The 55,117-nt window shown below is 64.7% G+C and carries 54 protein-coding genes (1 of these 54 only partly in view); 27 read left to right on the top strand and 27 right to left on the bottom strand.

The genetic code is table 11. From position 1 onward, the window contains the following. Positions 1-925: the 5' portion of an alkene reductase gene (locus ABB27_RS01745; RefSeq protein ID WP_057626500.1), read on the bottom strand. The gene continues 194 nt to the left of window position 1, outside the view; 925 of the gene's 1,119 nt are visible here — the first part of the coding sequence; its start codon is at positions 923-925; its stop codon lies off the left edge, out of view. A gap of 36 nt (positions 926-961) precedes the next feature. Between ABB27_RS01745 and ABB27_RS19540 the strand changes: the two genes are divergently transcribed. From ABB27_RS19540 to ABB27_RS01730, 3 genes are all read left to right on the top strand, one after another. After that, a complete protein-coding gene (locus tag ABB27_RS19540; protein ID WP_152984380.1) occupies positions 962-2,032 on the top strand; it encodes a hypothetical protein in 1,071 nt (356 codons plus the stop codon). 197 nt (positions 2,033-2,229) lie between these two features. Continuing rightward, positions 2,230-3,369 (top strand): alpha/beta fold hydrolase, encoded by a 1,140-nt coding sequence (locus ABB27_RS01735; protein WP_057626498.1) that lies wholly within the window; start codon positions 2,230-2,232, stop codon positions 3,367-3,369. 85 nt (positions 3,370-3,454) lie between these two features. After that, positions 3,455-4,114 carry a glutathione S-transferase family protein gene (locus tag ABB27_RS01730; protein WP_057626497.1) on the top strand — a complete coding sequence of 220 codons (660 nt, stop codon included), beginning with the start codon at positions 3,455-3,457 and terminating at the stop codon, positions 4,112-4,114. 175 nt (positions 4,115-4,289) lie between these two features. On the opposite strand, the gene ABB27_RS01725 is transcribed toward ABB27_RS01730, so the two are convergent. Further along, on the bottom strand, positions 4,290-5,480 hold the full coding sequence (locus ABB27_RS01725) for a multidrug effflux MFS transporter (RefSeq protein ID WP_211263656.1): 1,191 nt from the start codon (positions 5,478-5,480) through the stop codon (positions 4,290-4,292). A 183-nt stretch (positions 5,481-5,663) separates the two neighbouring features. Next, a complete protein-coding gene (locus ABB27_RS01720; protein WP_057626496.1) occupies positions 5,664-6,647 on the bottom strand; it encodes an HPP family protein in 984 nt (327 codons plus the stop codon). Positions 6,648-6,824: 177 nt separating this feature from the next. Between ABB27_RS01720 and ABB27_RS01715 the strand changes: the two genes are divergently transcribed. Further along, on the top strand, positions 6,825-7,616 hold the full coding sequence (locus ABB27_RS01715; RefSeq protein ID WP_057626495.1) for a hypothetical protein: 792 nt from the start codon (positions 6,825-6,827) through the stop codon (positions 7,614-7,616). A gap of 132 nt (positions 7,617-7,748) precedes the next feature. Further along, on the top strand, positions 7,749-8,444 hold the full coding sequence (locus ABB27_RS01710) for a TorF family putative porin (RefSeq protein ID WP_057626494.1): 696 nt from the start codon (positions 7,749-7,751) through the stop codon (positions 8,442-8,444). A gap of 304 nt (positions 8,445-8,748) precedes the next feature. Here the strand turns inward: ABB27_RS01710 and ABB27_RS01705 are convergent, their stop codons facing one another. Further along, positions 8,749-9,021: a hypothetical protein gene (locus ABB27_RS01705; protein ID WP_152984379.1), complete on the bottom strand. Its 273-nt coding sequence runs from the start codon at positions 9,019-9,021 to the stop codon at positions 8,749-8,751. A gap of 124 nt (positions 9,022-9,145) precedes the next feature. On the opposite strand from ABB27_RS01705, the gene ABB27_RS01700 reads away from it, so the two are divergent. Genes ABB27_RS01700 through bioD form a run of 3 tightly spaced genes read left to right on the top strand, consistent with a single transcriptional unit; the run spans position 9,146 to position 11,762 of the window. Continuing rightward, on the top strand, positions 9,146-9,775 hold the full coding sequence (locus ABB27_RS01700; protein ID WP_211263655.1) for a M23 family metallopeptidase: 630 nt from the start codon (positions 9,146-9,148) through the stop codon (positions 9,773-9,775). Positions 9,776-9,822: 47 nt separating this feature from the next. Further along, positions 9,823-11,115 (top strand): adenosylmethionine--8-amino-7-oxononanoate transaminase, encoded by a 1,293-nt coding sequence (gene bioA, locus ABB27_RS01695; protein WP_083491086.1) that lies wholly within the window; start codon positions 9,823-9,825, stop codon positions 11,113-11,115. Then, the gene (bioD, locus tag ABB27_RS01690; RefSeq protein WP_057626492.1) at positions 11,112-11,762 is read left to right on the top strand and encodes a dethiobiotin synthase; all 651 of its coding nucleotides are present in this window, start codon (positions 11,112-11,114) and stop codon (positions 11,760-11,762) included. The genes bioA and bioD overlap by 4 nt, the downstream gene beginning before the upstream one ends. 169 nt (positions 11,763-11,931) lie before the next feature. Here bioD and ABB27_RS01685 read toward each other — a convergent pair whose 3' ends face one another. After that, positions 11,932-14,340 carry a membrane-bound PQQ-dependent dehydrogenase, glucose/quinate/shikimate family gene (locus ABB27_RS01685; protein ID WP_057626491.1) on the bottom strand — a complete coding sequence of 803 codons (2,409 nt, stop codon included), beginning with the start codon at positions 14,338-14,340 and terminating at the stop codon, positions 11,932-11,934. A 120-nt stretch (positions 14,341-14,460) separates the two neighbouring features. Here ABB27_RS01685 and ABB27_RS01680 point away from each other — a divergent pair, with 120 nt between their 5' ends. The 3 genes from ABB27_RS01680 (at position 14,461) to ABB27_RS19875 (ending at position 17,009) form a co-directional block, all read left to right on the top strand. Further along, complete coding sequence (locus ABB27_RS01680) at positions 14,461-15,540, top strand: SPFH and helix-turn-helix domain-containing protein (protein WP_057626490.1); 1,080 nt, start codon at positions 14,461-14,463, stop codon at positions 15,538-15,540. Then, positions 15,540-16,739, top strand: coding sequence for a TFIIB-type zinc ribbon-containing protein (locus ABB27_RS01675; protein WP_057626489.1), 1,200 nt, complete (start codon positions 15,540-15,542; stop codon positions 16,737-16,739). The genes ABB27_RS01680 and ABB27_RS01675 overlap by 1 nt, the downstream gene beginning before the upstream one ends. 129 nt (positions 16,740-16,868) lie before the next feature. Beyond that, positions 16,869-17,009, top strand: coding sequence for a hypothetical protein (locus ABB27_RS19875; protein WP_161809592.1), 141 nt, complete (start codon positions 16,869-16,871; stop codon positions 17,007-17,009). 73 nt (positions 17,010-17,082) lie between these two features. Here the strand turns inward: ABB27_RS19875 and ABB27_RS01670 are convergent, their stop codons facing one another. Beyond that, a complete protein-coding gene (locus ABB27_RS01670) occupies positions 17,083-17,442 on the bottom strand; it encodes a DUF1428 domain-containing protein (RefSeq protein WP_057626488.1) in 360 nt (119 codons plus the stop codon). Between the two features lie 727 nt (positions 17,443-18,169). On the opposite strand from ABB27_RS01670, the gene ABB27_RS01665 reads away from it, so the two are divergent. Beyond that, positions 18,170-19,186, top strand: coding sequence for a hypothetical protein (locus tag ABB27_RS01665; RefSeq protein WP_244479101.1), 1,017 nt, complete (start codon positions 18,170-18,172; stop codon positions 19,184-19,186). A gap of 326 nt (positions 19,187-19,512) precedes the next feature. On the opposite strand, the gene ABB27_RS01660 is transcribed toward ABB27_RS01665, so the two are convergent. After that, positions 19,513-19,902 (bottom strand): DUF6165 family protein, encoded by a 390-nt coding sequence (locus ABB27_RS01660; protein WP_057626487.1) that lies wholly within the window; start codon positions 19,900-19,902, stop codon positions 19,513-19,515. 137 nt (positions 19,903-20,039) lie between these two features. Between ABB27_RS01660 and ABB27_RS01655 the strand changes: the two genes are divergently transcribed. Beyond that, positions 20,040-20,444 (top strand): hypothetical protein, encoded by a 405-nt coding sequence (locus ABB27_RS01655; protein ID WP_057626486.1) that lies wholly within the window; start codon positions 20,040-20,042, stop codon positions 20,442-20,444. Positions 20,445-20,573: 129 nt separating this feature from the next. Here ABB27_RS01655 and ABB27_RS01650 read toward each other — a convergent pair whose 3' ends face one another. After that, positions 20,574-20,762 carry a heavy-metal-associated domain-containing protein gene (locus tag ABB27_RS01650; protein WP_057626485.1) on the bottom strand — a complete coding sequence of 63 codons (189 nt, stop codon included), beginning with the start codon at positions 20,760-20,762 and terminating at the stop codon, positions 20,574-20,576. Between the two features lie 132 nt (positions 20,763-20,894). Between ABB27_RS01650 and ABB27_RS01645 the strand changes: the two genes are divergently transcribed. From ABB27_RS01645 to ABB27_RS01630, 4 genes are all read left to right on the top strand, one after another. Beyond that, complete coding sequence (locus ABB27_RS01645) at positions 20,895-23,393, top strand: heavy metal translocating P-type ATPase (protein WP_057626484.1); 2,499 nt, start codon at positions 20,895-20,897, stop codon at positions 23,391-23,393. A 24-nt stretch (positions 23,394-23,417) separates the two neighbouring features. Next, positions 23,418-23,873, top strand: coding sequence for a Cu(I)-responsive transcriptional regulator (gene cueR, locus ABB27_RS01640; protein ID WP_057626518.1), 456 nt, complete (start codon positions 23,418-23,420; stop codon positions 23,871-23,873). Positions 23,874-24,082: 209 nt separating this feature from the next. After that, positions 24,083-24,658, top strand: coding sequence for an OmpO family porin (locus tag ABB27_RS01635; protein ID WP_057626483.1), 576 nt, complete (start codon positions 24,083-24,085; stop codon positions 24,656-24,658). Positions 24,659-25,007: 349 nt separating this feature from the next. Beyond that, entirely contained in the window at positions 25,008-25,463 is a 456-nt protein-coding gene (locus ABB27_RS01630) for a hypothetical protein (protein WP_057626482.1), read from the top strand. Between the two features lie 189 nt (positions 25,464-25,652). On the opposite strand, the gene ABB27_RS01625 is transcribed toward ABB27_RS01630, so the two are convergent. Continuing rightward, the gene (locus tag ABB27_RS01625; protein WP_057626481.1) at positions 25,653-26,123 is read right to left on the bottom strand and encodes a YehS family protein; all 471 of its coding nucleotides are present in this window, start codon (positions 26,121-26,123) and stop codon (positions 25,653-25,655) included. Between the two features lie 182 nt (positions 26,124-26,305). On the opposite strand from ABB27_RS01625, the gene ABB27_RS01620 reads away from it, so the two are divergent. Continuing rightward, positions 26,306-26,629, top strand: a complete 324-nt coding sequence (locus tag ABB27_RS01620; protein WP_057626480.1) for a DUF6122 family protein — start codon at positions 26,306-26,308, stop codon at positions 26,627-26,629. A 22-nt stretch (positions 26,630-26,651) separates the two neighbouring features. Here ABB27_RS01620 and ABB27_RS01615 read toward each other — a convergent pair whose 3' ends face one another. The 3 genes from ABB27_RS01615 to ABB27_RS01605 all read right to left on the bottom strand — a co-directional run bounded on the left by ABB27_RS01615 (position 26,652) and on the right by ABB27_RS01605 (position 28,943). After that, positions 26,652-27,104: a hypothetical protein gene (locus ABB27_RS01615; RefSeq protein ID WP_057626479.1), complete on the bottom strand. Its 453-nt coding sequence runs from the start codon at positions 27,102-27,104 to the stop codon at positions 26,652-26,654. A gap of 103 nt (positions 27,105-27,207) precedes the next feature. Then, positions 27,208-28,419, bottom strand: a complete 1,212-nt coding sequence (locus tag ABB27_RS01610; RefSeq protein WP_057626478.1) for an NAD(P)/FAD-dependent oxidoreductase — start codon at positions 28,417-28,419, stop codon at positions 27,208-27,210. A 29-nt stretch (positions 28,420-28,448) separates the two neighbouring features. Beyond that, a complete protein-coding gene (locus ABB27_RS01605; RefSeq protein WP_057626477.1) occupies positions 28,449-28,943 on the bottom strand; it encodes a lipocalin family protein in 495 nt (164 codons plus the stop codon). Between the two features lie 189 nt (positions 28,944-29,132). On the opposite strand from ABB27_RS01605, the gene ABB27_RS01600 reads away from it, so the two are divergent. Both ABB27_RS01600 and ABB27_RS01595 read left to right on the top strand, forming a co-directional pair. Further along, positions 29,133-29,381 carry a hypothetical protein gene (locus tag ABB27_RS01600; protein ID WP_057626476.1) on the top strand — a complete coding sequence of 83 codons (249 nt, stop codon included), beginning with the start codon at positions 29,133-29,135 and terminating at the stop codon, positions 29,379-29,381. A gap of 89 nt (positions 29,382-29,470) precedes the next feature. After that, positions 29,471-31,888: a DUF3772 domain-containing protein gene (locus ABB27_RS01595; RefSeq protein ID WP_244479100.1), complete on the top strand. Its 2,418-nt coding sequence runs from the start codon at positions 29,471-29,473 to the stop codon at positions 31,886-31,888. 291 nt (positions 31,889-32,179) lie between these two features. Here the strand turns inward: ABB27_RS01595 and ABB27_RS01590 are convergent, their stop codons facing one another. Both ABB27_RS01590 and ABB27_RS01585 read right to left on the bottom strand, forming a co-directional pair. After that, positions 32,180-34,279 carry a phosphoglycerol transferase I gene (locus ABB27_RS01590; RefSeq protein WP_057626475.1) on the bottom strand — a complete coding sequence of 700 codons (2,100 nt, stop codon included), beginning with the start codon at positions 34,277-34,279 and terminating at the stop codon, positions 32,180-32,182. Between the two features lie 445 nt (positions 34,280-34,724). Continuing rightward, positions 34,725-36,419 carry an ABC1 kinase family protein gene (locus ABB27_RS01585; protein WP_057626474.1) on the bottom strand — a complete coding sequence of 565 codons (1,695 nt, stop codon included), beginning with the start codon at positions 36,417-36,419 and terminating at the stop codon, positions 34,725-34,727. A 143-nt stretch (positions 36,420-36,562) separates the two neighbouring features. Between ABB27_RS01585 and ABB27_RS01580 the strand changes: the two genes are divergently transcribed. Further along, a complete protein-coding gene (locus tag ABB27_RS01580; protein WP_057626473.1) occupies positions 36,563-37,471 on the top strand; it encodes a DUF808 domain-containing protein in 909 nt (302 codons plus the stop codon). 139 nt (positions 37,472-37,610) lie between these two features. On the opposite strand, the gene ABB27_RS01575 is transcribed toward ABB27_RS01580, so the two are convergent. From ABB27_RS01575 to ABB27_RS01565, 3 genes are all read right to left on the bottom strand, one after another. Next, the gene (locus tag ABB27_RS01575) at positions 37,611-38,282 is read right to left on the bottom strand and encodes a hypothetical protein (RefSeq protein ID WP_057626472.1); all 672 of its coding nucleotides are present in this window, start codon (positions 38,280-38,282) and stop codon (positions 37,611-37,613) included. Positions 38,283-38,286: 4 nt separating this feature from the next. Next, positions 38,287-38,832 carry an RNA polymerase sigma factor gene (locus tag ABB27_RS01570; protein WP_057626471.1) on the bottom strand — a complete coding sequence of 182 codons (546 nt, stop codon included), beginning with the start codon at positions 38,830-38,832 and terminating at the stop codon, positions 38,287-38,289. 67 nt (positions 38,833-38,899) lie between these two features. Further along, entirely contained in the window at positions 38,900-40,441 is a 1,542-nt protein-coding gene (locus ABB27_RS01565; protein ID WP_057626470.1) for a GGDEF domain-containing protein, read from the bottom strand. Positions 40,442-40,559: 118 nt separating this feature from the next. On the opposite strand from ABB27_RS01565, the gene ABB27_RS01560 reads away from it, so the two are divergent. Beyond that, a complete protein-coding gene (locus ABB27_RS01560; protein WP_057626469.1) occupies positions 40,560-41,192 on the top strand; it encodes an NAD-dependent epimerase/dehydratase family protein in 633 nt (210 codons plus the stop codon). Between the two features lie 100 nt (positions 41,193-41,292). On the opposite strand, the gene ABB27_RS01555 is transcribed toward ABB27_RS01560, so the two are convergent. From ABB27_RS01555 to pdhA, 9 genes are all read right to left on the bottom strand, one after another. Next, positions 41,293-42,057 carry an SDR family NAD(P)-dependent oxidoreductase gene (locus tag ABB27_RS01555; RefSeq protein WP_057626468.1) on the bottom strand — a complete coding sequence of 255 codons (765 nt, stop codon included), beginning with the start codon at positions 42,055-42,057 and terminating at the stop codon, positions 41,293-41,295. 78 nt (positions 42,058-42,135) lie between these two features. Further along, a complete protein-coding gene (locus ABB27_RS01550; protein WP_057626467.1) occupies positions 42,136-42,558 on the bottom strand; it encodes a hypothetical protein in 423 nt (140 codons plus the stop codon). A 70-nt stretch (positions 42,559-42,628) separates the two neighbouring features. Next, positions 42,629-43,015, bottom strand: a complete 387-nt coding sequence (locus ABB27_RS01545) for a VOC family protein (protein ID WP_057626466.1) — start codon at positions 43,013-43,015, stop codon at positions 42,629-42,631. A gap of 39 nt (positions 43,016-43,054) precedes the next feature. Further along, the gene (locus ABB27_RS01540) at positions 43,055-43,684 is read right to left on the bottom strand and encodes a DUF998 domain-containing protein (protein ID WP_057626465.1); all 630 of its coding nucleotides are present in this window, start codon (positions 43,682-43,684) and stop codon (positions 43,055-43,057) included. 24 nt (positions 43,685-43,708) lie between these two features. Next, complete coding sequence (locus ABB27_RS01535; protein ID WP_057626464.1) at positions 43,709-44,050, bottom strand: hypothetical protein; 342 nt, start codon at positions 44,048-44,050, stop codon at positions 43,709-43,711. A 246-nt stretch (positions 44,051-44,296) separates the two neighbouring features. After that, complete coding sequence (locus ABB27_RS01530) at positions 44,297-45,673, bottom strand: dihydrolipoamide acetyltransferase family protein (protein WP_057626463.1); 1,377 nt, start codon at positions 45,671-45,673, stop codon at positions 44,297-44,299. Next, entirely contained in the window at positions 45,670-46,023 is a 354-nt protein-coding gene (locus ABB27_RS01525) for an SH3 domain-containing protein (protein WP_057626462.1), read from the bottom strand. The genes ABB27_RS01530 and ABB27_RS01525 overlap by 4 nt, the downstream gene beginning before the upstream one ends. A gap of 1 nt (position 46,024) precedes the next feature. Continuing rightward, positions 46,025-47,104: an alpha-ketoacid dehydrogenase subunit beta gene (locus tag ABB27_RS01520; protein WP_057626516.1), complete on the bottom strand. Its 1,080-nt coding sequence runs from the start codon at positions 47,102-47,104 to the stop codon at positions 46,025-46,027. Next, on the bottom strand, positions 47,097-48,185 hold the full coding sequence (pdhA, locus tag ABB27_RS01515; RefSeq protein WP_057626461.1) for a pyruvate dehydrogenase (acetyl-transferring) E1 component subunit alpha: 1,089 nt from the start codon (positions 48,183-48,185) through the stop codon (positions 47,097-47,099). Before pdhA ends, ABB27_RS01520 begins: the two co-directional genes overlap by 8 nt. A 515-nt stretch (positions 48,186-48,700) precedes the next feature. Here pdhA and ABB27_RS01510 point away from each other — a divergent pair. The 4 genes from ABB27_RS01510 (at position 48,701) to ABB27_RS01495 (ending at position 53,296) form a co-directional block, all read left to right on the top strand. Further along, positions 48,701-49,561 (top strand): tryptophan 2,3-dioxygenase, encoded by an 861-nt coding sequence (locus tag ABB27_RS01510; protein WP_057626460.1) that lies wholly within the window; start codon positions 48,701-48,703, stop codon positions 49,559-49,561. A gap of 205 nt (positions 49,562-49,766) precedes the next feature. After that, positions 49,767-51,275, top strand: a complete 1,509-nt coding sequence (locus ABB27_RS01505; RefSeq protein WP_057626459.1) for a peptide MFS transporter — start codon at positions 49,767-49,769, stop codon at positions 51,273-51,275. A 10-nt stretch (positions 51,276-51,285) separates the two neighbouring features. Further along, positions 51,286-51,879 carry a thioredoxin family protein gene (locus tag ABB27_RS01500; RefSeq protein WP_057626458.1) on the top strand — a complete coding sequence of 198 codons (594 nt, stop codon included), beginning with the start codon at positions 51,286-51,288 and terminating at the stop codon, positions 51,877-51,879. Positions 51,880-52,180: 301 nt separating this feature from the next. After that, positions 52,181-53,296, top strand: coding sequence for a hypothetical protein (locus ABB27_RS01495; RefSeq protein ID WP_057626457.1), 1,116 nt, complete (start codon positions 52,181-52,183; stop codon positions 53,294-53,296). Between the two features lie 13 nt (positions 53,297-53,309). Here the strand turns inward: ABB27_RS01495 and ABB27_RS01490 are convergent, their stop codons facing one another. After that, positions 53,310-53,804 carry a MarR family winged helix-turn-helix transcriptional regulator gene (locus ABB27_RS01490; RefSeq protein WP_057626456.1) on the bottom strand — a complete coding sequence of 165 codons (495 nt, stop codon included), beginning with the start codon at positions 53,802-53,804 and terminating at the stop codon, positions 53,310-53,312. A 128-nt stretch (positions 53,805-53,932) separates the two neighbouring features. Between ABB27_RS01490 and hppD the strand changes: the two genes are divergently transcribed. Next, positions 53,933-55,042 carry a 4-hydroxyphenylpyruvate dioxygenase gene (gene hppD / locus ABB27_RS01485; RefSeq protein WP_057626515.1) on the top strand — a complete coding sequence of 370 codons (1,110 nt, stop codon included), beginning with the start codon at positions 53,933-53,935 and terminating at the stop codon, positions 55,040-55,042. The last annotated feature ends 75 nt before the right edge of the window (positions 55,043-55,117 follow it).

Here is a 55,117-nt window from a genome sequence, read left to right as displayed (position 1 = left end):
GGTCCAGCCCGCCTGCCAGAATCAGGCTGGTTTCCGGCAGCTTGCTCTTGATGGTCTTGAGCAGTGCATTGAAGCCGGCCTGGCTGGGCTCGGTGCGCGAGAAGCCTGCCTGGTTCATCAGGTGCACGAAGGCCAGCTTGCGCCTGCCGATGGCGTCGGCCAGGGCGGTGTAGGTCTCATCGGTCTGCGGATAGGACGGCATATCGAACACATTGCCGTAGGGCGACAGCCGAATGCCGGTGCGCTCGGCACCGATGCGCGCGACGATGGCATCGATCACTTCCAGGGTGAAGCGGATGCGGTTCTCCAGCGTTGCCGCCGAATACTGGTCATCGCGGTCATTGATCAGCGGATTGAGGAACTGCTCGTGCAGGTAGCCATTGGCGCCGTGGATTTCCACGCCATCAAAGCCGGCATCGATGGCGTTCTGCGCAGCCTGGGCGAAGTCTTCGACCACGCGTGCGACTTCTTCGGTGCTCAGCTGGCGTGGCGCCGGCGGATCAACCATGCCGGGCTCGCCACTTTCGGTATAGCCGAAGGCCTTGGAATTGGCGGGCTGCTTGCTGCTGGCGCTGACCGGCGCGCGTCCATCGGCCTGGATGGAGGGGTGCGACATGCGGCCCACGTGCCACAGCTGGGCGACGATCTTGCCGCCCAGCGCATGCACCGAGTTGGTGGTCAGGCGCCAGCCTTCAATCTGCTGCGGCGTGTAGATGCCGGGGTTGAACAGATAGCCCTGGCCTTCGCGCGAAATGGGCGTGCCTTCGCTGACGATCAAGCCAGCGGTGGCGCGTTGTGCGTAGTACAGGGCAACGCGTTCGTCGGCGATGTCGTTGGGGGCACGCGAACGGGTCATCGGTGCCATCACAATGCGATTGGCCAGCGGGATGCCAGCTAGGTTGTAGGGCTCGAAAAGCTTGCTCATTTCAATGTTCCAGGAAGGTCTGATAGGGGGAGGGCAATGGCCAGTAACACGCCATTGCAGCTGCGGTGCGACAGGCGCCGCAGCACGGACTGCTGGAACATGGGCACGGCTGCGGGCCACCTCAACCGGACAGTTTGGAAAAGAGAATTGCTGCTGCCGCAACATTCAAGCGCGAGCTGGCGATTGCGGCCGGTGGCGCCAGCGAAGAGGCAGGGGCGGCGCGATGCCTGCAATCACTGGGCTGTCGGGCCAAAATCGTTGTCGGATTCCCGGCTCATGCCGCTCCCACAGGTTGGTCCCTGCCGCAGCATTCTGATGTCGCCGATTCGCGGGCTTGTCATGCTCTTTTGCTATCGAAAGACGCTCCGGCTGGTTCCGTGCAAACAATGGCAGTCGGCGATCTTGCCTATTCAGGACGCAGCCCATACGCTCGGTGCTGCATACACAGGGGGATGTTGCATGGCTGTTCGTGGCTTTCTGCTTTCCACTTCCATCGCCTTGGCATTGGTAGCTTGTGCCGCAGCGGAACCGCCCGCGCCAGGGCTGCCCAGCGCCAGCAGCGGGCAATGCCAGAAGGACACCGACTGCAAGGCAGACCGTATCTGCGAGCAGGGCAGCTGCACCGCGCCGCAAGCGAAGCCTGTTGAACACCAGCCTATGCCGAGCAATGTCGACACCGGCGTCCCGCCTGTTTCAGCCGACGACGAGAAGGCGGCATTGGCCGCAGCCATTGCTGGCTACATCCAGCAGAGCAAGTTGGAAGCGATCGAGACCTCGTTGATTGAGTCCGAGCAGTTCCGCAAGCTGGTGCGTGGCGATATCAACGGTGATGGGCTTGCCGATCTGGCGGCGAGCACGTTGTTTGCGATCGAAGGCAGCAACACCGATTTCCAGCATCTGTTCGTTTTCCAGCAGCAGCAAGGAAAGCTGGTGCTGATCGATAGCAGTGCGGCGGATGCGGGCAAGCTGGCCGACTTTGATATTGCCGGCGGCCATATTCAGGTGAGTTACCTGGACTATGCCGACGAGGATTCGCGTTGCTGCCCGAGCATCGAGTACAAGAAGAAGTTCGTCGCCGCCGGCGACAAGCTCGTGCTGCGGAACTGATCTGAAGCCAATAACTCTCTGTGTGGGAGTGGCGTAAGCCGCGAAGCAGGCAATCTGCCCGCGTGCACACGACGGCAATCCAGCGCTTCCTGCGCCGTCGCATTCCGCGGCTACGAGGCATATGTGGCTCCCACACACCGTGATCATCACCGCTTTGAGCTAGCATCAGCGCACCGGGGACCCAGGGACTGGAACGCATGAAGATCGCAGTGATGCGCTGGCTGTTATTGCTTATGTGGCCGCTTGTGGCCAGCTCGCCCGTGTTTGCGGCGCCAGGCAAACTGCTGGAAGCCAAGCCTGTCAGCGGCGCCCCGGCCGGGGCCAAGGCCTGGCGCATCCGTTACGAAACCACCGATGTCGATGGTGATCCCATCCAATCCACTGGCGTGTTGATCGCTCCGGGCCGCGCCGCGCCGGCGCGTGGGCGCAACATCGTGGCCTGGGCGCATGGCACGGTGGGCATTGATTCGGCCTGCACACCCATCCGCACGCTGGACCAGATCCCCGGCCTTGCCGAGATGCTGGCACGTGGTTGGGTGGTAGTGGCCAGTGACTATCCGGGGTTGGGTACGCGTGGTCCGCATGCCTATCTGGCCGGTGACGCCACCGCGGCGGCGATATTGGATTCGGTGCGTGCCGCAAGCGGCGTTGCCGCGGCCGCTGCCGGTCGCCAGTTCGCGGTATGGGGGCATTCGCAGGGTGGCCACGCGGCGCTGTTCACTGCACAACGGGCGCAGTCGTATGCGCCGGAACTGCAGTTGCTGGGTGTGGTCGCGGTATCGCCCCCCACCGATCTGGCCGCGAACATGCAACACGCCGACACCACCGTCCGCGGGTTGTTGACCGCCTTCACCGCGCGCAGTTGGTCCAAGGTCTATGGCGCTGATCTATCCACCATTGCCAACAAGGCCACGCAAGGTGTGATCGAGCGCGCCACCCGTGGCTGCGAAGGCGATCCGTTCTCCGCCGCCGCCCTGCTGCGGCTGCTGCGCCTGCGCGCGCGCCTGGGCAACCTGGACCTGGCAGGACGTGCGCCCTGGGACAGCTTGATGGCGCGCAATTCGATCACTGCGCTGGCAGCGGGTTCACCGCCGCTGCTGTTGGTGCAATCCGACGCCGATGGACTGGTGGCCACGCCGGTGACGCAGGCGTTCTATCAACACAGTTGTCAGCGCGGCGTTGTTGCACGTTACCTGCGGCTGCCGGATACCGGCCACGCAACGACCGCTATCGCCTCCGCCGATCAGGCCATTGCCTGGATTGCCGAGCGATTCAGCGGCCGGTCGGCGGCCAATGATTGCCCGGCTGTGACGGCGGACCCAGCGGGAAGTGGTTGAACTGTTCAAGCTCGCCGGTGTGTGATGCTTGTCCGTAGCCAATGCATCAACGTTGCCACGCTGCTGTAGTCACGGAGGTCTCGCCATGTCGCTGCTGCTTTATGGTCACCCGTTCTCCTCGTATACGCAGAAGGTGCTCATCGCGCTGTATGAGAACGCCATCGCCTTCGAGTTCCGCTTGTTGGGCCCGGACACCCCCGAGTACATCGGTCAGTGGCTGCAACGCTGGCCGCTGGGCAAGTTTCCGCTGCTGATCGATGGCGATCACAGCGTGGTGGAAACCAGCATCATCATTGAATACCTGCAGCTCAAGCATCCCGGGCCGGTGCAGCTGCTGCCCGGGCAGCCGATGGCCGCGCTTGACGTGCGCTTCCATGACCGTTTCTTCGACCTGCACGTGATGAGCCCGGTGCAGCATGCGGTGGCCGGTGCCCTGACCGGCGACGATGGCAAGCGCGACGAGGCGCGCGGGTTTGCCGTGCAGAAGCTTGAGTTGGCCTATGCCTGGCTGGAAAGCCAGCTGCCGGGTCGCACCTGGGCCAGTGGCGAGGCGTTCTCGCTGGCGGACTGCGCGGCCGCGCCGGCGCTGTTCTATGCCGACTGGGTCCACCGTATCAGCGACGATTACCCGCTGCTGCTGGATTACCGCCAGCGCCTGCTGCAGCGCCCTTCATTTGCGCGCGCAGTGAACGAAGCACGCAGCTACCGGCATCTGTTCCCCTTGGGGGCGCCCGACCGCGATTGACCGTCCGTTGCTGCAGGCAGGGGCCAGTTGTCCGTGGTTGATGCTGATCTGGCCTGGCGTGTTCATCACGCCGCTGCTGGTCTTGCTGGAATCGCTAGGGCCGTGAGCAGGCGTAGCCGGAACGCCTTTTGCCGCGCTCTTGCTGGGATTGCCAAGGGCGCGGCAGGGGACCGGCTCAGGCCTCGATGCGGCGTGGAAACAGCAGCAGGCAGATGGCTGCCGACAGCGCCGCACATGCGGCCATCACGGTGACCAGGCCTATTCCGCCCAGATAGGCCAGGGAGCCGGACACGGCGGTAATCACCGCGCCGGCACCGAACTGCAAGGCACCCAGCAGTGCCGCGGCCGTCCCTGCATGCTGGCCCTGTTGCATCAATGCAAGCTGGCTGCCGGTCGGCATCAGCAAGCCGAGCAATGCGACGGTAATGAACAGGCCGGTGCACAGCAGCGGCAGGGCGCTGATGCCGGCCAGCATCGCCAGCAACAGCGCGCTCAGCACGCCGAAGTAGGCCAGAGTAACGACGCGATACGTCTTCAACACGCCCATGCGTGCATGCAGGCGTGGATTGATGATGGCGGCGACCACCAGCCCGGCTGCATTGAGCGCGAACAGCAGGCTGAACTGCAATGGCGACAACTGGTAGTGGCGGATGAACACCGTGGAAGAACCGGCGATATAGGCAAAGAAGCCGGCCTGGGCGATGCACAGCGCCATTGCAAACGGCAGAAAGCGCTTGTCGCGCAGGATCTGCAGGTAGGTGTGTGCGGTGCGCCCAAGTGCGAAGCCGGCACGCGCCTGAACGCTGCGGGTTTCCGGAAGCAGCACGGCAACCACGATGGCGACCAGCACACCCCAGGCGGCCAGTGCCCAGAAAATCACCCGCCACGAATCCAGGGACTGCAAGGCGTTGCCGGCCAGCGGCGCCAGCACCGGGCACAGCCCCAGTACCGCCAGCACCATCGACATCAGTTTTCCCATCGCCGCGCCGCTGAAGGCGTCCTTGATGATGGCAAATGCGATGACCATGCCGATCGAGCCACCAAGACCCTGCACGAAGCGCAGCCAGTTGAGTTGCTCGATGCTGCCGGCAAGCGCGCATCCCACCGAGCCGAGGCTGAAGATCGCCAGGCCTACATGGATCAGCGGCTTGCGCCCGAATTTGTCGGAGAGCGGGCCATAGGCCAGTTGGCCGAGCATCAGGCCAAGGAAGAATGCCATCAGGCTGAACTGGATGGCGCCAGCGCTGGTACCGAAGTCGGTGGCCATTGCGGGAATGCTGGGCAGGTACATATCGATGCCGAGCGGGCCGGTCGCGCAAAGCGCGGCCAGCACCAACGGCATGCTGCGCGGTCGCAGAATGCTCATGGGAGGTTAGAGGCGAGGGGGGGGGGCGCTTGATTATCCGCAGTTATGCGCGCGCTGTAAGACTTGAAAAAAAGCCTGGAATCAGAGCAATCGGCAGACTTTCAGCGTGATCGCACGGGCTTGCGGATTGGCGACGATTGTGAGCAATCGCCGCGCTTGGCAGGCGGCCGCCGCCATTTCGTATCAATCGTTGCCCAGCTTGGCCCAGCGTCCGCCTGGGCGCAGTGTCACCTCGAAACGCGCCCATTGGCGCAGCTCGGCGGCCGTGGCGTGGCCGATATCGCCGATGCCATCGCCAGCTACAACGGCATACACCAGGCGGTCGGCGGCGGGCCCCGACAATGCCGGGGTTACCGATACCCGGCGCACGCTCCAGGCGCGGCCGAGGCGGCCATTGCTATAGCAGTGGCCGGCTTCGATCTGGTCCGGATGCAGGGCATCGCGTTCGGCATGTTGCTTGGCCAGCTCCAGCAGTTCGGTCAGGTTTTCATCGGTGATGTCGACGAACGAATTGAGCTGGCCGATGGCGGCGTGGAAATCTTCCTGGGTCAGGTCCACGCTGCGCTGCGAAGAGGGCACGGTGGCGGTCTGCTGCTGCCGCCGCCGGTGCAGATGCACCGGGTAGCGGCGCCAGGCGAAGCAGGCATTGAAGGCGATACCGGCCAACAGGATGGCGGCGACATTGATCGCCACCGGCGTGAGCAGGTAGTGGTAGCCGAGTGCATGCACGTCGCTGCCACCGATCACCGCGGCAAGCGCGGTGGCGCCGCCGGGCGGGTGGATGCAACGCAGATAGTGCATCGCGCCGACTGCAAGGCCCACGGCCAGGGCGCCCGTCCAGGCCTGTTCGGGGAACATCAACTGGCAGCTGACGCCAATGAACGCCGACACCAGATGGCCGGCAATCACCGCCCATGGTTGCGACAACGCGCCGTGTGGCACTGCGAACACCAGGACCGCGCTGGCGCCCATCGATGCCAGCAAGATGGCGCCGCCGGGATGGTTGCCAAACCCGCCCGGGAAACACCAATGGGTGAGCTGGTAGACCACCGTGATGCCGATCAGCGCGCCCAGTGCCGAGATCCATTTCTCTCCATGGCTGGTCTGGTTGCGTTCGATGCTCAACCAGCTACGGAGGGGGTGCAGGGGCTTGCTGCTGGACGTCATGGCAGGTGATGGGCGTGAGGTAGCCCATTTTGAGGCCTTTTTCGCTCCACGCATGAGTCCGGATCGGGTCAAAGACCTGTCGCTGATGCGGATTTGTTTGCTGCTCATGCCCTGATTGCATGCCTTGGCACGCGGGCACGTTAGGATGCAGTGGGCTCCGTCTTGTTTGTTCACATAATGCTTTTTGGACCGTTGATCTCGTGGCCGTTCCTGCTGCTGGTGTTTGTGCTGCCGCTTGTCGGCGCCGCTGTTGCCATTGGCCTGCTGGTGCAGGCCTGGTATTTCCACCGCCATGGCGAGGGTGGCTGGGGAAATTTTTTCAACTGGAAGACGCAGATAAGCACCGTATTCGTGCTGCTGGTAATGGTGTGGGTGGGCTTTATGGTCTACAAAGTGGCGCAGTTCAAGCGCGAATTCACCATCGAGAACTGGCAGCGGTCCAGCCGCGCACAGTTCGTGCTGGATCGTGACTTTCAGTACGGCGAATTCAAGGTGCCGAAGGGGACCTTGGTCAATCGTCGCGATGTATTCGATAACGGCGAGCCGCAACGTGCGTTGGGATTGCGTGGTTTGGATGCGCTGCAGTTCCCCGCGCCGGTACAGCTGGCCGGCCTGTGGGTAAGCGCGCTGGAAATGACGCCCGGGCGCATGCGGCTGGCCGCTGATCAGCGCATCAGCCCGGTCTATCACCCCGACCCGGAGAGCGGGGATTGGGTGCTGGATAAGTCGCGTGCGTTCATCGATTGCAAGGCCGGGGAAAATGTCTGGTTCAATGCGCCGCTGATCGACTACGACATCCAGGCGGAATTCCTCATCGGTGAGCCCGATGGCGCGGCCGCGCGCTTCAAACCAAGTCAATGGCAGTTCACCCGCTGTGAAAGCGATTGGGTGCCGATGGAGATAAAGCCGGCGTTCGCCGAGCCGATGCCGGCGGGAGGCAGCCGCCAGGTATTCACCGTACAGGACTGATCCTGGGCAGCGCTACAGCGGTTTTACGCAGATTTGATGCAGATACGGGTCTGCCGCCATCGCCGGTTTATGTGTGCGGCGGGAACAATTCCGCATCGCCGCGCAGCTCGCGTGGCCGCCTTCGGAAAACCCATGAAAACCCGCCGTGCTTCGCTGTATCTCGCCACCCTTGTTGCCTTCACCGCCAGTGCCGATGCATTGGCCATCGACACCAGCGGCAGCGCCGCGCTGACCAGCGATTACGTCTGGCGCGGTTCCACCCAGAGCCAGGGGGATGCCGCGATACAGGCAGGCTTCCGCCTGGCCGGCGCCAATGGGGCGTATGCCGCTGTCTCCGGTTCCAGCGTTGAGTTCGCGCCGGAGACCCATGCCAGCAGCGAGCTTGATTTCATCGTCGGCTGGAACGGCAAACTGGCTGATGCCTGGACGCTGGACGCCAACCTGCTGCATTACCGCTATCCCGCCACCACGGTCGACCTCAACTGGACCGAGCTCAATACCACGCTGACCTGGAAGCACAACTACTGGCTGTCGCTGGGCTGGTCGCCGCAGGCGCTGGGGACCACGCAGGACGGCCTCTACAGTCAGCTTGGCGTGCGCCTGCCGGTGTCACCGCAACTGCGGCTGGAAGCCGCTGCCGGCTGGTACCAGCTGCAGGACGCTGCTGGTGGTGGCTACGCGCACGGCCAACTCAGTGCGATATGGGCAGTAGCTGCCCCCGTCGAGCTGCGCCTGAGCGGGCATTTTACAGATCAGCATGCGCGAGAACTGTTTGGCGACAACGCCGCAGGCACCCGTTGGGAAGCCGCCGTGCAGGCATCGTTCTGATAGCCGCCAGTGCTGTGGCTGTAGGAGCGGCGTAAGTCGCGAAGCTGACATCAACGAGTGATGACTTCATCCACGATCTGAAGATGTATGAGCTTCGCGACCGACGTCGCTCCCACAGAAGCGCATTGACGCCGCCTTTGTAGGAGCGGCGTAAGCCGCGAAGCTGGCATCAATGAGCAATCACCTGGTCTGCGACCTGAAGATGTACGAGCTTCGCGACTGACGTCGCTCCTACAGGAGCGCGTTGGCGCCGCCTTTGTGGGAGCGGCGTAAGCCGCGAAGCTAGAGGCATTGAAGAGCCCCGTCAGCCACGATCCGGCAGTGCACGGGAATCGCCACTCACACGCTGCACGCGGCTGCCGGCAAAGCTCAGCGTCAGTTGGATAACAGCGATAAGCGCAATGATCATTGATGCCTCACCGCTGCTGCCCAGGAAGGCCATCAGCAATCCGATCAGCCCCAGGGTTGAAAGGGCATCGAACAACAACCGACTAAAGCACCATGTACACGCCAGTAACAGCAGATACGTCGCTGCGGGAATCGCGGGTGTCCGTGTGATGAAGTAGATAATGTCCACGTGTGAGGTGCATGGGCGATGGCTTCGTAGGTGCACAATCTAGCTGCGTTGCGTGTGCTCCGTATGCGCCCAATGTGAAGCGAATTTGAAGTGCTAGCCGCCGGATTCTGGTAACGAAAATGTTGTGGAAATTCACCACAACCACCTGTTAGCTTTTGGCATCCAGCAGACCTCCATCAGGCGCACTTTGACTTCTTCCCCACGCATCACGCCACTACGCACGACAGGCTTGCTTCTGCTGCTGGTCGTACTGGTATTGGCCGGCAGCTGGTTTTGGCGTCAACCCTTCAGCGTGGTCGCCCGCGAGAGCTGGAAGCTCTCCCGCTTGCCGCCGCCAACGGCCATTGCGGTGCCGGTGCAGGGCATCAAGCCGCGCCAGATCGCCAACACGTTCGGCGCGCCACGCGGCCGCGATCGCAAACACCATGGCGTCGATATCTTCGCCAAGCGCGGTACGCCAGTGCTGGCGGCCACCGATGGCGTGGTGGCGGCAGTGCGTGACAGCGGCCTGGGCGGGCGTCAGGTGTGGGTCATCGGGCCGGCCGGGCAACGGCATTACTACGCGCATCTGCAGGACTGGGTGCCGGGGCTGGCCTACGGGCGCGTTGTCCAGGCGGGCGATGTGCTGGGCTTTGTCGGTGACAGCGGCAATGCGCGCGGCACGCCGCCGCACCTGCATTACGGCATCTACGCGGGCGATGGCCCGTTCGACCCGCTGCCGCTGATGCATGCAGGCCAGCCGCGCAAGCGGTAAGGTACGCCCCCTGCAAGCCGCGCTGCCGCGGCGTGAAGCGCCCAACAATGCTGATTGACCAATTCGACCGTGAACACCTGTGGCACCCCTATAGCGCCCTGGGCAGCCCGCTGCCGGTGCTGAAGGTTGCGCGCGCCGATGGCGTGCTGCTGCAGCTGGAAGACGGCACCCAGCTGATCGATGGCATGGCCTCATGGTGGTGCGCCATTCATGGTTACAACCATCCACAGCTGAACCAGGCTGTGGTTGATCAGCTGGGGCGCATGTCGCACGTGATGTTTGGTGGGCTCACCCATGAGGCGGCCATCGCCCTGGGCAAGCAGCTGCTGCAGATCGTGCCCAAGGGGTTGGATGCGATCTTCTACGCCGACTCCGGTTCGGTATCGGTGGAAGTAGCGTTGAAGATGGCGGTGCAGTACCAGGCGGCGCGTGGCAAGCCCGGCAAGACCAATATCGCCACGACGCGCTCCGGCTACCACGGCGATACCTGGAACGCGATGTCGGTCTGCGATCCGGTCACTGGCATGCATGGTCTGTTTGGTACGTCGTTGCCGTCGCGTTGTTTTGTTCCCGCTCCGCAGACGCGCTTCGGCGATGACTGGGATCCTGAAGATATCGCGCCGGTCGCGCAGCTGTTTGCCGAGCGCGCCGATCAGCTGGCCGCCTTCATCATCGAGCCGGTGGTGCAGGGCGCCGGCGGCATGCGTTTCTATCACCCGCAGTATCTGCGTGAGCTGGCGGCGCTGTGCCGTGCGCATGACGTGCTGCTGATCTGCGACGAGATCGCCACCGGCTTCGGTCGCAGCGGGCGCCTGTTCGCCTGCGAGCATGCCGGCATCAGCCCGGACATCCTGTGCATCGGCAAGGCACTGACCGGTGGCTACATGACCCTGGCCGCCACGCTGTGCACGCGCGAGGTGGCCGATGTGATCGCCAGCGCCGAGCCGGGCGTGTTCATGCACGGGCCGACCTTCATGGCCAACCCGCTGGCCTGTGCAGTGGCCTTGGCATCGGTACAGCTGCTGTTGGCGCAGGATTGGCAAGGCAGAGTGGCGGCGATTGAAGGCCAACTTGAGCAAGGGCTGGCGCCTGCACGTGCGTTGGCGCAGGTTGCCGATGTACGCGTGCTCGGCGCCATCGGGGTGATCGAGTTGAAGGCCGGCCTGCGCCTGGAACGCATCCAGCAGCGGATGCTGGAACAAGGCATCTGGATCCGCCCGTTTGGGCGGCTGGTTTATGTGATGCCGCCATTTGTGATTGACGATGCACAGCTGCAGCAGCTGTGCGCGGGCATGGTTGCGCTGGTGGCCAGCCTGCAGGAAGAGGATATGCGCGCATGAGTGGCAGGATCGTATTTGTCAGTGGCATCGATACCGAGATCGGCAAGACCGTGGTCACCGGTTGGCTGGCGCAGCAATGGGCGGCGCAGGGCGAGGACGTGATCACCCAGAAGCTGGTACAGACCGGTTGCGTGGGTGCCTCCGATGACATCCTGCTGCATCGGCGGATCATGGGGACCGGACTGTTTGAAGAGGACCGCGATGGCACCACGATGCCGGCATTGTTCGCCTACCCGGCATCGCCGCATCTGTCGGCGCGGCTGGAGCAGCGGCCGCTGGATCTTGCGGCGATCGAAGCGGCGACCGCACGCTTGTGCGAACGCTACGAGACCGTGCTGATCGAAGGCGCCGGTGGTTTGATGGTGCCGTTGACCGAGCAGTTGCTGACGATTGACTACGTCGCTGGAAAGGGCTGGCCGGTGCTGCTGGTCACCTCGGGCCGGCTGGGTTCGATCAATCACACCCTGCTGTCGCTGGAGGCGCTGGCCGCCCGTGGCATCGCCCTGCATGGCGTTGCCTGGAACAGCCGCGATGACAGCAGTGACGAGGTGATCGCGGCTGACAGCCGCGGCTTCATTCGAGATTGGGTACTGCAGCGCTTCCCCGACGCGACCTGGTACGACGTGCCGCGGATTGATCTGGGCTGATTGAGTTCCTCGCGAAAAGCACCCCTCCCCAACCCTCCCCTGCGCGTTGCGCAAGGGAGGGGGCGGATCGGCGGTACTGACGCTGTTGCTTGTGCTCCCTCCCTTTGCCAAAGGCAAGGGGAGGGTTGGGGAGGGGTTGCTTCTGCCCCTGCTTCAGCCATTAAGGACGTTACTTCTTCAACTTGTACGCCAACACATAGTCGCCGGCCTTGGTGCCGGTAGAGCCGTGTCCGCCAGCCACCAGCAGCACCATCTGCTCGCCCTGGCTGTTGAGGTAGGTCATCGGCGTTGCCTGTCCGCCGGCTGGAATACGCACGTCCCACAACACCTTGCCGGTGGCCAGGTCGTAGGCACGGAAGTTGTCGTCGGTGGCTGCGCTCATGAAGGCCACGCCGGTGGAGGTCAGCATCGGTCCGCCGATACCGGGCACGCCGATGCGTATCGGCAACGGCAGCGGTGACAGGTCGCGGATGGTGCCGTTGCGGTGCTGGTAGGCGATCTTGCCGGTGCGCAGGTCGGCGGCGGCAATCGTGCCCCACGGTGGTACATGGCAGGGCACACCGATCGGTGACATGAAGGGCGTCATCTCCACTGCGTAGTCCGCACCCTTGTTCTCGTTGAGGCCGTGCTCGCCCTTGTTCATCGCGCGCCCGCCGGTCTCGTTCTTGGGTACCAGCCTGGAGACGAAGGCCAGGTAGGTCGGCATGCCGAACATCACCTGCCGCTGCGGGTCCACTGCCACGCTGCCCCAGTTGAAGGTACCGAAGTTGCCCGGGTAGATCAGGCTGCCCTGCAGCGTCGGCGGGGTGTAGCGGCCGTCGTAGCGCAGTTGCCGGAACTGGATGCGGCACAGCATCTGGTCGATCAGGCTCGCGCCCCACATGTCGGCCTCGCGCAGTGGCTTGGGTGCAAAGCTCAGCGCGGAAGAGGGCTGGGTGGGTGCGGCGTGCTGGCCGGGGATGTCCACGTACTGCGGCGCGGTGTGCTCGCTGATCGGCAGCAGCGGCTTGCCGTCGCGGCGGTCCAGCACGTAGATGTCGCCCTGCTTGGTCGGCTGCACCAACGCCGGTACCCGGCCCTGCGGCAGGTCCAGGTCTAGCAGCACCGGTTGCGCCGGGGTGTCCATGTCCCACAGGTCGTGATGCACGAACTGCTGCACCCAGCGCACCTGGCCGCTGCTGAGATCCAGCGCCACCACCGACGAGGCATAGGTTTCCTCGGCCGGGCTGCGGTACATGCCGAGCTGGTCGGGGGTGCGGTTGCCCATCGGGAAGTAGGCCAGGCCCAGTGCTTCGTCAGCACTGGCCACCGACCAACTGTTCGGCGAGCTGGGGGTGTAGACCTGGTTGGGATTGTTCGGGTCCAGCGGCGCGGTCTGGGTAGGGTTGCCCGAGTCCCAGTTCCACAGCAGCTGGCCGCTGTGCACGTCGTAGGCGCGGATCACGCCCGAGGGCGAGTTGATCGCATAGTCATCATTGACCGCGCCAGCGACGATGACCTTGCCGCCGGCCACCAGCGGCGGCGAGGTGGAGTAGTAATAGCCGGCCTGCTTGAACGGCATGTTGTGCAGCAGGTCGAGCACGCCGTTGTTGCCGAAATCGCTGCAGGGCTGGCCGGTCTGTGCATCCAGCGCATGCAGCTTGGCGTCGGCGCTGGGCAGGAACACGCGGCTGCTGCAGGCCTGGCCCGCTGCGGGCAGCGCCGCCTGTGCAGGCGCGGCGCCTGTGGAAGCGCTGGCCGCCGTGGTGGCCGATGTTGTCGTGGCAGCTGCGGCGGCAGGCTCGGTGTAGTACGACAGCCCGCGGCAGGTCTGGTGCTGGCGCTGCGGTTCCATGCCGGCGCCGGGGTCGAACTTCCACAGCACCTTGCCGGTATCGGCATCCAATGCGAAGGCCAGGCTGTGCGGCGTGCACAGGTAGAGGGTGTTGCCGATCTTCAGCGGGGTGACCTCATAGGTGGTCTCACCCACGTCCTGCGGCAGGCGCACGTCGCCGGTCTGCATCTGCCAGGCCAGCTGCAGCTGGCCGACATTGGCCGGGGTGATCTGTGCCAAAGGCGAGTAGCGCTGGCCATAGCCGCTGCGCCCGTAGGCCTGCCACTCGCCGTCCGGCTGCGAGCTGTCGCCCAGCGCCGGGTTGGCGTTGACGATGTCCATCGGCAGCTGGCCATTGATCTCATGCAGATGCCGCGGGATGCCGGCAAACGCCACCGCCGCCACGCCCAACGATGCCAGCAGCACCGGCCAGCCGGCCGGGCCGGTATAGCCGCGCGGGCTGGAGCGGCGCGAGGCCGGCAAGGCCATCAGCAGGCCGAGCAGGGCCGGCAGGCCCAGGCGGGTGGCCAGCGGCCACCAGTACAGGCCGGCTTCCCACAGCGACCAGCCCAGCAGTACCAGCAACCAGCCGGCGTACAGCCAGGTGGGCCAGCGCCGGTGCCGCCACAGGCCCCAGGCAACCATCAGCAGCAGCAGGCCGCTGAGCAGGTAGAACGGGCTGCCGTGCAGCGCCAGCAGCCAGCCGCCACCTACGGCCAGGGCCAGCCCGAACAGGCTCGTCAACAACAGGGTCAGAACACGCATGGCGTTCCCACAGGTCCAGAAAGATGTCCCTATGCTGCGCGCAGTCATGTCTGCATGGCGTCACGCGCGTTGTTAACAATCCCGCCGTAGAATCACGGTCTTGTCGACTGGGGACTGAGCATGAGCATTCTGGACTTCATCAAGAAGGAACTGATCGAGATCATCGAGTGGACCGATGACTCGCGTGACACGCTGTCTTACCGCTGGCCCGACGAGGACCGCCAGATCAAGAACGGCGCGCAGCTGATCGTGCGCGAGTCGCAGATGGTGCAGTTCGTCGCTGCCGGCCAGTACGCCGATCTGTTCGGCCCGGGCAAGCACACGCTGAGCACCCAGAACATTCCGGTGCTGTCCACCATCCTGGGCTGGAAGTACGGCTTTGAATCGCCGTTCAAGTGCGATGTCTATTACCTCAATACGCGCCTGTTCACCGGCAACAAATGGGGTACCGCCAATCCGGTGATGATGCGCGACGCCGATTTTGGCGTGGTCCGCCTGCGCGCGTTTGGTACCTACGATTTCCGCATCGTCGATCCGCCCAGGTTCCTCAAGGAAGTGGCCGGCACCGACCAGAATTTCCGCCTGGACGAGTTCGCCGACACCATGCGTTCGCGCATCGTCAGCGTGTTCACCGAGGCATTGGCCAAGGCCGGTGTGCCGGCGCTGGACGTGGCCTCGCGCTACTCCGAGCTGGGCGAGGCGCTGATGCCGCTGATCAACCCGGCCATGTCCGGAAAGTACGGCATCGAGATCACCAGCTTCATCCTGGAAAACGTGTCGGTGCCGCCGGAAGTGGAGCAGGCCATCGACAAGCGCTCCAGCATGGGCGTGATCGGCAACCTCAACGACTACGTCAAATACCAGATGGGCCATGGCATGGGCGAGGGCGGCGAAGGTGCCGCCGCCGCTGCGGTGCCGGCACAGATGGCGATGGGCTTCGGCATGGCCCAGGAAATGATGCGCAACATGCAGAGCGGCGCGCCGGTGGTGCCGGGTGCGGCAGTACCGCCGCCGTTGCCGCCGGCCGGCGGCGATGCGCCGCTGCTGGATGTGCTGACCCCGGAACAGGCCGCGCAGGCGCTGTCGGTGTCGGTGGAAGACGTGATGGCGTCGATTGCCGCCGGTGACCTGAAGGCACGCAAGATCGGCAATGCCACCCGTATTGCCCGTTCCGCACTTGAAGAGTTCCTGCGCGGCTGATGAACAACGCAACAGTTGGCAAACATCCCTGCCCGGAATGCGGTGGGGATCTGCAGTGGAATGCCGCCAAACAGGCTTTGGCCTGCCCCTACTGCGGCACCATCGTGCCGCTGTCGGAGGCGGCCGAGGGTGTGGGCGATGGCAGTGCCGGCGTGGTCGAGCTGGACCTGCTGGAGGCCTTGTCGCGGATGGATGCACAGGCAGCCATGCCGCCGCCGTTGCCGCCACTGCAGCAGGGCGGTGTGGTTGGCATGCTGCAGAGCATGGCTGCCACCCCGGCCGAGCAGCGTGGCTATGGCGGGCAACCGCGCGAGGTGCAATGCCAGAGCTGCCATGCGATCTCGGTGTTCGTCGATGGCAGGGTGGCCGACCGCTGTGAATTCTGCGGTTCGCCCTCGATCATCGCGCATGAATCGCTGGGCGATGCGATCACCCCGCAGAGCGTGCTGCCGTTCAAGATCAGCGACGGCCAGGTGCGCGACATCATCCGCCAGTGGTACGGCACGCGCTGGTTCGCGCCAAGCAAGCTCAAGCGCGCGGCGCTGACCGACACGCTCAAGGGCATGTACCTGCCTTACTGGACGTTCGATGCGCAGGTGTCCGCGCGCTGGACCGCCGAGGCCGGGCATTACTACTACGTCACCGTCAGCTACCGCGATTCCAAGGGCAATACCCAGACCCGGCAGGAGCGGCGCACGCGTTGGGTGCCGGCGTCTGGTTCGCTGCAGCACTTCTTCGACGACGAGCTGGTGCCGGGCACGGTAGGTGTGCATCCGGAGTTGCTGGCCAAGATCGGCCGGTTCCCGACCAGCACTGACCTGAAACCGTATACGCCGGAGTTCGTACGTGGCTGGACGGTGGAGCGCTACCAGGTGGATCTGCGCCAGGCAGCGGAGCAGGGCCAGGAGCGCATGCAGGAGCAGACCCGCTACCTGTGTTCCGAACAGGTGCCCGGCGATACCCAGCGCAACCTGCAGGTGCAGGCCACTTACAGCAAGCGCACCTTCAAGCACATCCTGGTGCCGGTGTGGCTGGTCAGTTACACCTATGGCGCGCGCAGCTACCAGGTGCTGGCCAATGGCTATACCGGTGCACTGGCCGGTGAGCGCCCTTACAGCGCGTGGAAGATTTTCTTCACGGTGCTGGGCGCTGTGCTGGGACTGCTGCTTGTGCTGTTGGTGCTCGGCGGCGGCCGCTGACAAGGTGAAGTTGCCTGCCCGATGCGGCACCGCGCCGCATCGGGTTCAGCCTCAGCCCTTGAAATGCAGGGTTTCAGCGCCATATAGGCAGCTTGGAATGCAACAAGAGGGAGGCTCATGGAAGCCAATATGACTGGACGCGTCCAGTGCACCAAGTGCAAGGCGGTCTACGCACCGGTGATCAAAGTGCTGGAACGGGTATGCCCGGAATGCCTTTCGATGAAAACGGTAATGCTGCAGGCGCCGCAGATGGCGCGCAGCGACAGCTGAGCGCTGCCACACAACGTCCAACAAGGCCAGGCAACGTCCTGGCCTTTTCATTGCCCGCGCCATGCGCAGGCGCTTACTCGCCCAGGTGCAGTACTGGCAGGAAACCACCGTAGACCAGGCGCTTGCCATCGAAGGGCATGGGGTTGGTGGCCGGGTCCATGCGCGGGTCCTCCATCATCCTGCGCATGCCGGCGTCGCGCGTGGCCTTGTCCGGCCACTCTATCCACGAGAACACCACCGCCTCATCGTCCTTGGCCTGCACGGCGCGGTAGAAGTCGGTCAGCGTTCCATGCGGCACGTCATCGGACCAGCACTCGGTAACGCGCAGCGCACCGAACTCGATGAACAGCGCATCGGCGGTGTGTGCGTGCTTGATGAACTTGGCCTTGTTGGCCAGTGGCACGGCGGCCAGAAAACCATCGACGTAGGACATGGCGAACCTCGCGGGAGCGGCGGCCATGGCGGCCGCGTTGTGGGGGCAACGGCGGAGTGGGCGAAGCCAATTGTGCGCCCGGCAATGTTGCGGTCGTGCAAAATCCGCCGTCTGCAGTTGCGGCGATGCCAGCCGCAGCCGGTTTTTATGCGGCATGGCGCACAGATGGAAGCGAATCTGGCCCGGCATTGCCGCGCAGTAGCGGACGATCCGGACTGGATTGATTTTCATCAGGGATGCGCTACCGGCGCTTGCCGACAATGGCATCGTTCGGTAACGGCAAGGAATATGAACAAGCGTGCAGTGTGGGCAGGGCCGCTGATGGCGGCCGGGAGGCGGGCTAGCGTGGCGGGGAAACCGCGGCAATGGCCGGCGCAGGCAAAGGCCGGTATGTCAGCGGACTGGACAGGAATCGGCAGAATGCAGTCTGCGGGTTCAATGAATGCCGATCGCCGCCGCTATCGGGGGATGCCCCGTTCAACAGCGGCTGCGGCACCACCGCGCTGCTCCAGAACGGCATTCTTGTTCAAACACCTCCCGTCCCGCAGCCGCAGCCGCCTTGATCACTCGGCGGGACGGCAGGCGGCGCTGGATGTGGTGCTTGCTTCCCCCCGCAACCGCAGCCGGACGTCGCCGGCAGGGCCGATGCCTGGCTCTGCGACAGTGTTCGTGCAGGTACGCGATTGACCGCATAACGCCAGCTGCGGCTGGCATCAGGAGAGTTGTGATGCAGTTTGTTTCCCGTAATGCACTGGCCAGCGCGCTGGCCGCGCTCTGCCTGCCGGGCTTGGCCTGGGCGCAGGACGCCACGCCGGCGACCAAGGTATCGGCGCAGATCTTCGTCAATGCCAGCCAGCTCGACCGCGATGGTGTTGTCAGCGCTGATGAAGGCCTGGCGATGGACCTGAAGCGTACCTTCATCACCGTCGATCATCGCTTCAACCAGAACTGGACGGCGCAGGTGACCACCGATGTGCAGTGGCTGCGCAACAGCGACCCCACCGATGTGTGGTTGCGCCACGCCTACCTGCAGCGCAGCTTCGGCAAGGGTACGTGGCTGCGTTTCGGTAACGCGCCGCTGCCGTGGATCCAGCAGGAGTCGGCACGTGATGGTTACCGCTATGTCGATGGTGCGTTGATCACCCGCAGCAAGATGGGCAATGCGGCCGATTACGGCGTGCACGGCCAGTACACGCGTGGTGATTTCACGTACGCCGCCTCGGTGGTCACCGGTGGTGGCTACCAGAAGCCGCGTCTGGGCGATCACCCCGATGTCGAGGTGCGGGTTGGCTGGGCAGCGGCCAAGGGCGTGGAGTTGGCGCTGGGCGGCTACCGCGGCACCCGCGCGCTGGACTCCGGTGACATGCCGCGCGAACACACCGCACAGCGCTGGAATGCGATGGCCAGCTGGGTGGGCGAGCGTGGCCGGATTGGTGCGCAGTACTTCTATGCCGAAGATTGGACCCGCGTGGTCAAGCCGGGCAGTGACGACCAGCGTGGTTGGTCGGTGTGGGGCAGCTATCAGCTGAGCCCGCAGTACGCCGTGTTCACCCGTCACGAAGAAACCCGGATGAGCCTGGATATCAATCCGCTCAACCGCGAGCGTTATCACCTGGTCGGCGTGGAGTGGAAGCCGAACAAATACCTGCGCCTGGCCGCAGTCGGCAAGCAGATCACCCAGGAAACGGCCACCGCGCGCAAGGAAAGCCACGAAGCCGGTCTGTGGGCGCAGCTGGCGTTTTGATTGCTGCGGCAATAGCAGCAAAGGGGGTGGCTGCTCTGCTCCTCCCCTTTGGCGCAGCCAAGGGGGAGGTTGGGAGGGGGTTGGCTTTTGCTTGAAGCTTTGCGTTGGCGGCCAAAAGCACCCCTCCCCAACCCGTCCGGCCCGAAGGCATAGCCTTCGGTCGTTCATCAGGCCGCGCGCCAGTGGCGCGCAAGCAGGCCTTCTTCCCCCCCTTCGCTGCGCGAAAGGGAGGGGTGTAGTGCCGAGCCATGCTCGGCAGGGGCGTCACCGGTAAAGCCTCAGCCGAGCATGGCTCGGCTCTACAGGTGGGGCGGGCACCGAGCGGCTTACTCGCCCTGATACTGCTTTTCTTCAACCAGCGCCGAACCGGCGAGGCGGTTGATCTCGTTCTTCACCACGATGCGTTCACCATTGGTGCCGTAAACGCCTCGCGCCAGGGTGATGAATTCCGCACCGAAATCCTGCGCGGCTTCCTTCTCGCGCAGCCGGTCCTGGATCTCCCACATGCGCTCGTTGATGGCCTTGAGTTGGTCCTTGAGCGCGCCCAGCGTCGGACGTGCCTCCTGTTGCGCCAACCACAGCGGCCACAGGCCCTGCAGCTCGGTACGGACGTTGGCCAGCTTGGCAGTGTCGCGGATGCGCTCGGCCTTGATTTCGAGGATGGTGATCTTGTCGATCAACTCGCCAATCGATACCGGGGTGAGTAGGGTCTGCATGGGGCCGCCGTTGGTTCCTGTAATGGCGGCAATGATAGCGCCGCGCTGGCGCAGGCAAAGGTTGCCGATGCACCGGTATTGGCACTGTTGGCTTGCCAATGCGCACAATGCGGACCCGACCTGATCTGGAGTTGCCGATGCTGCTGCGTTCTTTCGCCACCGCGGTACTGTTGCTGGGCGCGGCCAGCGCGCATGGCGCCGATGGCCTGCAAGGTGCCTGGCAGCTGCAGTCCGGGGAATTCATCAACCCGGAAGGTGCAGTGGTGGATTACGCCAGCCAGAAGCTGGCCGGCACCAAGATATTGGGCGATGGCCGGTTCGCCTTCACCACCACCAGCGACGGCAAGTTCTGGGCCGGTGGCTCAGGCACTTATCGCAGCGACGCAGGCCAGTACGTGGAAACGCCGTTGATGGCGTCCTACCCGCTGGAAAATGGCGGCAGTTACAGCTTCCGCTACACGCTGGAAGGTGATGTGTGGACGCTGGAGCGCTGGGACGGCGAGCGCCGGGTGGAACGGGAAGTCTGGAAACGCGCGCGCTGACGCGGTTGCGGATTGGTTGGTTTGCAGGAGCGGCATAAGCCGCGAAGCTGACAATCCATGACGGTCCTGGAAAGCCGCGAACGGAAGCGGCATCAGCTTCGCGGCTGACGCCGCTCCCACAGACAAGGATCAGCGCGGCGGGAAGCCGGCTTCTTCCAGGGCCTTGGTGAAGCTTTCCACCGGCTGGCTGGATTCGATCTTCACATTCTTGCCGGGCAGGTCGATCTCCACCGTCGCGGTGGGGTCCACGGCCTTGAGCGCGGCGGTCACGCTGCGGGCGCAGCCACCACAGGTCATGCTTTCGATATGCAGTTTCATGGGGTTTCTCCGTTGGGGTGGGAGCAGCTTGGACCTTCCCATGATGGCAAGGTCAAGCGCTCGATCCGTGCTTGACCCTCCCATCGTTGGAAGCTTTAAGGTGGCTCCAGACCATGAAATGGAGATGTGCCGATGAGCAGCAGCCCCCGCCCGGACAATCCGGATTCCGGCCCCCGCAGCCAGGATCTGACGATCGAAGGCATGACCTGCGCCTCCTGCGTGGGCCGCGTCGAGCGTGCGCTCAAGGCCATCCCCGGGGTCAGCCAGGCCAGCGTCAATCTGGCCACCGAGCGGGCCACCGTCCAAACCGACGGCAGCGTGCCGCGTGAGGTGCTGGTGCAGGCCATCCACAAGGCCGGCTACGAGGTCAGCGCACCCGCCACGCAGGCATTGGAGCTGCTGATCGAAGGCATGACCTGTGCGTCCTGCGTGGGCCGTGTCGAGCGCGCGCTGAAGGCGGTGCCCGGTGTGCAGTCGGCCAGCGTCAACCTGGCCACCGAGCGCGCCAGCGTGCAGGGCAGTGCGGAGCCCGAGGCGCTGCTGGCGGCGATCAGCAAGGCCGGCTACACGGCCAGCGTGGTTGGCAGCGCCGGTAGCAACGAGGACCAGCAGGCGCAGCGGCATGCCGAGGAACTGCGCGTGCTCAAGCGTGACCTGTGGCTGGCGGCGGCATTGACCCTGCCGGTGTTCCTGCTGGAAATGGGCGCGCACCTGGTACCGGCGTTCCATCACTACATCGCCGCCACCCTGGGCACCCAGAACAGCTGGCTGCTGCAGTTCGTGCTGACCACGCTGGTCCTGGTTTTCCCGGGCCGCCGTTTCTACCAGAAGGGCATCCCGGCACTGCTGCGCGCCGCACCGGACATGAACTCGCTGGTGGCGGTAGGCACCTTGGCCGCGTATGGCTTCTCGCTGGTGGCCACCTTCCTGCCGCGGCTGCTGCCGGCCGGCACGGTGAACGTGTACTACGAAGCGGCGGCGGTGATCGTTACCTTGATCCTGCTCGGCCGCGTGCTGGAGGCCAAGGCCAAGGGCCGCACTTCCGAGGCGATCAAGCGCCTGCTCAAGCTGCAGGCCAAGACCGCACGCGTGCGCCGCGATGGCAGCGTGGTTGAACTGCCGCTGGCGCAGATCGTCAGTGGCGACGTGATCGATGTGCGCCCCGGCGAACGCATCGCGGTGGATGGCGAGGTGGTGGACGGCGAAAGCTACGTCGACGAATCGATGATCAGCGGTGAGCCGGTGCCGGTGCAGAAAGCGCCGGGCAGCACGGTCATTGGTGGCACGGTCAACCAGACCGGTGCGCTCGGCGTGCGTGCCACCGCGGTAGGCGGGGCAACGGTGCTGGCGCAGATCATCCGCCTGGTGGAACAGGCGCAGAGCGCCAAGCTGCCGATCCAGACCCTGGTCGACCGCATCACTCTTTGGTTCGTGCCGATCGTGATGGTGCTGGCGGTGCTGACCTTCGCGGTGTGGCTGATCTTCGGCCCGGATCCGGCGCTGACCTTCGGCCTGGTCAATGCGGTGGCGGTGCTGATCATTGCCTGCCCGTGTGCGATGGGCCTGGCCACGCCGACCTCGATCATGGTCGGTACCGGCCGTGGTGCCGAGCTGGGCGTGCTGTTCCGCAAGGGCGAGGCGCTGCAGCTGCTGAAGGAAGCGCAGGTGGTAGCGGTGGACAAGACCGGCACCCTGACCGAGGGCCGCCCGCTGCTGACCGATCTGCAGTTGGCCGCAGGCTTCCAGCGCGGCGATGTATTGGCGCGCGTGGCGGCGGTGGAAGACCGCTCCGAGCATCCGATTGCCCGCGCCATCGTCACTGCCGCGCAGCAGGAAGGCCTGCAGCTGCCGGCCGTGGATGCGTTCGAATCGGTGACCGGTTATGGCGTGCGTGCGAACGTGGACGGCGTGCGCGTGGAAGTGGGCGCGGATCGCTTCATGCAGCAACTCGGCCTGGACGTGACGGTGTTTGCCGCCGATGCGCAGCGCTTGGGCGAGGAGGGCAAGAGCCCGCTGTATGCCGCGCTGGACGGCCGTCTGGCGGCGATCATCGCCGTCTCCGACCCGATCAAGCACGACACCCGTGCCGCCATCGCCAGCCTGCATGCGCTGGGCCTGAAGGTGGCGATGATCACCGGCGACAACCGCCGTACCGCCGAAGCCATCGCCCGTCAGCTGGGCATCGACGAGGTGGTGGCCGAAGTACTGCCGGAAGGCAAGGTCGATGCGGTGCGCCGGCTCAAGGCCGCACACGGCCGCCTGGCCTATGTCGGCGACGGTATCAACGATGCACCGGCACTGGCCGAGGCCGATGTCGGCATGGCGATCGGCACCGGTACCGATGTGGCGATCGAGGCCGCCGACGTGGTGCTGATGTCGGGCAGCCTGCAGGGCGTTCCCAACGCCATCGCGCTGAGCAAGGCGACGATGGGTAATATCCGCCAGAACCTGTTCTGGGCCTTCGCCTACAACACCGCGCTGATTCCGGTTGCTGCCGGTGCGTTGTATCCGGTTTGGGGCATCCTGCTGTCGCCGGTGTTCGCGGCTGGTGCGATGGCCTTGTCGTCGGTATTCGTGCTTGGCAATGCGCTGCGGTTGAAGCGCTTCCGTGCACCACAGAGCGAGGCGTGAGGAGCGATGATGATGGATGAAGGCATGAACATCGGCCAGGCCGCCAAGGCCACCGGCATCTCGGCCAAGATGATCCGCTATTACGAGGACACCGGCCTGGTCGGGCCGGTGGCACGCACCGATGCCGGTTATCGGGTGTATACGCCACGCGACATCCACACCCTGGGCTTCATCAAGCGCTCGCGCGACATGGGCTTCAGCGTGGAGCGCATCGGTGAACTGCTGGAGCTGTGGCGCGACCGCTCGCGGCACAGTGCCGATGTGAAGCGCATGGCGCTGGAGCACGTGCAGGTGCTCCAGCAGCGCATCGCCGAGCTGCAGGACATGGTGCAGACGGTGCAGGCATTGGCCAACTGCTGCGCCGGCGACGAGCGCCCGGATTGCCCGATCCTGCGTGACATCGAGACCGGCGTGCCCCTGCACGACGCGGCCTTGCCGACCACCTTTGGCGGCGTTGCGGCGGGTAAACGCGCACGCTGAATATTGCGTGTATTTGCTTAAATGAATGCGATTCAACGTGCACGCGCCCCGCGCGTGCCAGAAATCGCCTGAATAGAAGCCAAAAATCGACGTTTTATTGCATGGGCTGTTTCAGGGTTTGTTGGGGCGACTAACGGAAAACTTACATCCGGACGCAGACAGCTCTTTGCTGTCGTGCCATCAAGCTCAGTAATGCAGAGGTAGTACCCATGAAGACTTCGTTGATTGCCCTGGCGCTGGTTGCCGCCCTTCCGTTCGCCGCTTCTGCTGCTGACGGCCTGTCCTACAACTATGCCGAAGCCGACTACGCCAAGACCTCGGCTGACGGCAAGGCCGAAGGCTGGGGTGTGAAGGGTTCCTACGCCTTCCTGCCGAATTTCCACGCTTTTGGCGAATACACCCGTCAGGAAATCTCGCACACCAACCTTGACGTCGACCAGTGGCGCGTCGGTGCCGGTTTCAACAAGGAAATCGCCCCGACCACCGACTTCGTTGCTCGCGTGGCTTACGAAAAGTACGACGAAAAGTTTGCCCAGGGCCTGGATTTCAACGGCTACAGCGCTGAAGCCGGTATCCGCACCGCTTTCGGCAAGCATGCCGAAGTGTATGCAATGGCTGGCTACGAAGATTTCAGCAAGAAGCACGGCATCAGCCCGGAAGGTGACTTCTACGGCCGCCTTGGTGGCCAGGTGAAGTTGAACCAGAACTGGGGCATCAATGGCGACATCAAGATGTTCAACAACGGTGACAAGCAGTGGACCGTGGGTCCGCGCTTCAGCTGGTAATACGCACAAGGCGCTTTGGCGTCAGGTAGCGAAAAAAGGCCCGGCGTATGCCGGGCCTTTTTTTGGTTTTTGGTCTTTGGTTTTCTAGCTAGAAGCTTCCCCTCACCCCAACCCCTCTCCCGCAGGCGGGAGAGGGGCTAATGCACTCCGAGCGCAAGCAATGCGCGCCCTCTCCCGTGCGCGGGAGAGGGGCTGGTGCACTACGAGCCGACGCAATGCTAGCCCCTCTCCCGTTTACGGGAGAGGGGTTGGGGTGAGGGCAAGCTCCTGCTCTGGCGCATGTAACCAAGCCGTAACCAAACTGCAGCAAAGTGCGCCTCAACCGGCATCGGCCGGAAGGACCTTGAGCATGAAAACCCGCCTGCTGCTTGCCGCAACCCTGCTGTCGATCACCCCGTTGGCCTGGAGCAAGCAGCGCGACTACCTGCCCTTGGAGCAGCGCCTGAGCGCCGAGCAGCTTCAGCAGGTCGGGCTGAGCGCGCAGCAGCTGCAGCTGCTCAATCGCATGCTCAGCGAAACCGCACCGGTTGCCGCCGTTGCCGCCACACCCACGCCTGCCCCCATGCAGATCGGCCTGGAGGAAGGCCCGGTGCACAGCCAGGTGCAGGGCGCGGTGGAAGGTTGGGAGCCGGGCACGGTGTTCGTGCTGGCCAATGGCCAGCAGTGGAAGGTGCTCAAGGGCCAGATGCGCCTGCGCACTACCTTGCAGTCGCCTGAAATCGAAGTGATCCCCGGCATCGCCGGGCGCTGGTTCCTGCAGGTGGATGAAGACCTGCCCAAGGCCCGCGTTTACCGGATTCTGTAAGCGCCGGATCGGGCGCGTCCAAGACGGCTTTTGTGGGAGCGGCGTAAGCCGCGAAGCCACAATTGTTTTCGAAGCAGCGGTTTGCGCTATCCCCGCCGAAGCCAAGCCTTTGCGGGCTGCAGCATTCGTTGTTTCGCGGCTTACGCCACTCCCACAAGCAAGAAAGCAGGGGAGCGGCCGCAGCGAACCTTACGCCGGGCGCACGCGCTGGGTCAGGCCCTTGAGGAAGTTGCGCAGGGCCTGGTCGCCGCATTCGCGGTAATTCTTGTGGTCCGGCTGGCGGAACAATGCCGACAGCTCCGGCTTGGACATCGGGAAGCCCGCCGCCTCGAAGATCGCATGCATGTCCATGTCCTTCAGTTCAAAGGCCACGCGCAGCTTCTTCAGCACGATGTTGTTGGTGATGCGCTTTTCCGGCGGGCGCTGCGGCTGCGATTCGTCGCGGCCACGGTAGTGGTAGATCAGGCCGTCCAGAAAACGCGACAACACCGCGTCCGGGCAGGCTTCAAACAACGGCTCGTCGTCCTTGCGCAGGAAATCGTGCACCTGTGCCGCATCCACCTCGAAGCTGGGATCGGCCAAGTGAATGGTGTCCACCACCATGCTGTCGCTGAGGTCGAGCATGTAGCGGATGCTGCGCAGTACGTCGTTGTTGATCATTGCCACTCCGGAACCACCGCGGCGGAACTGCCGGCGGGGGCATAGTGTAACGCCGCGCCCCGGCCGCCCCGGCCTACAATCGACGCTGGTTCAGCCAGAACAGCCCGCATGCGTCATCGAGCACCTGATCAGCACCTGCCCGTCCCGGCTGCCGTTGGCCTCTCGCAGCAGGGGGCAAGGCCATGAGCCTGCGCGCCATCCTGCACCTGTGCCTGCATGTGGCGGTGCCGGCCTTGCTGGCCTGGTTGTTCTGGCGGCCGCAGTTCGGCAAGGCCTGGATGCTGCTGTTGTTGGGCTGGGTGATCGATCTGGACCACCTGCTGGCCGACCCGATCTACGCCCCGGGCCGTTGCAGCATCGGCTTCCACCCGCTGCATACCGCGCCGGCCATCGTGCTGTATGCCGGTTTGACCCTGCCCAAGCGGACCCGCCTGTTCGGCATCGGTCTGCTCGTGCATATCGCGCTGGATGCGCTGGATTGCCTGTGGATGCGCGCCAGCAGCTGAGCGGCGCGGGGCAGCGGTGGGCTTACCAGCCGCCCCAGGGGCCGGGGCCGAAGCCGGGACCCGGGCCATAGCCATACGGGCCGGGGCCTTCGCTCTTGCTCATGTGGATGTTCAGGTTGACGCGGCGGCTTTCGCCTTCGTCGTTGTTGTAGTTCTTGCCCAGGTTCAGGTCCACGGCCTGCCAGTTGCTGTTGCCGTAGCCCTTGGAATAGCCCATGCCGGCGCTGACCGCGCCATGTACCTGCAACTTGTCATCCATCACCTGGGCGCCGGGCTGGTCCTTGCGCGGGGCAGGGCCGCTCTTGTCGCCGTAGTAGGTGCCCGGTGCATCGCCCTTGTAGTCGGTCTCGCCCAGGTAGCGCAGCGGCGCCTGCGGCACGCTCAGGTCCAGGCCGCCCGGTGCGGTTGCGGTGTCCTGCGCCATGGCCACGGCCGGGGCCAGCAGCAGTACCGCAGATAGGAATGTTCGGATCATGGTGCAACCGCTCCGCTACAGGGCCACACCGTGATGGTGAGCCAGCCTGAACGCTAGCAGAAATGATTTGAATGATGGCTGTCGCCTGCCGGTGGCGGCTGCCTCAATCCAGCCGTTGGAAGGAGAACAACTGCGCCAGCGGGTGCCGGCGTCGCTCGATGGCGGCGCGGACCAGATCGGCGCCGATCATCGAATAGGTGATGCCATTGCCGCCGTAGGCCATGGCGAAGTGCACGCGCGGCCCCCATTGCGGATGCGGGCCGAAGAACGGCAGGCCATCTGCGGTTTCGGCAAAGGTGCCGGCCCAGGCGAAGGTAGGCTGGATCGATAGATGCGGGAACAGCTTGGCGACCTTGCCGGCCAGGCGCTTTGCCTTGCGATCAACCTGTGCATCGCGACGCAACGGCACGTCCACCGCATCGTCCTCGCCGCCAATCAATAGACGGTTGTCGGCGGTGCTGCGCAGGTAGAGATAGGGGCGGGCGGTTTCCCATAGCAGGGTGTGGCGCAGTGGCCCCAGCGCATCGGCGGGCAAGGGATCGGTGACGAAGGCGTAGCTGCTGCGGTTGCGCGCCACCCGCTGCTGCAGCCAGCGCTGGCTGGCGTAACCGGCGGCCATCACAAGGTGCCGGCAGCGGATGTTGATGCCGTCGCTGGTGTGCAGATGTACTTCTTTGGCGTTGCTCTGCACATGATCCACGCGGCAGCGGTCATGGACCCGGCCGCCCTGCGCCTGCACGCGCCCGAGCAGGCGGTAAGCCATCCGGTAGGGGTCCATGCTCGCCGCAGGCGTGCTGAGGATCGCGCCGGGCGCGGCGAAGCCATAGTCATTGGCAACGCCTTCGGCATCGAGCCAGTCCACCGCGAAACCATGCTGGCTGCGCAGCTCGAATTCTTCCAGCAGCGGCCGCAGGTGCCGGCGCCGGCTGGCGTAATACAGGCTCTGCGCGTTGCGGAAATCGACATCGCCTACGTCCGCGGCCAGCTCCTGCAGTTGCTCGATTGCCCGCGCGCAGGCACGGTAGGCCAGCAGGGCCGCGTCCAGGCCGTAGCGTTTTGCCAGCTCACGCAGTGGCGTGTCGATTTCGTACTGCAGCAGCGCGGTGCTGGCGGCGGTGGACCCCCAACCGACATCGCGCTGCTCGATGACCGCGACCTCATGGCCGTGCTGCAGCAGTTGATCGGCGATCAGCGCGGCGGTGATGCCGGCGCCGATCACCACCACCTCGCAGCGCAGATCCTGCTGCAAGGGCGGGAAGGCCTGCAGCAGGCCGTTGCGGACAGCCCAGAACGGGTAGCCACTTTTCAGGTCCATGCCGGCCTCCGCGCCGTTTGCAGCCGGACTCAGCCGGTCGGGTGGCCGGTGTGCGGGGTATGGATCAGCGGCCCGGTATCAAAGCCCTGCTGCTGCGCATAAGCGATGTAATGGTCGCGGGTGGTGGCATCCATCTGCGGCAGGCGCGCGAGCAGCCACAGGTATTTGCGGTCCGGGCTGCCGACCAGCGCGGTGGTGTAGGCCGCGTCCAGCTGCATGATCCAGTAGTCGCCCTTGGTGAAGGGGATCCAGCGCAGGCCCTCGGGCAGGAAGCTGACTTCCAGTTTGCTGTTGCTGTCATCGATGGGTTTGGCCTGGCCAATCGACTCTTCCAGGTTGCCGCCACGCAGGCAGCGGTTCTGCACTCGCACGCTGCCATCTTCGTTGAGCGAGTAGTGGGCGCTGATGTCGGTGGCGTCTTCGGGCTCATGCCGCATCGGCAGGCGCGCCACCTCATACCAGGTGCCCAGATAGCGTTGCAGATCCACGTGTGGAACGGTTGCCAGGGAGGAGTGTTGAGTCATGGGTGACCTCTTCGGCTGTGGCGCAGGGGGCTGCGCGGGGCACCAGCTATAGGCCACCGCCGGTTAAGGCGCCGTGCCGGCCAGGTCGATTTGCCATTCACTGAATCGGTGCCATCGCCGCTGCGCTTTCTTCGCGCCGGGCAAACATGGCTGCGCTAGGCTGGCCGCATCCGAAGACGGGAGTTCTCCATGTTTGTCGTGATCCTGCTCAAGGGGCAGAACCGCTATGCGCGTGAGCGTTGGCAGCAGGTGCCCGAGGTGGTCGAGTACGAAGGGCATGGTTTTTCATTGCGTGCCGGCCCCCGCCAGCCGCTGTCCACCACCCAGGTATGGGAGCAGGTGGCGGTGTATGCGCCGGACGAACTGACCGAGGAAGAGTTCCAGGAAATCTACGAGCTCAACCGCAGCCACATCGCCGAACTGGCGTTGAAATACTGAGGAATGAGCGCTGTTTTTGCAGGATGTGAACGCGTGCTGACATATAGTTCCCGGCAGGCGCGGTAGTCCGCGCGATCCGGTGCCCTGCCTTGCCTGCCCAACGTTTCCTGCGCGCGCTGTTGTTTGTTTTTCTGGTGGCCCATGCTGGCCTGTTTGCCAGCGGTACTGCGCTGGCGGCGGCGCCTACGGTGGCCGCCGAGTCCAGCCCACAGGCCCGTATCGAACAGGCTTCGCGTGCGATCGAGGCGGTCCAGCGTGCGGTCAATGATGCCGATGCCCCGGAAACCCTGAAGACGCTGGCCGAACGCGCCAGCCAGGCGCAGCGTGATGCCGAGGCCAGCGTGGTGGCCCTGCAACCGGAGTTGAACCAGCTCGATGCCCGTATCGAACAGCTGGGGCCGGCGCCGGAAGCCGGCGAAGAACCCGACATCGCCCGCCAGCGCAAGCTGCTGGACCAGCAGCGCAGCCAGATCGATGCCGATATCAAGCGCGGCAAGCTGCTGGCCGAGGAGGCCAAGCAGGCCAACGAGTCGATCGAGAAAACCCGTGCGCAGCAGTTCGGCGAGCAGCTCGGCCGCAAGGTGGGCTCACCCTTGTCACCGGCATTGTGGCGCGAGTTTGCCGAACATCTGCCCGATGACTACAACCGCTTCCACTCCCTGTACCGGCAGGCCAGTACGGCGCTGCTGAAGGCAGTGGGCAAGGAAGGCTGGGGCGTTCCCTTGCTGGGTGCGTCGCTGGCGTTGCTGATGCTGTTCCCGCTGCGCATCTGGTTGCGTCATCTGGGTCGCCGTTATGCCGCTTCCGAGCGTGCGCCGGCCGGGCGCCTGCGCCGTACCGGGCTTGCGGTATGGCTGCTGCTGGTCGGCACCCTGCTGCCGGGGCTGGCGGCGAAGGTGCTGGTGACCAGCCTGCAGGCCATCGATGCAATCGCGCCACGGCTGGAGTCGGTGGCCAATACCTTTGTCATCGCGACCTTTGTTGCCGCCTTCATCGGTGCGGTCGCGGCCTGCCTGCTGGTGCCATCGCGGCCCACCTGGCGTCTGCTGGATATCGATGATGTGGCCGCTGCACGCCTGCGCCGCTTCGCCTGGGGCGCGGCCAGCCTGACCTGGCTGACCATGCTGCTGCGCGAGGTCAATCGTGCGGCACGTACCTCGGCGGTTGGTACGGTGACCCTGGATGGCCTGATCGCGCTCACCTACGTGGTGCTGATCATGAGCATGCTGGCCACGCTGGCCGGCCTGCACCGGCGCCGCGCGGCCGAGGCGGCGCGGCTGGAGCAGGAGGATACGAACAGCGGGCGCACGCCGCGGGCACCGCGCAGCGGCTGGTTGATCGTCGCCCGGCTGGGCGGCTACCTGAGCATTTCCGCCGCGCTGGTGGCAACCTTGCTGGGCTACCTCAACTTCGCCATGTTCGTCGCCCAGCAGATGGTGTGGGGCTCGGTGATCGTGTTGGCGACCACCTTGCTGACGCGTTTTGCCGATGACTTCGCGTTGTGGCTGCTGGCGCCGGACAGCGCGGTCGGGCGCATGCTGCGGCTGTCCACCGGTTTGTCGGCCAGCCGCCTGGAGCAGGCCGGGGTATTGCTGTCGGCCACTTCACGGCTTGCGCTGGTGATGCTGGGCGTCACCGCCTTCGTTGCACCGTTCGGCAATGTCAGTGCGCTGTACAACTGGCTGGAACGCCTGTCCGCCGGCATCAAGATCGGCGGCAGCGTGCTGACCCCGGGATCGATCTTCAGTGCGGTGCTGGTGCTGGCATTGGGCTTGGCATTGATGCAGGTGGTGCAGCGCTGGTTGGTGGATACCTATCTGCCCAAGACCGAGCTGGACATCGGTGCGCGCAATTCGATCAGCACCGTTGCCCATTACCTGGGCATCGTGCTGGCCGCGTTGTGGGCACTGGCGGCACTGGGCATCGGCTTCGAGAAGGTGGCCTTGCTGGCCAGTGCCTTGTCGGTCGGTATTGGTTTTGGTCTGCAGGCCATTACCCAGAACTTCGTGTCTGGCCTGATCCTGCTGGCCGAGCGGCCGGTGAAGATCGGCGACTGGATCAAGATCGGCGACCAGGAAGGCGATATCCGTCGCATCTCGGTGCGCTCGACCGAGATCCAGGTGGGTGACCGGTCGACCTTGATCGTGCCCAACTCGGAGCTGATCACCAAGACCATCCGCAACATGACCATGGCCAATGCCTTGGGCCGCATCCAGGTGCAGTTCTCGGTGCCGCTGGGTACCAACGTGGGGCAGTTGCGCAGCTTGTTGCTGGGGATCTACGCGGCCAACGAAAGCGTGCTGATCGACCCGGCGCCGTCGTTCTTCATTGATTCGATCAGCGGCGGCCAGGTGGCGGTGAACAGCTTTGCCTATGTGTCATCGGCGCGGAATGTATACGGCACGCGCAGTGATGTGCTGTTCGCCCTGCTGGAGCAAAGCGCCGCAGCTGGAATCGCGCTGGTGACGCCGACCGATATCCATCTGGTGCGCGACCCGGAGCAGTGATCGCGCGCTGTTGAATTGTGGGAGCGGCGTAAGCCGCGAAGCTGACGGTCTATCAGATTGCAGGTGTATCGGTAACTGCAGCTTTCCCGGCTTCGCGGCTGACGCCGCTCCTACGAGGGAGCGGCTTCATGCGCCTTCGCTGTATAGGCCACAGGTTTTGTGGGAGCGGCGTCAGCCGCGAAGCTGATGGTCCATCAGATTGCAGGTGCATAGGCAACTGCAGCATTCCCAGCTTCGCGGCTGACGCCGCTCCCACAAACAGCTAAACAGCTAGACAGCCAAGCCGCCTCGTCACGATCTCGGATGATCGCTGGCCGGGACCAGTGCGTAGTCGTCGATGGCCAGTTGTTCGGCGTGGTTGAGCCAGGCGCGGATTTCCAGATCGTCGATTTCCTGGTCCACGCCCACCGGCATGCGGATGCGGCCCTCGCTGTCGGCCTGCACCCATTGCTGGGCCACCACCACCTGGCGCTTGGAAGACACCGCTTCCACCCAGAATGCGCGCGTCGGCCGCTGGGCGGCGTACAGCTCCAGCACGTACTGGCCGGGGCCTGCATGACGCGGCTTCTGGCTGATCATGCGCGATTGACGCACGCTCGGACGCGGTCCGCTGAAGGCCTGCAGCGGCGCATCCACGGCAATGCCACGGCGCAGCTGCGCATCGCGGTACAGGCGCATGCCCTGGTCGCTGTCGAGCAGCAGTGCGCACCACTGGCCATCAGCCGAGCCATCCTCAAATGCGGTGCAACGGTCGACATAGGCCAGGCGATGCTGCGGATCGGCTTCCTCGAACTTGCGTGTGGTGTTCTCCAGGTACACCGATTTCAGGTCCCATTGCTGGTCGTATTCCAGCAACACCGGTGGCTGTACTTTCTGCACGCCCACCAGCAGCTGGTCCTGTTCCAGCCGCAGCATGCGGGTCTGTTCGCCCAGCCACAGCGAGCGCGCGAAGGCGCTGTAGCGGGCGTAGGCCTGGGGGTCACCGCCGGTGGCGGCTACGCTGGCACTGGCCGGACGCTGCGGGTTCAACAGCGATCGACCAAAGCCAATCGCATCGATTGCCGGATCCAGCAGCTGCAAGGCGGTGGCGCCCGAGTCCAGGGTGGTGCCGGCCTGCACGTTGATCTGCCGCGGCTGCAGCTTGTTGCCGAGGAACAGCAACAGGTTCTCGCGCTGCTGCTGTTCCAGCACATGGCTCAGGTCATTGGGCATGGCCAAGTGATCGGAGGCCACCACCACCAACGTGTTGTCAGCGAACTGGCTGCTGCGGATGCGGTCCACCAGACGCGAGATCAACCTGTCGCTGCACTTGAGTGCATTGAGCAGGCCGATGTTGCCGTGCGCGCTGCGATAACGCGTGTTCCTGCACGCCACCGGCAGGTGACCGGCCGGATGGTGGGTGTCCATGGTCAGTGCGGTCAGCATGAACGGCTGGCCGCGCGCGGACAGTTCGAGGAAGCGCTCGTAGGCACGCTCCAGCAGCACGTCGTCGTGCACGCCCCAGTTGGAGAAGTGCTGCTTGGCGATCTTCTGCTGCTGGAACCACTCCAGGTCGCGCACATCGTCAAAACCGTGCGAGGCCAGGAAGTCGGCCTTGGCCGCGAACTGGCCGTTGGCACCGCCCAGGTAGTGGTTGCTATAGCCCTGTTGCTTCAGATAGTCGCCAAGGCAGAAGGCCTCGGGCAGGAAGCGGCCCATCCGCCCCATGCTGTTCTCGTCGCCCTGCGCAGTTGTCAGCGGTACGCCACACATGGATGAGACCAGGCCGGCGATGGTCCAGCCACTGCCATCGGCCGAGGCGATGTTGCGGAAATCCAGGCCTTCGCCGGCAAGTCGGGTGAGGTTGGGCATCAGGCCGGGGAACACGGCCTCGTTCAAATAGGTGCGTTCCAGGCTCTCGCCGTAGATCCAGACGATGTTCGGACGTTGTGCCAAGGGCTTGGACGGCAACTGGTACTCCGGCGCCACCACGCTGTAATCCACCGGCTGCATCTGCTGGTGGATGCGCTTGGCATCGGTATACAGGGGGCTGAGCAGCACGGTGCTCAGCAGCAATGCGGTGAACCCGGCAAATACCGCTGCACCATGCCGCGGCAGCTGCAGGCGACGCACGCGCAGCAGCAGCAAGGGCGTAAGCGAGAGCAGCAACAGGGCGATGAAGCCAATGATGTAGGTACTGAAGTCGCCGACACCGGCGCCTTCCATGTCGCTGCGCAGGTGATACAGCGTGGCCGAGTTGATGCCATCGCCGCTGAGCTGGTCGATCAGCCACCAGCCGCTCATGGCCAGCAACAATAGTGAGAGCAGGCCTGCCTTCAGCCGTGCCAGGGTGGGTGACAACATCAACAATACAAACAGTGCTGCCAGAGACAGCCAGATGATCCAATGCATGCGGTCACGTGGGTAGCGGAGACAGGGGCACAACGGCCGCAGCCGTTGTCGCCTGCCACAGCACTGTGTCAGTGCTGTGGCGGAGGTCTGGCGATGTTGCCTGCCGTAACCTGACTGAAATGTTCGGACAGCGGACTTGTATTCAGCGATCTGCTGATAGCGCTGAATGCGATGCGCAAGTGCGCCGTGAGGTGCAGTGAGAGTGTGTGCGTTTCAAGCGGTTACAGTGTTGCTTATGCAGCCAGCGTCTGTGATGCAGCGACGTAGCCCGGGTAAGCGCAGCGCACCCGGGACATGGAAATCCCACACAGCGCGGTGATGATCGAAGTGATGCCTTGCACTGATCCCATCAGCAAGACTTGATCGCACGGCTGCTGTATTCGTGCGTGCGTTGCGTGGTCCCGGGTGCGCTGCGCTTACCCGGGCTACATGACTTGGTTCGTCTTCAGCGGTGGCCGCGTTCTTCGCGCGCGCGTGCGCGGGTACGGCGATCGAATAGCAGCGAGCTGACGATCAGGCCCAGGCCAATGAACACACCGAGCAGAAACAACACCATCGCAAAGGCCGGGTAGCCGAACAGGTTCCAGCGCGTCGGCACCCGCATCAGCAAGGTGGAAGAAAGCAGCAGGGCCGCGGTGATCAGGCCGGCGGCGATGCGGTTGGCAACCTTCTGGATGTTCTCCATCAGCCGCGATTCGTCCAGCCCGGTGACCTTCATCTGCAGCCGGTTCTCGGCCAGCAGGCTGAGGATGTCGGACATGCGCCGTGGCCCGTTGCGCAGCAGCTGCTGCAGTTCCATCGCCTCGCTGGCCAGGTTGGCTGCCGACAGGGATTTGCGGAAATGCGCGCGCATCACATGCTGCAGTTGTTTTTCGACCACGCGCCGGGTTTTCATTTCCGGGGCGAGGAAGCGGCATACGCCTTCCAGATTGAGCAGGGCCTTGCCCAGCAGGCTCAGCTCCGGTGGCGTGCGCAGGTTGCTGGCAGTGGCAATCCGCACGATCTCCAGCACCACATGGCCTTCGGACAAGGTGCCGTTGGCGGCGTAGCGGGCAATCATCTGCCCGGTCTCGCGCAGGTAGCGCTCCTCGTCGTAGTCCTCAAGCCGGGTGCTGATGCCGATGATCTCGTCGGCCACTTCCTCGCCACGGCCATCCACCGCGGCGAACAATACCTTGAGCAGGCGCTGGCGCAGCCGCGGTGGCACATGCGCCACCATGCCCAGGTCGAAGATCGCCAGCTGGCCCTGTGGGGTCACCCGCAGGTTGCCGGGATGCGGATCGGCGTGGATTTCGCCATGCACGAAGATCTGGTCCAGATAGCCGCGCACCAAGGCGGCGGCCAGCGGCACCATCGACTGCTCGGTGCGGCGCACCTGCGGGATGGCATCGACGCGCACGCCATGCACCAGCTCCATCGTCAGCACGCGGCGGCCGCACAGGTCCCACACCGGCTGCGGCACCCATAGCTCGGGGTAGGGCGCCAGATGCTGGCCGAAGCGTGCCAGGTTGGCAGCCTCGGCTTCGTAGTCCAACTCCATCCGCAGGGTCTTGGCGAACTCGCCCAGCCAGTCGGAGAACCGCACCTTGCGGCCGACCCGGGTCAGGTGGTCGGCGGCGCTGGCGAAGCTGCGCAGCACGCCGATATCCGATCGCAGCTGGGCGGCGATATCGGGCTTCTGCACCTTGATGGCGACCTCGCGGCCGTCGTGCAGCTCGGCCCGGTGGACCTGGGCGATGGAGGCGCAGCCCAGCGGTTCCGGGTCGAACCAGGCAAACAGTTTGTTGACCGGCGCGCCCAGGTCTTCCTCGATCACCGCCCGGATCTGCTCGACCGGAATCGGCGCAACCTGCTCCTGCATGCGCTCCAGCGCGGCCACGTATTCGGGGGGGATCATGTCCGGGCGGGTGGAGAGCACCTGCCCGAGCTTGACGAAGGTGGTGCCCAGCGCCTCCAGGTCGGCGACGAACTGGGTGGGGTTGCCGGTGGCCGGGGGCCGGCCCAGGCGCGGGATTTCGCCATCCAGCGAGATGCCGGAAAACACGCCCGAGTTGCGGTAGCGCAGCAGCAGCCGCACGATCTGTTGGCGTCGGCTGTTGCCGCCCACGGTGGTCGGGCTGTCGCTGCTGGTCGGTTCCATCAAGCGCTTGTCTCCTTGTCGGCAGAGTTCGCAGTGTCGCCGCTGGCGGGTTGCAGAAGGGTGAATGCGCGCCGGGCCGCCCCGATTGCACCGTGAATGAGTGAGAATCCCCCTTCCCCTGACCTATGACCTTACGGTGACCCATGGCTGGAGCCAGCCTGTTTGCCCTGCTCGACGATATTGCCGCCTTGCTGGATGACGTCTCCATCCTCACCAAGGTTGCGGCCAAGAAGACCGCCGGCGTGCTCGGTGACGACCTGGCGCTTAACGCGCAGCAGGTGACCGGCGTCAACGCCAACCGGGAGTTGCCGGTGGTGTGGGCGGTGGCCAAGGGCTCGCTGGTCAACAAGGCCATCCTGGTGCCGGCGGCACTGGCGATCAGCGCCTGGCTGCCATGGGCGATCACCCCGCTGATGATGATCGGCGGTGCCTTCCTCTGCTATGAGGGCGTGGAAAAACTGGCGCACAAGTTCCTCCATTCCAAGGACGAGGACGAGGCGCACAAGGCCGAACGGCTGAAGGCCATCGCCGACGAAAAAGTGGATCTGGTCGCGTTCGAGAAGGACAAGATCAAGGGTGCGGTGCGCACCGATTTCATTCTGTCGGCGGAGATCATCGTGCTGTCGCTGGGGGTGATCTCGCACGCACCGTTCAGTCAGCAGGTTGTGACCTTGATTGCGATTGCACTGGGCATGACGGTGTTCGTCTATGGCCTGGTTGCCGGCATCGTCAAGCTCGATGACATCGGTGCCTGGTTGCTGGACAAGGGACGCGTACTGGCGGCGTTTGGACGCGGCCTGCTGTATGCCACGCCGTGGCTGATGCGCGGTTTGTCGGTGGCCGGTACGGCGGCGATGTTCCTGGTCGGTGGCGGCATCCTGGTGCACGCGATTCCGGCCCTGCATCACTTCGTGATCGGCTTGGCCCCGTCCAATCTGGAATGGCTGGCCAATGCACTGGGGAGCATGGTGGTGGGCGTGATAATCGGCGCGGTGGTACTGACGGTGGTGACCCTGTTCCAGCGCATGCGTGGGGCGAAAGCGGCGCATTGAATTTGATTTTGTAGGAGCGGCGTCAGCCGCGAAGCCGGCAATCTTTCCAACACAGGTTCTGCAGGCAAACAGACTGCAGCCGGAAGCATTCTTTGCTTCGCGGCTGACGCCGCTCCCACAATCAAAGCCGCTGCAGCACTCAGCCTACGCCCTGCTGCAACTCCTGCAACTCCTGCAATTGCTGCTGCGCACGCGCCAGCGATTGCCCGGACAGGCTGTCCAGCAGGCGCTGCAGCCGGTGGTTGGCGGGCAGGCGCTGCATTACCCAACGTGCTGCCACAACGCTGCCCAGCATCACCGCCACGCCGAACCCCAAGGTGCCGAGGAACCACGCCGGCGCCATCGCGTACAGGTCCAGTCCCAGCCACTGCACGCACAGGCATTGCAGGGCCAGCAGCCATAACCAGAACCACGGCAGGCCCAGGCCGAGTTCGGTGAGCGCGGTGAAGCGGCGCAGCCGCGCCAGTCGTTGCTGCTGGATCAGAACCGGTGCCTCGGCCCTATCCACATGCACGGCGAACAGAGCGCGGGTGATCGAGACCCAGATCGCGGCAATACCGTAGACGTGCAGCGCCAGCCCGCTCAACAGCAGCTGCGGTACCTGCCGGTGTTCGACCCAGAAGCCGGCAGCCAGCGCGGTCATCACGATCCATACCAGCAACCAGGCCAGCTGCAGGCCACTGAACCAGCGCAGGCGCTGCCGCACTGCATGCTGGCGGGGTTGCTGCCAGGCCTGCAGGGCCCGCGCTTCCAGCTGATCGATACGTTGCGCCTGATCTGCCCAGGCGGCTTTGAGTTGGTCCAATTCCATGAGCTCAGTCTCGCTGGGTGGGTGCGGATGGGGCGGGGTCGAACTGGCTGCGCAGTTGTTGGCGCAGACGGTGCAGCCGGGTAGCGGCGTTGCTGGCACTGATGCCGAGCACTTCGCCGATCTGGCGGTGGCTGCAGTCATCCAGGTGCAGCAGCAACAGCGCCCGGTCCAGTGCCGGCAAGGCGTGGATCAGCTGGTTGAGCTGGGCCAGGCTGGCGTTGTCCTCGGCCTTGTCGGCGACGCTGGCCTGCGCATCTTCGAGGGTGACGTCGCTGTGGTAGTGCCGGCGCAGCTCACGGGCGCGCAGCTGCGAGATGGCGATGTTCAGGGCGATGCGGTACAGCCAGGTACTGAACTGGGCGCGCTGCGGGTCGAAGCCGGGAAACGCGCGCCAGGCCTGGGTGCTGATCTCCTGGATCAGGTCGCTGCGGTCCTCGCGCTGCGTGCAGTAGCCACGCGCGACCTTGAGCACGATGCCCTGGTGCTGTGCCAGCAGTTGGGCAAAGCGCTGTTGCAGATCGGCGATGGGGTCGGTCGCAGTGATGTCCATGCCCAGGTGATTCGCACCAGCGCAGGAAATATCACAGCCGCGCGTTGATTGCCGGGCAGTCGGCCAGTCAGTCGGCCGGCAGCACCTGGTTGCGGCCGACCCGCTTGGCCGCATACAGGGCCTGGTCGGCACGTTGCAGCAGGGCCTGCAGGGCTTCGCCGGGCTGCGCCTGGGCAACACCGGCGCTGAAACGCAGCTGCACCCGCTGTTGTTCGTGCAGGAACGGGCGCTGCGCCAACTGCTGCTGCAACTGGCGCAGGGTTTCCAGTGCGGCGGCGCGATTGAGGCCGGGCAGCACCAGTACGAACTCATCGCCGCCGAGCCGGGCCAGGCAGTCACGGCCACGCAGGCGCTGCTGGGTTACCGCCACCAGATGGCGCAGGGCCTGGTCGCCGCCGGCATGGCCGTGCTCGGCATTGGTCTGGCCGAAGTGGTCCAGATCCAGCATGGCCACGCTCAATGGCGTGTTGGGGTCGGCCAGCAATTCGCCCAACTGCTGCTCCAGCCCGCGCCGGTTCAAGGCGCCGGTCAGTGGGTCGGTGCGCAGCTGGCTGCCGGCTTCCTCCAGCTCGCGTTCGAGCTGCTGCACACGCTGCTCGGCGGCCTTGGCCTCGGCACGGGCATTGGCCAGGTGGTCGCGCGCACGTGCGGCCTGCGCCTGTACCCGCGCGGTGTCCTGCAGCACGTCCTGCAGCAGCTGGGTGAGGTCGGAGATGCTGCGGGTCTGGCGTACCGCGATGGCATAGCTGGCAATGCGGTCGTGGAATTCGCCGGTTTCGGTGACCATGCCGTCCACCTGCTGCACGAAGTCCACCATCAGGTCCTTCATCGCCTGCTTGGATTGGTCGATGCCTTCGCGCAGCAGCCCTTGCCGGTAGATCACCTCGCGCAGATCGTTGCGCGTCTGTTCCAGCGAGCTGGCGTCCAGCGGCCCGGCCAGCAGTTGCCGGATCGAACGGATCTGGCCCTGCAGCCAGCTGTCGCCATCGAGCAGTTCGGCGATGTTTTCCAGCAGCATGTCGAACAGGTTGAGCAGCAGGTCGCGCTGTTCCTGCAGGCTGCTGCTGCGCACGCCAACCTGGTGGCAGAGCTCGCGCAAATGCACGGCGACTGGCTGCAGCGGCTGGCCGCTGCGCCAGTTGCGCAGTTCCTCGCCCATGCGCTGGGCCTGCTGCTCCAGCTCCGGTGACTGCTGCATCAGGCTGGCCAGCACCGCGCCGAGGGTGTCGCGCAACATGTCGCGCAGCTGCTCGGCCTGGCTGTTGTGGGTGTTGCTGGATTCCAGCTCGACGGTGCGGATGTACTTGTCGATCAGCTGCCGCAGCAGCCGCGCGTAGCGCTCCCAGTCCTTTTCGGCGTGGGCACTGTGCAGGCGCTGGCCCATGTCGCCCAGCTCGCCGGGCAGGGTGCACATGCCCTGGGCGAATGCCGCCAGCACCGGTTCCGGGGCGTTGGCACCGATAAACAGCCGTTGCAGCATTGCCGTGCCCGCGCCGCCACTGGCGACAAGTTCGACCGCCGCTGCCGGCGGCGGCGTCGGCCGGCGCGCCAGGATGCGTCCCAGTCCGCTGCTGCGGGAGGGGGAGGAGTCGTCGGGGCTATCGGCCATTGCGAAGAGGTCCGGGCGGGTTGCGGCGGCGCCTGTGCGCAACCGGAGGTGGTGTCCAAGCCCCATTATCGGCAAGGTAGCAGCGGGCTTGAATTGCAGCAGATCACAGGAGCACATCATGCGGGTATTGCTGGCTGGCGCGACCGGCCTGGTCGGGACGCAGGCATTGCAGCGGTTGCTGGCGGACCCGCGGTGCAGCGCGGTGATCGCGCCAAGCCGGCGCGCGCTGGCGCAAACGCACGCCCGGCTGCTGAACCCGGTGCTGGATTTCGACGATCTGGCCACGCTGGCAGGCGGCTGGCAGGTGGATGCGGCCATCTGTGCGCTGGGTTCGACGATGAAGCAGGCCGGCTCACGCGAGGCCTTCCAGCGCATCGACCATGGCTATCCACTGGCCATCGCACGGGCGGTGCGCGGCAATGGCTGCGAGGTGTTCGCGCTGAACTCGGCGGCCGGCGCCAACCCGCGCTCACCGTTTTTCTACAGCCGGGTCAAAGGTGCGTTGGAGCAGGATCTGCGCGCGCTGGGGTTTGCCTCGTTGACCCTGGTACGTCCGGGCTTGATTGGCGGCGAACGCACTGAACGTCGCGCCGGTGAGCACCTGGCCAGCGTGGTGCTGGGGACGCTGGCGCCGGTATTGCCGCGCGCGTGGTGGATCAACCCGGCCACGCGGGTTGCCGAGGCGCTGGTCGAGGCGGCCTTGAATCCGCAGCCCGGTGTGCGGATCGTGGGCTCGGCGGAGTTGGTGTGAGGTCGCTAGCCTTGAGTTGTGGGAGCGGCGTCAGCCGCGAAGCCGGTGCATTCACAGATCTCCAGCTTCGCGGCTGACGCCGCTCCCACAAACAGCCGGCTCAGGCCGGCAGCGACTGCCCGCCATCCACCGCCAGCACCTGGCCGGTAATCCAACGGGCCGCCGGTGAGCACAGGAACAGCGCCGTGCTGGCTACATCTTCGACATGGCCAAAGCCACCGAACGGGATCTTGTCGTGGATCTGCTTGTACAGCTCGGGCGCGCTGCTGCGGCGCTGGTCCCACAGGCCACCCGGGAATTCGATCGAGCCCGGTGCCAGTGCATTGACCCGGATACGTTCGCGCGCCAGCTCGGTGGCCAGCGACACGGTGTAATAGTTCAGTGCGGCCTTGGCGGCGGAATAGGCCGCCGCGCGCGGCGTCGGTACCGCGGCGTTGATCGAGCTGATATTGAGGATGGCCGGCTGCGCGCTGTTGCGAAGATGGGGCAGGGCGGCGCGGCTGGCGCGCACCGCGGCCATCAGGTCGATATCGAAACCGGCCTGCCAGCTGGCGTCGTCATTGCCGTTGCCATAGCCGGAGGCATTGTTGATCAGGATATCGACACCACCCAGCTCGGCTGCGGCGGTATCGATCCAGGCCTGGATCTGCAGCGGATCGGCCAGATCGCAGCTGTAGTTATGCACCGCTGCAGCGCCATCGGCGTGCAGCACTGTGGCAGCGTCCTGCAGGGCAGTCACACCACGCGCGCAGATACTGAGTTTTGCCCCTTCGCGGGCAAACGCCTGGGCGATGCCCAGGCCGATGCCGCGGCTGCCGCCGGCAACCAGGACGCGTGCATTGTGTAGGGTCAACGGGGAGTTCATTGCTGCGGTTCCGATGGGCGGAGACCGCACATTATCGCCGTGTTGCCGGTTGCAGGCGGGCAACGCGCTGTTCCGCGATCAGGGCAGGCCGGGGACGTTCAAGGACGCGAACAAGGTGTTCTGCGCCTTCTTGGCCAGCGAGCGCGGCAGCTTGGCGATGAAGGTGTCGCCGGTAAGCGCCATATCGCCCCGCAGGATGAAGCCATTGATCTGGGTATAGCTCTTTACGCTGTACTTGCGCCCTTCCTGGCTTACTTCCAGGTACATCGGCGAGGTCAGGGTGTTGTTGCCTTTGCGATAGACACGATTGCCATCGATGTCCCGGACCAGACGATAGCCATGCTCGTTTGCCCAGGCATCCACCTTGGCCAGCACGTTCTCATCGGAGGTGAAGGTGGTCAGGTCATGCGGCCGGCCGCTGTTCCTGGCCATCAATGCGAGGATGTTGACGGCGGCCAGGCCACCCAGGCCACCCACGATCATTCCGGTGATCAAACCCATGCGTACCGCTCCTTGAAGTTGAACGCGTATTGCAGCACACCGCCGTGCATGCTGTCGTGAAAACGCGCGCCTACTTCCAGGTATTGGGTGCTGGGCCACGTTCCGGGTACTTCATCTGCACGATGCAGAAGCGGTGCCCGGTCGGTGCTTCCATCACCCACCAGCGTTTGACCTTGCCGATGCGGCGCGCACCCAGTGCCTCAAGCCGGTCGGCTTCGGCATCAATATCGTCCGCTTCGATATCCAGATGCACGCGCGAAGCGTGATCCACGCGTTGCACTTCCACGTGCAGCGCGGCAGGCGCACCCAGCAACTCGGCGTATTGCGCGCCATCGTCTTCGGTATAGCCGGGTTCTGCTTTCAGGCCCAGCGCTGGCGCCCAGAACGCGGCGGCGGCATCGCTGTCGGTGCCTTGGCAATCAATGATGAAACCGGCCAGTCGGCTGCGGTGGCTCATGTGCATGCTCCGGTGACAGAGGAGCGCAGCGTACACCGCCTATCCGGGCACGCGTGTTATCGCGCTGTGCGCCAGACGCGCGGGGTTGCCCAGCCGCCAGGCGCTGATGCACAAGGCGCTGTAAACACTCCATTCGGCCAAGCGTTGCAGCAGCCCACGCCAGGGCTGCAGGGATGGCAGCGCCATCAAGACGAACAGCAGCAGCCAAAGCGCGGCCAAGGCGATCCATAGCAGACGCGTGGATGCGTTGATCGCTGGCGTGGTGGCCAGCAGCACCAGGCCGAGTGCGGTGCCCAGATAGGTGAATCCACCAAGCAGGGTATGCAGTGATTGCGACAGACTGCCGCTGCTGGGACAGCCCAGGTCACACGGCGCCAGCGCCGACCCTATCCAGGCCAGCGGTTCGAACATCAGCAACCAGTAACCCAGCCGGCTGGCACCGGTGACCGGCGCGCGTGCTGCCGAGGCCCACAACAGCAGTGCCGCCAGCACGCCCACGGGAATGAATCCGAACAGGCTGATCAAGCGTGCATGTTCGCTGCCGCTGGCCCCGAGTTCACTGATGTATTGCGACACCGGCGAATAGCCGGGTTTGAGCGCGGCGCCGCCGAACAGCATCAACATATACATGGCGACGAACAGCACGAGCAGGCGGCGTTGGGTATGCATCGGCGTGGCGCTGCCTCTGGTTTTTCAGCGTGCTCTATCGGAGAGGAACAGTTCGACCTTGCCGCAGCTAGGGCAGGCATGCAGATCAAACTCTTCGCGGTTGACGAACAGCTCGCCGATGTCGCCAAGCAGGAAGGGCATGGACTGCGAGCCCTCATGGAAGCGCTTGCGGCCGATGAACTCCATGCGCATGCCAGGGCAACGCGGGCATTCGATCAGACGCGGTGGCTGTGTCCAGGACGTGCTTTCTTCGCGCTGGTAGCCGCGCGGCGGTGGCGCGCCATCGGCATGGGTGCCGCATTTCCAGCACTGGTCGAAGCTGTCTTCGTTGACTTCCTTGCAGTTGCTGCAGGTCCAGGTGCCCATGGCGGTCTTGATGGTGGGTGTGGGTAGGGCAATCGTAGCCCCGGCTGTGTGGGTTCGGGTTACCGGTGGGTGATGTTTTTTGTGGGAGGGGTTGGGGTGAGGGGAAGCTTCTAGCAAGCAAACCCAAAGCAAACCAAACCAAGCAAAACCAAACCAAAACCAAACCAAAACCAAAACCAAAACCAAAACCAAAACCAAAAAAAGGCCCGCATCGCTGCGGGCCCGAATTCACACTGGGAAAAACGATCAGTGAACCTTGGCCAGGTCATCAATCAGCACGCGCAGGAAGCGTGCCGCTTCGCCGCCGGTGCAGGCGCGGTGATCGAAGGTGACCGACAAGGGGATGACCTTGTGGGTTTCAATGCCGCCCATCACCGGGGTGACCTGGAAGCGGGCACGGCCGGCGGCGACGATGGCTACGCAGGGCGGCACCACCACCGGGGTGGCATAGCGGCCGGCAAACATGCCGAAGTTGGACAGGCTGATGGTGTAGCCACTCAGCTCCGACGATGCGATCGAGCGGTCTTCCACCTGCTGGCGCAGACGGTTGATGCCTTCGCGTACGCCGCGTGCATCCAGCATGTCGGCATTGCGCAGGGCCGGTACGAACAGGCCGTCGTCGGTGTCCACGGCAATGCCGATGTCGACCTGGGCGTGCAGGGTGCGGGTGAGGTTGTCACCGTCGAACCAGGCATTCATCGCCGGCACCGCCTGGCAGGCGCTGACAATGGCGCGGACCAGACGCGAGGTCATGTCGTTGCCCGCTGCCCAGGCGTGGATGTCGGCGTCGTCGCTGAGCGTGGTCGGCACGACCTTGCTGTGCGCATCGGCCATCACCCGCGCCATGTTGCGGCGCACGCCCTTCAGCGGTTCCGGCTGGCCCTTGGCAACCACGCCCGGAGGGGCGGTACGCATCGGCTTGCCGGCAGCGGACAGCGGGGTGCGGGCGCTTGAGCCCCTCTCCGCCTGGGAGAGGGGTTGGGGTGAGGGTACGGCAGCTGCAGTAGCGATCGACCCCCCGGCCACTGTCCCGGCGGGAGAGGGGAGCAAAGCCGCCGGATCTGCCGCCGCCTGCTTCACATCATTCATCGTCACCGCGCCTTCGGCGCCGGTGGCGCGTACGCGGCTCAGGTCGACGCCCAGCTTGCGGGCCATCGCACGCACGGCCGGTACCGCCTTGACGCCACCGACGGCCACGGCCTGTTCGGTGTGCACGGCATTGGAGCTGACCATCGCGCCGACCACGGTGCCTTCGTCGGCACGTTCGGCGGCAGCAGCGGCTACTGGCGCCGGCGCTGCGGCAGGCGCAGGCGCGGCTTCGGCCGGTGCGCCGTGGTGATGGCCGGTGTCCTGGCCTTCGGCACGCTGCGGCAGGTTGGGGTCGATCTCGAAACTGGCCAGCACGTGGCCGGTCACCACGATGTCACCGGCTGCGCCGGCCAGCTTGAGCACCTTGCCGGAGAACGGCGATGGCACTTCGACCACGGCCTTGGCGGTCTCCATCGATACCAGTGGTTCGTCGAGCTTGATCACGTCGCCTTCCTTGACGAACCACTCAACGATGGTCGCGTCCGGCAGGCCTTCGCCCAGATCGGGCAGGTTGAAATTCTTGGTCTGGCTCATGTGCAGTTCTCTTCCAGCAATTCAAGTTCGCGCGCCGGCAGCCAGCCCTGCGCGCCATCGGCGCGTTCGGACCACCACCAGCCACCATGTTCGTGATGCAGCCGTACCTGCTCACCGCGGTCAACGTCCAGCTCGCGCGCGCTGTAATCACGCAGCGCTTCGGCACGACCATTGTCCAATACCTGCAGCCAGGCCACCGGAGCCCAGCCGGCGCTGCCCTCGCTGGTTTTCACCCAGGCGAAGGCAGGCCATTCCTCGTCGCGTACACCGAGCTCGACGATCTGCCCGGTATGGAACTGCAGGGGATTGCGGTATTGGCTGCGGTAGCTGCCAATCAAGCGTGCCAGCATGTCAGCCCACCGCTACCGCGCGCTTGGCGGCGGTCACAATCCGCTCGACGCTGGGCAGGTACTTCATTTCCAGGCGGAACAGCGGGATGTGGGTGTCATAGCCGGCAACGCGCTCGACCGGTGCCAGCAGGTCGTAGATCGATTCTTCGGCCAGGCGTGCGGCGATTTCGGCGCCGAAGCCCGCGGTCTTGGGCGCTTCCTGCACGATTACGCAGCGGCCGGTCTTGGCCACCGACTCGGCGATGGTGGCGAAGTCCAGCGGACGCAGCGTGGCCACGTCGATGACTTCGGCACTGATGCCTTCACCGGCCAGCTTGTCGGCTGCTTCCAGCGCTTCCTTGACCTGCGCGCCCCAGGTGACCAGGGTCACGTCGGTACCGTCACGCAGCACGAAGCACACGTCCAGCGGCAGTGCTTCGCCGTCATTGACGACCACTTCCTTGTACTGGCGGTAGATGCGCTTGGGCTCCATGTAGATCACCGGATCCGGCTCGCGGATCGCCGCCAGCAGTAGGCCATAGGCGCGCTGTGGGCTGGACGGCAGCACCACGCGCATGCCCGGCACATTGGTGAAGATGGCCTCGTTGGCTTCGCTGTGGTGTTCCGGCGCGCGGATACCACCGCCCCACGGCACGCGCAGCACCATCGGGCAATGGAGGCGGCCACGGGTACGGTTGCGCAGGCGTGCGGCGTGGCAGATCAGGTGATCGACCATCGGGTAGACGAAGCCGTCGAACTGCGCTTCGGCCACCGGCTTCATGCCCTGTGCGGCCAGGCCGACGGTGAGGCCGGCGATGGTGGTTTCGTCCAGCGGGGTATCGAGCACGCGCTGCGAGCCGAACTGCTGCTGCAGGCCGGCGGTGGCGCGGAACACGCCGCCGTTGACGCCCACGTCTTCGCCCAGCACCAGCACCGAGGGGTCGTGTTCCATTTCCCAGGCAAGGGCCTGGGTGACGGCTTCGATGAGGGTGATCGGGGTGGCGGTCATCGGGTTGTCTCCGCTGTTGCTCGCCGCGCTGTGCGCGACGCCGTGATCGTGGCTGGCCGGGGTGACCGTTGCACTGCGCTTGATGTCATCCATGGCGCTGCTCCAGGGCGATGGCGGCGGCACGCTGCGCCAGCAGGTCCGGCGGCGGATCGGCATATAGATAGTCGAACATGGCTTCGACCGGCTGCACCGGGCAGTTGAGGTAGGCGTTGACCTCCTCGTCGACGCGGGTGCCGCACTCGGCGATCCAGTTCTTTTCTTCTTCCTCGCTCCACACGCCCTGCGCGGTGAGGTACTTGCGCAGGCGGATCAGCGGTTCCTTCAACCAGGCCGATTTCACTTCCGCATCTTCGCGGTAGCGGCGTGCATCGTCGGCGGTGGTGTGGTCGGACAGGCGGTAGGTGAGCAGTTCCAGCACCGTGCCACCTTCGCCGGCCAGGGCGCGCTCGCGCGCCTGTTCCATCGCGGCCAGCACCGCGATCAGGTCGTTGCCATCCACCTGCAGGCAGAACAGGCCGCCGGCCAGGCCCTTCTGGGCCAGGGTTTCGGCGCCGGTCTGGGCCGAACGCGGCACCGAGATGGCCCAGCCGTTGTTCACCACGCACAGGATCAGCGGCAGCTTGTAGGCGCCGGCCGAGTTCACCGCGGCATAGAAGTCGGTCTTGGAGCTGCCGCCATCGCCGCAGACGCTGACCGCGACCTGCGGCAGGTTGCGCAGCTTGAACGACAGCGCCGAACCGGCCGCATGCAGGCACTGGGTGGAGATCGGCACGCAGATCGGGAAATCGCGGACCGCGTCACTGTCGCGGTCGTAGTCGCTGCCGCGCTCGTCGCCGCCCCAGTACATCAGCACGTCGCGCGGGCGCACGCCGCGCATGAACATGGCGCCGTACTCGCGGTAGCTGGGGGCGAACACGTCGCCGGACTTCATGGCTGCGCCGATGCCGACGTGGGCGGCTTCATGGCCCAGGCAGGAGGCGAAGGTGCCGAGCTTGCCGGTGCGCTGCAGCGCCACGGCCTTGGTGTCGAACACCCGCGTGGCCAGCATCTGCTTGAACATCGGCAGCAGCGAGCGCGGATCACGCAGCGAGGCGGGGAGATCGTCACGTACCAGGTTGCCGTCGGCATCCAGGTACTGCAGATAATTGATTTGGAACTGGGCGGAAACCGTCATTGCAGCAACACCTTAGACAGATGGTTTCAAATGATAGGAATTGCACATGGTAAGGACTCAGTCCGAAAAAGCCGTCCTGCGCCGCAGCAAGATTGACCGGGTACAGGGCGGTTTTGTTCCGCCGGGCTCAACATGGGCAAGCAAAAGCAACGTATTCAGGTTGTAAGAACAGAAGCGGCACATTGTCGCGCTGCTTGGCTTCACGCGTGTTTCGATTCCGTTTGCGCGGGAAGGGCCGACCAGTAGTGCCGAGTCATGCCCGGCAGCGGAGAGGAAGGTAGTGCCGAGCCATGCTCGGCAGAGGCCTTACCGGGAAAGCCCCAGCCGAGCATGGCTCGGCTCTACATGTCAGTGCCGATTTTTTTTTGTGGGAGCGGCATAAGCCGCGAAGCCGGCACCGGATCAGGCCGCGAAGGGCTTACCCCTCCCCAACCCTCCCCTTTGCCTGTGGCAAAAGGGAGGGGCAGATGGCGTAGCCTGCGTTACCCTTGCCGCCCCATCCGATGGCCAGGCCGATGACCGTAGAAAAGAACCAGCGTGAGCTCGAAGCCGGTATCCATACCGACCTGCAGGGCCGGCTCACCTACGGCGGCTATCTGCGCCTGGACCAGCTACTGGGCGCCCAGCAGCCGCTGTCCAACCCGCCGCATCACGACGAAATGCTGTTCATCATCCAGCACCAGACCTCGGAGCTGTGGCTCAAGCTGCTGGCCCATGAGCTGCGCGCGGCGCGCGGCCATATGCAGCGGGACGAGGTCTGGCAGTGCCGCAAGGTGCTGGCGCGGGCCAAGCAGGTACTGCGCCTGCTGACCGAGCAGTGGGCGGTGCTGGAAACCCTGACCCCGTCCGAATACATGGGCTTCCGCGACGTGCTGGGCCCGTCCTCGGGCTTCCAGTCGCTGCAGTACCGCTATATCGAGTTCCTGCTGGGCAACAAGAACGCTGACATGCTCAGCGTGTTCGCCCACGACCCGGAAGGGCAGGCGCAGCTGCGCGAGGTGCTGGAGGCGCCCAGCCTGTATGAGGAGTTCCTGGCCTACCTGGCCCGCTTCGGCCATGCCATCCCGGCGACCTACGAGGGCCACGACTGGACCCAGCCCCACGTCAGCGACCCGGCCCTGCGCCAGGTGTTCGAGAACATCTATCAGGACACCGACCGTTATTGGCGTGAGTACTCGCTGTGCGAAGACCTGGTGGACCTGGAAACCCAGTTCCAGCTATGGCGCTTCCGGCATATGCGTACGGTGATGCGGGTGATCGGTTTCAAGCGCGGTACCGGCGGTTCCAGCGGCGTGGGCTTCCTGCGGCAGGCACTGGAACTGACCTTCTTCCCCGAGTTGTTCGAGGTGCGCACCACCATCCGGGCCGACGGCTGAGGCCGCCGCCAGGGTTGAAAACCCAACCTATTCAGAAACTTGCGCAGCACCCGCGAGTGGGTGCTGATGGTCCGGCACAGGCCCGGCGCAGCCGTTGGTTGCAGCAGTATGTATTTGACGTGAAGCCGACGCTTCTGTGATCCTCGCCCGTCGCGCCGGTTCCGGCCGACTTTTTGTATTTGCCCAAACGATCAGGGGACACCGCATGAGCGCTGCCGCGCCGAATTCCGCATCAACCCCGGCGCCCGTGCCGGAGTTCAAGACCACCCTCGGCCATCCGCGTCCGCTGTGGATGCTGTTCATGACCGAGTTCTGGGAACGCTTTGCGTTCTACGGCATCCGCTGGGCACTGGTGTTGTACATCGTGGCGCAGTTCTTTGGCGGCGACGCCAAGGGCGAAGAATCGGCCAGCCACACCTACGGTGCCTACCTGGCGCTGGTGTATGCGGGCGCCATTTTCGGTGGCTATGCCGCTGACCGGATCATCGGTTACCAACGCTCGATCCTGATGGGCGCGGTGATCATGGCGGCCGGCCTGTTCATGATCGCCATTCCCAACCATCAGATCTTCAACCTGGGCCTGGCCACGATCATCGTCGGCAACGGCCTGTTCAAGCCGAACATCTCCACGATGGTGGGCAAGCTCTACAAGCTGGATGACGAACGCCGCGATTCGGGCTTCACCATCTTCTACATGGGCATCAACATGGGTGCGATGATCTCGCCGATCCTCACCCAGATCCTGGCGCAGAAGGTGTTCGGCACCGACGCCATGCCGGCCTACAAGATGGTGTTCATCGCCTCGGGCGTCGGCATGCTGATCAGCCTGGTGTGGTTCCAGTTCGAACGCCACCACCTCAAGGGCATCGGCGCACCGCTGCCGGACAAGCAGGGCAGTGGCCCGGTGATCAAGACCGCCATCGCCTGCCTGGTTGCCATCCCGGTGATGTACGGCCTGCTCAATGCCGGTGCCAACGTGCTGCAGGTGATCCTCACCATCATGTTCATCGGCCTGGGCATCATGCTGCTGGTTGAAGGCGTGCGCGAAGGCAAGGTTGCGCGCAACCGGGTGATCGCGATGCTGATCATCTTCACCTTCAACGTGCTGTTCTGGATGTTCTTCGAACAGGCCGGAAGCTCCTTCACCTTCCTGGCCGATCGCATCGTCGACCGCCAGTTCGGTGACTGGACCTTCCCGACCGCCTGGTTCCAGTCGGTCAACTCGATTGCCATCATCACCCTGGCGCCGGTCTTGGCCTGGCTGTGGGTGCGCCTGGGCAAGGCCAATCCGTCGATCCCGCGCAAGTTCGGCCTGGGCCTGATCTTCAACGGCCTGGCCTTCCTGCTGCTGATGTTCGCCCTGTCCAGCCTGCTCGAGCCGGGCACCAACAAGATCCCGTTCTGGACCCTGTTCGCGGTCTACTGGATCCAGTCCATCGGTGAGCTGTGCCTGTCGCCGATTGGTCTGTCGATGGTGACCAAGCTGGCGCCGGTACGGCTGGTCGGTTTCGCGATGGGTGGCTGGTTCCTGTCCACCGGCATCGGCAACAATCTGGCCGGTCTGTTTGCAGGCCACGTCAGCGGCGCCGGTGGCATGACCGTGCAGTCGGCCCATGCCGGTTACACGATGGGCTTCTGGATCCTGATCGGTGGTGGCGTGCTGCTGTTCCTGATCGCCCCGCTGGTGCAGAAACTGATGCACGGTGTGAAGTAAGGAGTCTGCGATGAAACAGCTGTTCGGAATGGTTCCCCTGTTGCTTACCGTGGCGCTGGCTGGCTGCAATCAACCACCGCCTGCCGCGCCGGAGAAGGTGCAGCCACTGGATACCTCCGAGCAGAAGGCGCCGGTGGCTGACACCAGCCAACCGGTGGCCTCGGGCAATACCCCCACCGCAGCGGATATCGCTGCGGTGGCCGGGCTCAACGCCCAGTTCGATCCGGCCCGTGACCCGGTCGCGGACCTGGAAACGGCCAAGGTCGAGGCCCAGCGCGGCGGCAAGCGGATCATGCTGGACGTGGGCGGCGAGTGGTGTTCTTGGTGCCATCTGCTGGACGCCTTCATGGAAGGTGATTCGGAGCTGCGCCGCTTCCGCGATGCCAACTACGTGTGGATGAAGGTGAACTACAGTCCCGAGAACGAGAACGCCGAATTCCTGGCGCGCTTCCCGGAGATCAAGGGCTATCCGCATCTGTTCGTGCTGGACGCCGAGGGCCAGCTGCTGCATTCGCAGTTCACCGGGGATCTGGAGAAGGGCAAGGGCTATGACCGCGCCAAGTTCGATGCCTTCCTCAAGCAATGGGCGCCGCCGGCGAAGTAAGCCGGGTTGCGGATAGAAAAACGGCGCCGAAAGGCGCCGTTTTTTTTTGCCCCCTCCCTTGCGCCTAGCGCAGGGGAGGGTTGGGGAGGGGGGCCTTTGATTTTGCTGTTTGCTGGCAGCAAAGCCAAAGCCAAAGCCAAAGCCAAAGCCAAAGCCAAAGCCAAAGCCAAAGCACCCCTCCCCAGCCCTCCTCTGCGCTAGGCGCAAGGGAGGGGGTAAAGCCACAACCGTAATCTTCATTTCCTCCGCGCGCGGCCGCTAACGGATCAATCCCTCTGCATCCGGCTTTCGCCTTCTCACCATGCCGCCAGCTGCCAGCCCCGATTCCAGCACCGCGACCGCCGAGCAGGCGCTCTCCGGCACCCAACTGCCTTCGGTGGAGGAATTGCTGGACGAAAGCGCAGCGCCGGAAGAACCCGCGCCGCCGCCGCGCTACCGGCTACCGCAGGCCGCGGTACCGCCCAACATCATGTTGCAGTCGGCAGTGACACGGCTGGTCGAGCAGAAGGAACAGATCGACCAGCTGGCGCGCAATGGCCTGCTCGCCGGCCTGCTGCCGCCGGAGTGGAGTGCCTCGCCGGGCAACGAGCTGCGCGCCTTCGTCGCCAGCGTGGTGCCGTTTGCCTCCGACAGCGTGCGCGGCGAAACCGTTGCCGCGCGGGTGCCGTTGAAGTTCCTGCTGGGCCATTCGCAGCGCTGGGGCAAGGCCGACGTGGCCGAGCCCAATTCGTTGTCCAGCTATCTGGCCAGCGATGAGCGGGGCAACAGCGGTACCAGCGATCACGCCGAGGTCATGCTGCTGTCGCCGCTGGGCCTGGGTTGGGCCCAGAGTGGCCGCAGCCGGGTCGGCTTCCTGCGTGCGATGGGGCTGGAATCGATGGCGGCGCGGGTCACCGCGCTGCCGTATCCGGCGCCGGAGCAGTTGGCGTTGTACCAGGTCAACCATGATGGCCTGACCCAGTTCTGGTGCGTGATGGACAAGCGGCGGCTGCGCGCGCTGCCGGTGCCCGCCTTGTCGCTGCCGTTGTTGACCGCTTATGGGGTTGCCGCGCCGCAGGCATGGCCTTCAAATTGGCCGGATCCAAGCGAAGTTGGCGCGGCCTTGGCCCTGGCACGGATGGGCAAGGCGGCTGCCGAGGTTGACCTGGTCAAGCTTGTGGACAAAATCGGGCGTGACCAGGCCAACGATGCCTGGACCGGCGCCAGCCTGATGCAGCTGCACACCTGGGTGCCGCGCTGGCGGTTCTTCCTGACCTCGTTCATCGGCCTGCCGGCCGGCCTGTTGCTGCTTGCAGCACTGGCCTTGCCGGGCCGCGTGGAAGCGGCGGCGGTGGCGGCGGCATTGGGTTTTGCAGGTGGTGCGATCGCGGCCCTTGCCGCGCCGTGGATCTATGCGCGGCGCAAGCACCTGAGTTGATCGTCGGCGACGATCAACCCTCGTTCATGCGCTGCAGACCGGCATCGGCCAGGCGCGTGATCAGGCGTTCGAGTACCTGTTCTTCTTCCTCGGTGAGCGCTGACATCAGCCGGCGTTCCATCTCGATCACCATCGGCGCGATGGTTTCGTAGACTTCAAAGCCTGCGGCCGACAAGGCCAGCACCGAGCGGCGACGGTCATCGCCGTGGGTCTCGCGTTTGATGAAGCCACGCTCCAGCAGGCGCGCCACCGCGCGGCTGACCGCCACCTTGTCCATCGCCGTGCGCTCGGACACTTCGCTGGCCGAGGAACCCGGATACAGCGCCAGGATGGTGATCACCCGCCATTCGGGAATGGCCAGGCCATAGCGCTCGCCGTACAGCCGGGCGATGTTGCCGCTGACCCGGTTGGACAGCACGCTGATGCGGTAAGGCAGGAACTGCTCAAGATCCAGCAACACGTGCGAGGCGCGGATGCTGGTGGACTTGCTGTAATCGGAAGAGCTCATGCTGCAGTGCACCTTGATGGTGGTTTCATGTGAAACTATAACCTTCGGTCCAGACCCGCTTTTTTGCGGCGGATCTTCCTGTTTTCATCGCCGGTACCCCGGCGACCGCCATGCTCCCGGAGGCCACCATGAACACCCCTACTGCATCCAACGCGCCCAACCTGGGCATGCAGGTCACCACCTTTGAAAACCCGATGGGCATCGATGGTTTTGAGTTCGTCGAGTTCGCCGCACCGGCTGGGCAGGCTGCCCAGCTGCACGCCTACTTCAAGAACATGGGGTTCACGGCCGTACTCCGCCACCGGCAGCGTGCTATTACCGTCTACCGTCAAGGCGGCGTCAACTTTCTTGTGAACGAGGAGCCCAACTCGTTCGCCGCCGACTTCGCCGCCAAGCACGGCCCGAGCGCCTGTGGCTTCGCCATCCGCTTCCAGAAGCCGGCCGCCGAGGTGCTTTCCCTGGCCCTGGCCAACGGTGCCGAGGAAGTGGACCTGCTGCCGGAAACCCGCGCGGTGCCGGCGCCGGTGATCAAGGGCATCGGCGACTGCATGCTGTACCTGGTGGACCGTTACGGCGGTGCCGGCAGCATCTATGACGCCGACTACGAGGCCATTGAAGGCGCCGACCAGAACCCGGTTGGCTTCGGCCTGACCTTCATCGACCACCTGACCCACAATCTGTACCTGGGCAACATGCAGCAGTGGTCGGATTACTACGAGCGCCTGTTCAACTTCCGCGAGATCCGCTACTTCGACATCAAGGGCGCCAAGACCGGCCTGGTGTCCAAGGCGATGACCGCCCCGGACGGCATCGTGCGCATCCCGCTCAACGAGTCCTCCGACCCGAAGAGCCAGATCAACGAATACCTCGACGCCTACAAGGGCGAGGGCATCCAGCACATCGCCTGCTTCACCGACAACATCTACGACACGGTCGAAGCGATGCGCGCGCAGGGCATTGATTTCCTGGATACGCCGGACACCTACTTCGACGTAGTTGATCTGCGCATTCCGAACAATGGCGAAGACGTCGAGCGCCTGCGCCGCAACAAGATCCTGATCGACGCCGACCCGGAAACCAAGCAGCGCAAGCTGCTGCAGATCTTCACCAAGAACTGCATCGGCCCGATCTTCTTCGAGATCATCCAGCGCAAGGGCAATGAAGGTTTTGGCGAGGGCAACTTCCAGGCCCTGTTCGAGAGCATCGAGCGCGACCAGATGGACCGTGGCGTGCTGTAAGGCGTAACGCGCTATAGGACATAGCCCCTCTCCCGTCGGGAGAGGGGTTGGGGTGAGGGCGAAGCTGCTAAAGAT

Origin of the sequence: Stenotrophomonas terrae (assembly GCF_001431465.1) — a bacterium.
GTDB classification, from domain to species: domain Bacteria; phylum Pseudomonadota; class Gammaproteobacteria; order Xanthomonadales; family Xanthomonadaceae; genus Stenotrophomonas; species Stenotrophomonas terrae.
Note: the sequence above shows the minus strand (reverse complement) of the source record. Positions and strands in the feature narration are given on the sequence as shown.

Excerpts from the sequence above, each read along its gene's own strand:
- ABB27_RS01615 (WP_057626479.1), bottom strand. The coding sequence starts at position 27,104 with ATGATCCGAACATTCCTATCTGCGGTACTGCTGCTGGCCCCGGCCGTG.
- ABB27_RS01505 (WP_057626459.1), top strand. The coding sequence starts at position 49,767 with ATGAGCGCTGCCGCGCCGAATTCCGCATCAACCCCGGCGCCCGTGCCG.
- ABB27_RS01680 (WP_057626490.1), top strand. The coding sequence starts at position 14,461 with ATGAGCATTCTGGACTTCATCAAGAAGGAACTGATCGAGATCATCGAG.
- ABB27_RS01670 (WP_057626488.1), bottom strand. The coding sequence starts at position 17,442 with ATGTCCTACGTCGATGGTTTTCTGGCCGCCGTGCCACTGGCCAACAAG.
- ABB27_RS01565 (WP_057626470.1), bottom strand. The coding sequence starts at position 40,441 with ATGGCCGATAGCCCCGACGACTCCTCCCCCTCCCGCAGCAGCGGACTG.
- ABB27_RS01665 (WP_244479101.1), top strand. The coding sequence starts at position 18,170 with ATGCAGTTTGTTTCCCGTAATGCACTGGCCAGCGCGCTGGCCGCGCTC.
- ABB27_RS01525 (WP_057626462.1), bottom strand. The coding sequence starts at position 46,023 with ATGCTGGCACGCTTGATTGGCAGCTACCGCAGCCAATACCGCAATCCC.
- ABB27_RS01675 (WP_057626489.1), top strand. The coding sequence starts at position 15,540 with ATGAACAACGCAACAGTTGGCAAACATCCCTGCCCGGAATGCGGTGGG.
- bioA (WP_083491086.1), top strand. The coding sequence starts at position 9,823 with ATGCTGATTGACCAATTCGACCGTGAACACCTGTGGCACCCCTATAGC.
- cueR (WP_057626518.1), top strand. The coding sequence starts at position 23,418 with ATGAACATCGGCCAGGCCGCCAAGGCCACCGGCATCTCGGCCAAGATG.
- bioD (WP_057626492.1), top strand. The coding sequence starts at position 11,112 with ATGAGTGGCAGGATCGTATTTGTCAGTGGCATCGATACCGAGATCGGC.
- ABB27_RS01710 (WP_057626494.1), top strand. The coding sequence starts at position 7,749 with ATGAAAACCCGCCGTGCTTCGCTGTATCTCGCCACCCTTGTTGCCTTC.
- ABB27_RS01500 (WP_057626458.1), top strand. The coding sequence starts at position 51,286 with ATGAAACAGCTGTTCGGAATGGTTCCCCTGTTGCTTACCGTGGCGCTG.
- ABB27_RS01545 (WP_057626466.1), bottom strand. The coding sequence starts at position 43,015 with ATGAGCCACCGCAGCCGACTGGCCGGTTTCATCATTGATTGCCAAGGC.
- ABB27_RS01490 (WP_057626456.1), bottom strand. The coding sequence starts at position 53,804 with ATGAGCTCTTCCGATTACAGCAAGTCCACCAGCATCCGCGCCTCGCAC.
- ABB27_RS01535 (WP_057626464.1), bottom strand. The coding sequence starts at position 44,050 with ATGGGCACCTGGACCTGCAGCAACTGCAAGGAAGTCAACGAAGACAGC.
- ABB27_RS01730 (WP_057626497.1), top strand. The coding sequence starts at position 3,455 with ATGTCGCTGCTGCTTTATGGTCACCCGTTCTCCTCGTATACGCAGAAG.
- ABB27_RS01600 (WP_057626476.1), top strand. The coding sequence starts at position 29,133 with ATGTTTGTCGTGATCCTGCTCAAGGGGCAGAACCGCTATGCGCGTGAG.
- ABB27_RS01645 (WP_057626484.1), top strand. The coding sequence starts at position 20,895 with ATGAGCAGCAGCCCCCGCCCGGACAATCCGGATTCCGGCCCCCGCAGC.
- ABB27_RS01715 (WP_057626495.1), top strand. The coding sequence starts at position 6,825 with ATGCTTTTTGGACCGTTGATCTCGTGGCCGTTCCTGCTGCTGGTGTTT.
- ABB27_RS01605 (WP_057626477.1), bottom strand. The coding sequence starts at position 28,943 with ATGACTCAACACTCCTCCCTGGCAACCGTTCCACACGTGGATCTGCAA.
- ABB27_RS01560 (WP_057626469.1), top strand. The coding sequence starts at position 40,560 with ATGCGGGTATTGCTGGCTGGCGCGACCGGCCTGGTCGGGACGCAGGCA.
- ABB27_RS01575 (WP_057626472.1), bottom strand. The coding sequence starts at position 38,282 with ATGGAATTGGACCAACTCAAAGCCGCCTGGGCAGATCAGGCGCAACGT.
- ABB27_RS01610 (WP_057626478.1), bottom strand. The coding sequence starts at position 28,419 with ATGGACCTGAAAAGTGGCTACCCGTTCTGGGCTGTCCGCAACGGCCTG.
- ABB27_RS01735 (WP_057626498.1), top strand. The coding sequence starts at position 2,230 with ATGAAGATCGCAGTGATGCGCTGGCTGTTATTGCTTATGTGGCCGCTT.
- ABB27_RS01660 (WP_057626487.1), bottom strand. The coding sequence starts at position 19,902 with ATGCAGACCCTACTCACCCCGGTATCGATTGGCGAGTTGATCGACAAG.
- ABB27_RS01590 (WP_057626475.1), bottom strand. The coding sequence starts at position 34,279 with ATGCATTGGATCATCTGGCTGTCTCTGGCAGCACTGTTTGTATTGTTG.
- ABB27_RS01685 (WP_057626491.1), bottom strand. The coding sequence starts at position 14,340 with ATGCGTGTTCTGACCCTGTTGTTGACGAGCCTGTTCGGGCTGGCCCTG.
- ABB27_RS01580 (WP_057626473.1), top strand. The coding sequence starts at position 36,563 with ATGGCTGGAGCCAGCCTGTTTGCCCTGCTCGACGATATTGCCGCCTTG.
- ABB27_RS01655 (WP_057626486.1), top strand. The coding sequence starts at position 20,040 with ATGCTGCTGCGTTCTTTCGCCACCGCGGTACTGTTGCTGGGCGCGGCC.
- ABB27_RS01530 (WP_057626463.1), bottom strand. The coding sequence starts at position 45,673 with ATGAGCCAGACCAAGAATTTCAACCTGCCCGATCTGGGCGAAGGCCTG.
- ABB27_RS01720 (WP_057626496.1), bottom strand. The coding sequence starts at position 6,647 with ATGACGTCCAGCAGCAAGCCCCTGCACCCCCTCCGTAGCTGGTTGAGC.
- ABB27_RS19540 (WP_152984380.1), top strand. The coding sequence starts at position 962 with ATGGCCAGTAACACGCCATTGCAGCTGCGGTGCGACAGGCGCCGCAGC.
- ABB27_RS01620 (WP_057626480.1), top strand. The coding sequence starts at position 26,306 with ATGAGCCTGCGCGCCATCCTGCACCTGTGCCTGCATGTGGCGGTGCCG.
- pdhA (WP_057626461.1), bottom strand. The coding sequence starts at position 48,185 with ATGACGGTTTCCGCCCAGTTCCAAATCAATTATCTGCAGTACCTGGAT.
- ABB27_RS01495 (WP_057626457.1), top strand. The coding sequence starts at position 52,181 with ATGCCGCCAGCTGCCAGCCCCGATTCCAGCACCGCGACCGCCGAGCAG.
- ABB27_RS01650 (WP_057626485.1), bottom strand. The coding sequence starts at position 20,762 with ATGAAACTGCATATCGAAAGCATGACCTGTGGTGGCTGCGCCCGCAGC.
- ABB27_RS01725 (WP_211263656.1), bottom strand. The coding sequence starts at position 5,480 with ATGAGCATTCTGCGACCGCGCAGCATGCCGTTGGTGCTGGCCGCGCTT.
- ABB27_RS01570 (WP_057626471.1), bottom strand. The coding sequence starts at position 38,832 with ATGGACATCACTGCGACCGACCCCATCGCCGATCTGCAACAGCGCTTT.
- ABB27_RS01510 (WP_057626460.1), top strand. The coding sequence starts at position 48,701 with ATGACCGTAGAAAAGAACCAGCGTGAGCTCGAAGCCGGTATCCATACC.
- ABB27_RS01585 (WP_057626474.1), bottom strand. The coding sequence starts at position 36,419 with ATGGAACCGACCAGCAGCGACAGCCCGACCACCGTGGGCGGCAACAGC.
- ABB27_RS01550 (WP_057626467.1), bottom strand. The coding sequence starts at position 42,558 with ATGGGTTTGATCACCGGAATGATCGTGGGTGGCCTGGGTGGCCTGGCC.
- ABB27_RS19875 (WP_161809592.1), top strand. The coding sequence starts at position 16,869 with ATGACTGGACGCGTCCAGTGCACCAAGTGCAAGGCGGTCTACGCACCG.
- ABB27_RS01540 (WP_057626465.1), bottom strand. The coding sequence starts at position 43,684 with ATGCATACCCAACGCCGCCTGCTCGTGCTGTTCGTCGCCATGTATATG.
- ABB27_RS01625 (WP_057626481.1), bottom strand. The coding sequence starts at position 26,123 with ATGATCAACAACGACGTACTGCGCAGCATCCGCTACATGCTCGACCTC.
- ABB27_RS01520 (WP_057626516.1), bottom strand. The coding sequence starts at position 47,104 with ATGGATGACATCAAGCGCAGTGCAACGGTCACCCCGGCCAGCCACGAT.
- ABB27_RS01630 (WP_057626482.1), top strand. The coding sequence starts at position 25,008 with ATGAAAACCCGCCTGCTGCTTGCCGCAACCCTGCTGTCGATCACCCCG.
- ABB27_RS01635 (WP_057626483.1), top strand. The coding sequence starts at position 24,083 with ATGAAGACTTCGTTGATTGCCCTGGCGCTGGTTGCCGCCCTTCCGTTC.
- ABB27_RS01555 (WP_057626468.1), bottom strand. The coding sequence starts at position 42,057 with ATGAACTCCCCGTTGACCCTACACAATGCACGCGTCCTGGTTGCCGGC.
- hppD (WP_057626515.1), top strand. The coding sequence starts at position 53,933 with ATGAACACCCCTACTGCATCCAACGCGCCCAACCTGGGCATGCAGGTC.